The sequence below is a fragment of the Pseudothauera nasutitermitis genome (assembly GCF_004801295.1).
Classification (GTDB): Bacteria; Pseudomonadota; Gammaproteobacteria; order Burkholderiales; family Rhodocyclaceae; genus Pseudothauera; species Pseudothauera nasutitermitis.
Genome location: NZ_SSOC01000005.1, coordinates 229,188 through 283,328 on the forward strand (window position 1 = coordinate 229,188; position 54,141 = coordinate 283,328).

Sequence of the window (54,141 nt, forward strand, 5' to 3'; positions counted from 1 at the left end):
CGAAATTGACGCCCTTGACCACGCGCCCGGCGTTGACGTCGAGACAGGGGATGATGCGCTTGGCGAGCATCAGGCGGGGCCGCCGTTGAGCTCGTCGGCGCGCGCCTGGGCGGCGGCAAAGTCGAGGGTGCCCTCGTAGATCGCCCGCCCGGTGATTGCGCCGCTCACCCCTTCCGCTTCGACTGCGCACAGCGCGTCGATGTCCTTCAGGTCGGCAATGCCGCCGCTGGCGATCACCGGAATGCGCAGCGCGCGCGCCAGGCGCACGGTGGCTTCGACATTGACGCCGGAGAGCATGCCGTCGCGGCCGATGTCGGTGTAGATCACCGCCTCGACGCCGTAGTCCTCGTACTTCTTGGCCAGGTCCACCACGTCGTGGCCGGTCAGCTTGGACCAGCCATCCACCGCCACCTTGCCGTCCTTGGCGTCCAGGCCGACGATGATGTGGCCGGGAAAGGCGCCGCAGGCATCGTGCAGGAAGCCGGGGTTCTTCACCGCGGCGGTGCCGATGATGACGTAGGAGATGCCGTTGTCCAGATAGCGCTCGATGGTGTCGAGATCGCGGATGCCGCCGCCGAGCTGCACGGGGATGTCGTCGCCGACCTCGTCGCAGATCGCGCGGATGGCCGCTTCGTTCTTCGGCTTGCCGGCGAAGGCGCCGTTGAGGTCGACCAGATGCAGGCGGCGCGCGCCCTGGTCGAGCCAGTGCCGGGCCATTGCGGCCGGCTCTTCGGAGAACACCGTGGCATCGTCCATTTCGCCCTGCTTGAGGCGCACGCAATGGCCGTCCTTGAGGTCGATGGCGGGAATCAGCAACATGGCGGGAAGTGTGGGATCGCGTTATGGAACGGACGCCGCTCAGGGCGCCCAGCGGATGAAATTCGATAGCAGCCGCAGCCCCGCCGCCGCACTCTTTTCCGGGTGGAACTGGGCCGCAAAGATATTAGCCCGAGCCACTGCACTGGTAAAGCGCACGCCATAGTCGGTATGGGCGGCCGTCAGGCCGGCTTCCTGCGGGGCCACGTAATAGCTGTGCACGAAGTAGAAACGCGCGCCGTCCTCGATGCCTTCCCACAGCGGGTGCGGCCCGGCCTGCCAGACTTCGTTCCAGCCCATGTGCGGCACCTTCAGGCGGCTGCCGTCGGCGGCGACCATGCGCGCGTCGTCGAAGCGCACCACCTCGCCGGGCAGGATGCCCAGACCGGGCACATCGCCCTCCGCGCTGTGCGCGAACAGCATCTGCTGGCCGATGCAGATACCCAGGAAGGGTTTTTCGTGCGCAGCGTCGAGCACCGCCCGGCGCAGGCCGCGCGCGTCGAGTTCGCGCATGCAGTCGGGCATCGCCCCCTGGCCGGGGAACACCACCCGCCCGGCGGCGCGCACCACGGCCGGGTCGGCGGTCACGGTGACGGCTCGGCCCTCGGCGACGTGCTCGATGGCCTTGGCCACCGAGCGCAGATTGCCCATGCCGTAGTCGATGATGGCCACGTCGGTCATCACGAAACTCTCGCTGAAGGATTGGAATCGAGCCCCGTCCGACGCCCGCGCGTCAGAGGGCGCCCTTGGTGGAAGGAATGGTGCCCGCCGCGCGTTCGTCGCGCTCGGCGGCCATGCGCAATGCGCGCCCGAAGGCCTTGAAGATGGTCTCGCACTGGTGGTGGGCGTTGTCGCCGCGCAGATTGTCGATGTGCAGCGTCACCCCGGCGTGATTCACGAAGCCCTGGAAGAATTCACGCGCCAGATCCACATCGAAGTTGCCGATGCGCGCCCGCGAGTAATCGACGGAGTAGTGCAGCCCCGGCCGGCCGGAGAAATCCACCACCACGCGCGACAGCGCCTCGTCGAGCGGCACGTAGGCATGGCCGTAGCGGCGGATGCCCTTCTTGTCGCCCAGTGCCCTGGCGAAGGCCTGGCCCAGGGTAATGCCGACGTCCTCGACGGTGTGATGGTCGTCGATGTGGGTGTCGCCTTCCGCCTTGACGATCAGGTCGATGGCGCCGTGGCGCGCGATCTGGTCGAGCATGTGGTCGAAGAACGGCACGCCGGTGGCCAGTTCGGCCTTGCCGGTGCCGTCCAGATCGATGCGGACGGAGATACGGGTCTCGAGGGTATCGCGAGTGAGGTCGGCTTGCCGCATGGCGCTGCTGGACAGGGGGAAATGAACGGCGGTCATGATACCATCGACACACGATCCCGCCGCAAAAAGCGGCCGGACATCCCCCAACGACCCATCGCGAGAAATGAGCCGCTACTGGAGCGCCGTGGTCCACGGCCTGACCCCCTACGTGCCGGGCGAGCAGCCCAAGATCGACAATCTGGTCAAGCTCAACACCAACGAGCACCCCTACGGCCCCTCGCCCAAGGCGCTGCAGGCCATCCGCATGGAGGTCACCGACAGCCTACGGCTGTACCCCGACCCCAATGCCGACCGCCTGAAGGACGCGCTGGCCGAGCGCTTCTCGCTCGATGCGCGCCAGGTGTTCGTCGGCAACGGCTCCGACGAAGTGCTCGCGCACGCCTTCCACGCCCTGCTGCGCCACGAGCGCCCGGTCTGGTTCGCCGACATCACCTACAGCTTCTACCCGGTGTACTGTGGCCTCTACGGCATTGAGCACCGCCTGATCCCGCTGGACGAGAACTACGCAATCCGCCCCGAGGACTATCTACCGAACGGCGAGGAACGCGCCGGGGGCATCCTCATTGCCAACCCCAACGCGCCCACCGGCCGCCCGCTGCCGCTCGCCGACATCGAGCGCATCGTCGCCGGCAATCCGGAGGCGGTGGTGGTGGTCGACGAGGCCTACGTGGATTTCGGCGGCGAGAGCGCCATCGCGCTGATCAACCGCCACCCCAACCTGCTGGTGGTGCAGACCTTCTCCAAGAGCCGCTCGCTGGCCGGGCTGCGCGTGGGCTACGCGCTGGGCCACGAAGAACTGATCGCCGGCCTGGAGCGCGTCAAGAACAGCTTCAACTCCTACCCGCTGGACCGCATGGCGATCGCCGGCGCGGTGGCCTCGGTGGATGACGAGCCGCACTTCCGCGAAAGCTGCCGGCGGGTCATCGCCACCCGCGAACAGCTCGCCAGCGACCTGGCCGCGCTGGGCTTCCAGGTGCTGCCCTCGGCAGCCAACTTCGTGTTCGCCCGCCATCCGCGGCACGATGCCGGCGAACTGGCACTGGCGCTGCGCAACCGCGCCATCCTGGTGCGCCACTTCAAGGCGCCGCGCATCGACCAGTTCCTGCGCATCACGGTGGGCACCGACGCCCAGTGCGGACAACTCGTCCGCGTACTGGCCGAACTGCTGGGCTAGGAACCCATCCACGATCCTTTCCATGCAAAGATTGTGGATGGGCGATCTCAACCGCTTCATGCGTGTGGGGGGAGTGATCGTTCCGGCACGGTGGCGCAAGGCGAGCGCAAGGGCCGCAAGCCCGATCACGGCGTGGGATTCAAGGGTATCGGCGGGCAGGAAAACCGATTGGAACAATTTGCGCAGGAACGGGCGTAGAGCGATCGATTCCGCGCAGTCATGGCACAAAGCAGCAGAACGAGCATCCTCGCCGCTGGATCATTGGCGGCCGGGTTGTCATGGTGCTGAATCTGGCCGGCGGCGGCATGGATGGTGGCGAGGCAGCGCAGTGCGATGGCGCCGTTACCGCGTTGCGGCTCGTCGTCATCGGGTTGCCGGCAGGCCCAGCGCCGGAGCCAGTCCATTTGTTGTTCGTCGTTGCCCTCCATGCAGGAGGAGTATGCCGCCGACCCATGGTGTCGTGGCGGCGTCAAACGGCCCTCAAGCGGCCTTATTCTTTCCTTCTCCCACGCCTGTTGCGGTGATCAGGCGGTCGTCGAGCGCCCTGCGATAGAGCTGCACCGCACGGGCGGCGATGCGGTCGGCCTCTGCGCCGCTGTAGCGGGGGTCTTCGAGTACGCCAATGATGATGGCGCGCATGGCTGTTTCGTTAAGGGGTATGGCCTGGGCCGCCGCATCGAGATCGGCCTGCAGTTGCCCGGCCCGGGCGCGCCAGACGGCTGCTTCCTCCAATTCAGAGCGCAGCATCGGGCCTTCGCCGGTGAGCAGCCAGTTGGCGTTGACGCCCGCACGGACAAGCCCCTCGATGGCCTCACCTCCCGGCACGCTCCGGCCGTCTTCGTATCCCTGGTAGCCGCGCGGAGACACGCCTGATTGTGCTGCAAATTCTTTCTGTGTCAGTCCAAGGGCCGCACGCACGGCCTTCAGGCGCTCTGGAAGACTCATTCCGCTCTTTCCCTATGAAAGTGCGGAATTGGAAGTGCGAAACGCTGACCGTTTCCACACTTTCGTAATGCACTGAAAACAAAGAAACAAGCATAAAATCGCGTCACTTCCTGCGCCTCCATTAAGCGCAAAACGCAAAAATTTGCTGTCATCTCAGTTGACAGCAGCACAATTGCGCCGTGTAATGCCGCCTATCGCCAACTAACCACGGCATACACGCGATGGCACGCAATACCCCTAAAAAAGCCAGTCCAGAGGACTGACACCCGGCCGACATCGTGGCGGCCCTGCACAAGCGCGGCATCACCCTGCGGACGTTGACCAAGGAACACGGGCTGAAGGACAGCAGCACGCTCTCCAAAGCGACGCCGCAGTCGTATCCGGCCGGGGAACGGCGCCGGCGGATGCCGCAGGTGTGCCCGTGCAGGAGAGGTTCCCGACCCGGTATTACGCCACGGCACGCCTAAACCACGGGGCGTACATGGTGCGCGCGCGTACAAGTCTACCCGCACGGTCTGCCAACGCAATGGCAGTGAATGGGAAGCGGCGTAGACATGAGCACGACCACAACGCCCACCACCCTTGATGCGGTGAAGGCACGCCGGATGCAGACGGGGCACACCAGGTGCAATACGCACCCCTGGCCCTGTCTCAAAGAGACTGCGTGCCCGCTCTTCCTCCGCCCGCCCCCACTGGTTGGTTCATGCGCAGGCACCGGCCAATACCCGGTTCTGCCGACAAGCATCCGCACCGCCACTTGCCGCCGATGGAATCGACATATCGATATCCATCCGCAATACCCGTTCACCCCTGCCTCCCCGCACCGGAATTCATCGCGCCCGTTTCAAGGACAAACCGCGCAGAGCGTAGAAATCTGCAAACAACCTCCGGAAATGACACTCGACGCGCCACCCAATGTCTTTTTGGTGGACCATCCAGCGTCGAAAAAAGAAGAACCCTTGCTTTGGAGAACGACATGAACCTCTTTGACAACTTCAGCATGCGAACCAAGCTGTTCCTGCTCTCCGGCATGACCGCCGTTCTCTTCCTGATCGCCATTGCCTTCACGTTCTTCCAGGTCTCGATCCTGCGCCACGACATCGACACCATCGCCGAAGGCACCCTCCCCGGCATCGAGATGGCCGGCAAGATGAGTGAACTGAGGCTGCGCTATCGCGTGCGCAGCCTCGAACTCCTGCTCGAGGAATCGGAACAGGGCCGATCGAGGATGGAAGCCTCCCTGCGGGATCTGAGCCGCGAACTCCAGGAGCTGCGGCAGCAATACCGCAGCAGCGGCCGGCACTCCGCCGAGGAATACACCCTGCTCGACCGTGTCGACGCCAGCGTGGCCGCCTACGAAAACGCGGTCGCCCAGGCCGTCGGCCTGCTCCGGGCGGGCGACGTACAGGGCGCCCAGGTGCTGCGGCAGACCACCTGGGTGGAGCATGCCAATGCCGTCCGGGACGCCATCGGCGCACTGGTCGATGCCAACCACAAGAACGGGATGGACGCCGTGCAGGAAGCCAGGGAGGCCGCGCGCTCCATCATCACGGGGGATTCCGTGATCGTCCTGATCAGCGCCATCCTCGCCGTTGCGGGCACGCTATGGATTTCCTCGCGCATCGGCGCCCGGCTGGCCGACACCGTCGGCGTCGTCCAGCAGATCGCTGCGGGGGATCTGACCGTCCAGCCGCCTCCCGCCTCGAAGGACGAACTCGGCACGCTGATCCAATCCATGAGCGGCATGCAGGCCTTCCTGCGGCAAAGCATGGTTTCCATCCATGAAGGCGCCAATCAGGTCGCCAGCTCCGCCCGCCAGCTCAAGGAAAGCGCCGCGCAGATCGGCGACAGCAGCACGGCGCAGAGCAGCGCCGCGGCCAGCATCGCGGCAAGCATCGAGGAGTTGTCCGTCTCGATCTCGCACGTTTCCAGCAGAACGGACGATGCCAGCCATCTGGCCGGCGAGTCCGATCACAACGCGCGCCACGGCAAGAAGACGGTGGACGAACTGGTGGGCGGCATCCAGGACGTGCGCGACGTGGTGACCCAGGCCGCCACACAGATTTCCAGCATGCAGGCCCAGTCCGAAGGGATCACGCGCATCGTCGCGGTCATCCGGGACATTGCCGAGCAGACCAACCTGCTGGCGCTCAATGCCGCCATCGAAGCCGCGCGTGCCGGCGACACCGGACGGGGCTTCGCCGTGGTGGCCGACGAGGTGCGCAAGCTGTCGGAGCGCACCGCCCAATCCACCGCGGAAATCGCCACGATGGTGAACGAGGTGCAGTCCTCCACCCAGGAAGCCGTCGCCGGCATCGAGCACGGCGTGCATGCGGTACAGGAAAACTCCGCCAAGGCCGGAGAAACCGGGGAAACCATTGCCCGGCTGCAGGACGCCTCCCGACAGGTGGCGGACATCGTCGCCGAACTGAACGACGCGCTGCGCGAGCAGTCCATGGCTTCCACCGAGGTTGCCCGGCGCGTCGAGGAAATCGCCGCGCAGACCGAAGAGACCAGCAGCGCCTCGGTGCAGACCGCCGCTGCGGCCGAATCGCTGGATACCGTGGCCGACGACTTGCTGCAGGTCGTGCAGCGCTTCAAGGTATAGCGGGCGCACCGGCGCGCCCGGGCGGTTCCGGGCGCGCGCCGCACGGCGGCCTTCAGTCCTTCAGGCGCATCTCCGCCGAGCGCGCGTGCGCCTGCAGGCCCTCGCCGTGGGCGAGGATGGAGGCCACCTTGCCCAGCGTCTGCGCGCCCGCCGCCGAGATATGCACGATGCTGGAGCGCTTCTGGAAGTCGTACACCCCCAGCGGCGAGGAGAAGCGCGCGCTGCGCATGGTGGGCAGCACGTGGTTGGGGCCGGCGCAGTAGTCGCCCAGCGCCTCCACCGAGTGGTGGCCGACGAAGATGGCCCCGGCGTGGCGGATCTTCGCCACCCAGGGTTCGGGCGTTTCCAGCGACAGTTCCAGGTGTTCCGGCGCGATGCGGTTGGCGATGGCGCAGGCCTGTTCCAGGTCGTCCACCTGGATCAGCGCGCCGCGGCCGGCGAGCGATTTGGCGATGATCTCGCGGCGCGGCATGGTGGGCAGCAGGCGCTCGATGGCGGCGGCCACCGCGTCGAGGAAGCCGGCGTCGGTGCACAGCAGGATGGATTGCGCCAGTTCGTCGTGCTCGGCCTGGGCGAACAGGTCCATCGCCACCCAGTCCGGGTCGCCGCTGCCGTCGGAAATGACCAGCACCTCGGAGGGGCCGGCCACCATGTCGATGCCCACGGTGCCGAACACGCGGCGCTTGGCCTCGGCCACGTAGGCGTTGCCCGGGCCGACGATCTTGTCCACCTGCGGGATGGTCTGCGTGCCGTAGGCCAGCGCGGCCACGGCCTGCGCGCCGCCGATGGTGAACACGCGGTCCACCCCGGCGATGGCGGCGGCGGCGAGCACCAGCGGGCTCTTCTCGCCGCGCGGCGTGGGCACCACCATGATCAGTTCATGCACGCCGGCCACCTTGGCGGGGATGGCGTTCATCAGCACGGAGCTGGGATAGGAGGCGCGCCCGCCCGGCACGTACAGGCCCACGCGGTCCAGCGCGGTGACCTGCTGGCCGAGCACGCTGCCGTCGGCTTCCATGTACGACCAGGAATCGATCTTCTGGCGCTCGTGGTACTGGCGCACGCGGTCGGCGGCCACGCGCAGGGCCTCGCGCCGCTCCACCGTCAGGCCGTCCAGCGCGGCCTTGAGTTCGGCATGCGGCAGTTCCAGCCCGGCCATCGACGATACGTCCAGATGGTCGAAGCGGCGGGTGTATTCGATCACCGCCGCGTCGCCGGTGGCGCGCACCGCGCGCAGGATTTCGCTCACCGCGGCGTCGATGCGCTCGTCGGCCGCGGACTCGAAGGCCAGCAGGGCGTCGAGCGTGGACAGGAACTCGGGATCGCGGGCGTTCAGCCGGCGGATGGCGTTGCTCATTGGATCGCTCCGGCAAAGGCATCCAGCACCGGCTGGATGAGTTCGCGCTTGAGTTTCAGCGAGGCCTGGTTGCACACCAGGCGCGAACTGATCTGCATGATTTCCTCGACCTCTTCCAGGTTGTTGGCGCGCAGCGTGCCGCCCGTGGACACCAGATCGACAATGGCGTCGGCCAGGCCGACCAACGGGGCCAGCTCCATGGAGCCGTACAGCTTGATCAGATCCACGTGCATGCCCTTGGCGGCGAAATGCGCCTTGGCGCTGTGGATGTACTTGGTGGCCACGCGGATGCGCCCGCCCGGCTGGCTGGCGGCCGCGTAGTCGAAGCCCTTGGGCACCGCCACGCACAGTCGGCAGCGCGCGATGTCCAGATCCAGCGGCTGGTACAGCCCCGCCCCGCCATGTTCGAGAAGCACGTCGCGCCCGGCGATGCCCAGGTCCGCCGCGCCGTACTGCACGTAGGTGGGCACGTCGGTGGCGCGCACGATGACCAGGCGCACATCCGGGCGGTTGGTGCCGATGATCAGCTTGCGCGAGGATTCCGGGTTGTCCGCCGGCACGATGCCTGCAGCCGCCAGCAACGGCAGGGTTTCCTCGAAGATGCGGCCCTTGGACAGGGCAAGGGTGATACTCGACACGAATACGCCTCGGCACGGGGGAATGCGGAAGCCGTGGATTGTAACCCGGCGCGGCTTCTGTTAGCCTTGGCACCTCGGCTGAACCGCCCGACGGTTCGGCCGTTTTTTCTTTTTTTCAAACGTTTGCACGAGCAATGGATTCCTAGCGAGACTTGCAATGAAACCCGACATCATCGTTTCCTCGAACGACCTCGAACGCCTCGAAGGCCTGCTGCATGGCGCCAGCGCGCGCAGCCGCGCCGACCTCGACGCCCTGCGCGACGAACTGGCCCGCGCCGACGTGCGCGATGCGGAGGATCTGCCCGACAATGTCATCACCATGGGCAGCCGGGTGCGCTTCCGCGAGGAACTGAGCGGCAAGGAATACGTGCTGACGCTGGTGTATCCGCACGAGGCCGGTCAGGATGCGGGCAACAAGGTTTCCGTGTTCTCGCCGGCCGGCAGCGCGCTGCTCGGCCTGTCCACCGGCCAGGCCATCGACTGGCGCACGCCGGACGGCAACGCCATCCGCATCCAGGTCATCGAAGTCGAGCAGCCCGCGGACGCCGCCTGAAGCGCGGGCGCGGAGCGGGCCCCGCCCGCTCCCGCCGCATCATCTCGGTTCCAGCACGTCCAGCAGCAACTGCTTGTGCGCCTCGCGCACCTGCTCCAGCGGCATCGGCACGTCGTCATCCTGGCGCAGCATGCGCTGGACGATCCACATCACCAGGGGTGAGGCCGCCAGCATGAAGTGGCCGGTCAAGGCACTGCTGCGCATGGTTCCGCGCCGCACGTACTCATCCACCACCGCCTGCTCCCGGAGGCGGCGCGGCTCCAGCATCTTGTCGTACCAGCGCCGGATCAGCGCCGGCTCGCGCCGGCTTTCGGCGATGAGCAGCTGGAAGGTCGCCATGACGATCGGCTCGCCGAGACGGTCGTACATCTGGTCCACGTAGGACGATACGATCTCCGCCAGCGGCGCGCCCGCCTCCGGCGGCAGGATGCCGTCGGCCTTCACGGAAGGGCTCAGCGCCGTTTCCAGCAGGTCCTCGAACACTTCGTCCTTGCTCTTGTAGTGGGCATAGATCCCCGCCTTGGACAAACCGGCGCGCGCGGCGATGCGCTCCATCGTCGCGGCAGCATAGCCATGGTTGGAGAACTCGATGAGCGCGGCATCGAGAATTTCCCGTTTGCGCTCCACCGACGGCAGATAGCGACGACGCCCTCGGGCTGCTTTTTTCTCGCACGGGCCGGTGGTCAAGACAGATCCTCTCCTGGGCTGCGCTGCAGCTTCTCGCCAAAAGGGTTGATTGTACCCGCTCGCCACATGGCGGGTTCAGGCACCATCTCGCCCCTGGTCCGCGGCCGGTCGGGCGGTGGGCGACCGCCGGGGATCGTGCCGGCATGCGCTGACGCCGCTCCGCAAAAGCGAACAAGCGGTTGGTTTGATGTGCTAGCATCGACAAACCGACCGGATGGTTGTTTTTTACTTCCGACCCAATCCACGTAACGAAAGGGGAGAAGTCATGTCCGCAGAAAAGCCGGATGCTGCGCTGCCGTGGAAGGCGCTGGACAATAGCGTCCATGCCGCGTTGTCCCATGCCTGCCTGTCGCTCTCGCCGCACTCCATCCTGCTCGCCTGGATGGACTGGGCCACCCACCTGGCGGCCAGCCCGGGCAAGAACCTGGAACTGGCACGGCTGGCGTTCGAACAGGCGGGACAGTTGCAGTCCTATCTGTGCGAATGCCTGGCGGGCCTGCACGAAGGCGAGGAATCGACGGCCACGCCGCCGGTGGACGACCGGCGCTTCCGGGACCCCGCCTGGGACCACTGGCCGTTCAATCTGCTGCACCAGTCCTTCCTGATGCACCAGCGCTGGTGGGAAGCAGCCACCCGGGACGTGTGGGGCGTGGACCCGCACCACGAGCATGCCGTGGCCTTCGCTGCTCGGCAGTGGCTGGACATGTTCTCGCCGGGCAACCTGCTGCTCACCAACCCCGTCGTGCTGCGGCGGAGCTTCGCGGAGGGCGGCGCCAACCTGGGGCGCGGTCTGGCCTACTTCCTGGACGACGTCACCCGTCACCGGCACCGCCTGCCGCCGCCGGGTGCGGAGCAGTTCGTGGTCGGGCGCGACGTGGCCGTCACGCCGGGCAAGGTGGTGCTGAAGAACCGGCTGATCGAACTGATCCAGTACGCACCGGCCACGGAGAAGGTCCATCCCGAACCGATCCTGATCGTGCCGGCGTGGATCATGAAGTACTACATCCTCGACCTGTCGCCGCACAATTCGCTGATCCGCTACCTGGTGGAACAGGGCCACACGGTGTTCTGCATCTCGTGGAAGAACCCGGACGCGGACGACGCCGACCTGGGCATGGACGAGTACCTGGACCTGGGCTTCCGCGCCGCGCTGGACGCGGTGACCGCCATCCTGCCCGGGCGCAAGGTGCACGCCACCGGCTACTGCCTGGGCGGCACCCTGCTCGCCATCGCCGCGGCGGCCATGGCCCGCGACGGCGACGAACGCCTGGCCTCGCTGAACCTGTTCACCGCGCAGACCGATTTCAGCGAACCCGGCGAACTGGCCCTGTTCATCGACGAAAGCGAGGTCGCGCTGCTGGAGGCGCAGATGGCCGACACCGGCTATCTGCTCGCCGAGCAGATGGGCGGCGCGTTCATGATGCTGCGCCCCTACGATCTGCTGTGGTCGCGCCTGGTGGGCGAGTACCTGCTCGGCGAGCGCCGGCCGATGAACGACCTGATGGCCTGGAACGCCGACGCCACCCGCATGCCGGCGAAGATGCACGCCCAGTACCTGCGGCGGCTGTTCCTCAACGACGACCTGAGCGAAGGCCGCCACCCCGCGGACGGACGGCCGGTGTCGCTGGGCGACATCCGGCTGCCGGTGTTCAGCGTCGGCACCACCGCCGACCACGTGGCACCCTGGCGCTCGGTGTACAAGCTGCACTACCTGTCGCCGACGGAGATCACCTTCGTGCTCACCAACGGCGGCCACAACGCCGGCATCGTCAGCGAACCGGGCCGGCCGCGGCGCCAGTACCAGCTGCACACCCGCCCGGCAGGCGGCGGCTACATCGCGCCGGACGAGTGGCAGGCCACGGCGCCGGTGCAGCAGGGCTCCTGGTGGCCGGCCTGGACCGCATGGCTGCACGAGCGCTCGGGCGAACCCGTCGATCCGCCGCGCATGGGCACCCCTCGAGGCAGTTACCGCGTGCTCGGCGATGCGCCGGGCGAGTATGTGAAGGCGCAGTGAGCGGCAACCCGACTTTTCAAGGAGAGCACGATGAGCACCAATACCCCCCTGGACCTGTTCAAGGCCAATCTCGAACTCCAGCTGCGCGTCACCCGCCTGCTGCGGGAAAGCGGGCAGCGCTGGCTGGAAGCCGCGTCGCGCACCGGCACCGAAGACCTGGCCGAGGCCGAGGCGGAAATCGAAGACCTGCTGAAGACCGACAACTGGCAAACCCTGGCGACCCTGCCCACCCAGGTTTTCTGGCGCCAGTTCCAGCAGCGCGCGGAAGACTCGCAGAGCGCTTCCCGGTTCGCCGCCGACAACCAGCAGGCCTTTGCCGAAGGGCTTCAGCACGCCGTGGAGGACTGGCAAAAATCCGTCACCGCCGTCTTCGGCGGCGGCGCGCAGCCGTTCCAGGATCTGTTCAAACAATGGGGCGCCGCCTGGGCGGCGCCGCAGCAGGGCAAGACCGGCACGGCCAAGGGCAGTGCCCGTTCCTGAGGCCCCGACCGCCGGCCGCGCGGCACGCCGGGCGGGATGGCGCACGCAGCCCCCCTCGATGCCGCAAGGCTCGGCTCCCCGAACACTCACAAGACCCCATCGTATGAGCGACATCGCCATTCTGGCCGCCACCCGCAGCGCGATCGGCGCTTTCCAGGGCAGCCTGTCCGGGCTGCCCGCCCCCGCCCTCGGTGCCGCGCTGATCCGCAGCGTGCTCAAACGCACCGGCATCGCGCCGGAACGCATCGACGAAGTCATCCTCGGCCAGGTCATCACCGCCGGCGGCGGCCAGAATCCGGCCCGCCAGGCAGCGATCCTGGCCGGGCTGCCGTACACGGTGCCGGCGCTGACCCTCAACAAGGTCTGCGGCTCCGGCCTCAAGGCTGTACACCTGGCCGCCCAGGCCATCCGCAGCGGCGACGCCGAACTGGTCCTGGCTGGCGGCCAGGAAAGCATGAGCCAGGCGCCCTACGTGCTGCCCGGCGCGCGCACCGGTCTGCGCCTGGGCCATGCGCAACTGGAGGACAGCCTGATCCGCGACGGCCTGTGGGATGCCTTCAACAACTACCACATGGGCATCACCGCGGAGAACCTGGCCGAACGTTACGGACTGAGCCGCGAGCAACAGGACGCCTTTGCCGCCGCCTCGCAGGAGAAGGCCGCGGCAGCCATCGCTGCGGGCCGCTTCAAGGACGAGATCACCCCGATCGCCCTTCCGCAGCGCAGAGGGAGCCCGCAGATGTTCGACACCGACGAGCAGCCGCGCCCCGGCACCACCACGGAGGCGCTGGGCCGGCTCAAGCCGGCTTTCAAGCAGGACGGCACGGTGACGGCGGGCAACGCCTCCACGCTCAACGACGGTGCCGCGCTGCTGCTGTTGGCCGGCGCCGAGACTGCCTGGGGGCTGGGCCTGCCGGTGCTGGGCTGGATCAAGGCCTACGCCAGCGCCGGCGTCGATCCAGCGGTGATGGGCATCGGCCCGGTGCCGGCCGTCCGCCGCGTGCTGGACAAGGCCGGCTGGACGCTGGACGAGGTGGACCTCATCGAGGCCAACGAAGCCTTTGCCGCGCAGTCGCTGGCCGTGGCCCACGAACTGGGCTGGCACCCGGCCAGGGTCAACGTCAATGGCGGCGCCATCGCGCTGGGCCACCCGATCGGCGCCTCCGGCGCGCGCATCCTGGTTTCCCTGGTGCATGAACTGCGCCGCCGCGGCGCCCGCAAGGGCCTTGCCACGCTGTGCATCGGCGGCGGCCAGGGCGTGGCGCTGGCCGTGGAAGCCGCCTGAATCCGTCCTGCGTCCAACACACACTTCCATGCTTTCCAGAAAAACCAGTGCCTTTCTCGCTGCGCTGCTCTGCGCCGCCGTCATTGCCCTGCCCTCGCCCACCGCCACTGCGCAGACGCCGCCGGACAGCGGCCGGCGCTTCTATGCGGACCTGGGTTCCACCCTGGAGGGCGATGCCGCCCACACGGCGGCGGTGGGCGTGCTGCTTCCCTCGTCGCTGTTCACCGGGGTGCCGCGCGACGCCGGCCCGCTGTCCCTGCATTGGGATCTCTCCCTGACCCACTGGCGGGCACCGGGGGCACAGGGCGGCCACCGCAGCTTCACCCAGCTGGCCGCCATGGGCGTCTGGCGCCACCCGCTCGGCGGGCCGGGTGCGCCGCTGTTCGTCGATCTGGGGCTCGGCGTCAGCATCTTCGACCGGCTCTACGCTTCCGGCACGGACCGCTTCAGCACCGCGTTCCAGTTCACCCAGGCCATCGGGCTGGGCTACCGCTTTGGCGAAAAGCACGCCCACGAAATCTCCGTACGCTTCCAGCACGTCTCCAACGGAGGCATCAAACGGCCCAATCCGGGTGAAAACTTTGTACGCTTGCGCTTTGCCAGCAGATTCTGACCGCGGCGCCAAGGCCGCGGACTGATCGGAGTTCCACCCCATGCATGACAACCCGTCCGGCGGCCGCGCGGACTTCGCCGCCGCCAGCGGCGGCTCCGTGCTCCGCCTCAGCGGCGACTGGACGCTCGCCCACTACCGCCCGCTCGCCGGCCGGCTGGCCGCGCTGCGCGCGCAGCTGCGCGACGACACCCGGCTGGACGCCGCCGCCCTCGGCACGGTGGATACCGCCGGCGCCAGCCTGCTGTTCGAACTGCTCGGGCCGGCGCGCCTGCGCGCGCTGCTCGCCGACGCCACCCTGGCGCCGGAACGCCGCGCGCTGCTGCAGGCGGTGGCCGACGCCCTGGCCGCCCCCGCCGCCGAGGCGCCGCGCCGGAGCGGCTCGGCCATCGGCGACGTGCTGGAACACATCGGCATCACCACCGGGGTGTTCTGGCGCAACCTCACCGGACTGCTCGGCTTCATCGGCCTCACCCTGGAAGCCGGCCTGCGCACGCTGCTGATGCCCCGACGCTGGCGCGTCACCTCGCTCGCCGCCAATCTGGAGAAGACCGCCCTCGACGCGGTGCCCATCGTCGCCCTGCTCACCTTCCTGGTCGGCGCGGTGGTGGCCTTCCTCGGCGCCACCGTGCTCGCCGAGTTCGGCGCCAGCATCTTCACCGTGGATCTGGTCGCTTTCTCCTTCCTGCGCGAATTCGGCGTGCTGCTCGCCGCCATCCTGGTGGCCGGCCGCACCGCCAGCGCGTTCACTGCGCAGATCGGCTCGATGAAGGCCAACGAAGAGATCGACGCCATCCGCGTGCTCGGCCTGGACCCGGTGGAGCTGCTGGTGCTGCCGCGCGTGTTCGCCCTGCTGCTGGCGCTGCCCATGCTCACCTTCGTGGCAATGCTGTCCGGCATCGTCGGCGGCATGCTGGTGTGCGCGCTCACCCTCGACATCTCGCCGACCATGTTCCTGTCCATCTTCGAGAACGACGTGGGCCTGCGCCACTTCCTCATCGGGCTGGGCAAGGCGCCCATCTTCGCCTTCCTGATCGCGGTGATCGGCTGCCGGGAAGGCTTCAAGGTGGCCGGCAGCGCGCAGTCGGTGGGCGAGCACACCACCTCGGCGGTGGTGCAGTCCATCTTCGTGGTCATCCTGGTGGACGCGGTGGCCGCGCTGTTCTGCATGGAGATGGGCTGGTGAGCGCGGGGCAGGCAAGCAGCAACGTCATCGAGGTGCGCGGCCTGCGCAACCAGTTCGGCGCCCAGGTGGTGCACGAGGCGCTCGACCTGGACGTGCGGCGCGGAGAGATCCTCAGCATCGTCGGCGGCTCGGGCACCGGCAAGTCGGTGCTGCTGCGTTCCATCGTCGGCCTCAACCGGCCCGCCGCCGGCACCGTGCACGTGTTCGGCGAGAACCTGCTGGCCCTGCCGCCGGCGGCGCGCTCGCGGCTGGAGCGGCGCTTCGGCGTGCTGTTCCAGAAGGGCGCGCTGTTCTCCTCGCTCACCGTGGCCGAGAACGTCGCCCTGCCGCTGATCGAGCACGCCGGCCTGCGCGCTGCGGACGCGGCGCGCCTGGCCGCGCTCAAGATCGCACTCGCCGGCCTGCCCGCCAATGCCGGCGACAAGTACCCCGCCGATCTGTCCGGCGGCATGGTCAAGCGCGCCGCACTGGCCCGCGCGCTGGCGCTCGATCCGGACATCCTGTTCCTCGACGAACCCACCGCCGGGCTGGACCCCATCGGCGCCGCCGCCTTCGACCAGCTCATCCTCACTCTGCGCGACGCGCTGGGGCTCACGGTGTTCATCGTCACCCACGACCTGGACACCATCCACACCATCACCGACCGCGTCGCCGTGCTGGCGCAAAAACGCGTGCTGGTGAACGACACGCTGGAGGCCGTGGCCGCCACCGACGACGCCTGGATACGCGATTACTTCCACGGCCCACGCGGCCGCGCCGCACAAGCTGCAGCACACGCACCGGAGAACCCCTGACCTATGGAAACCCGCGCCCATCACATCCTGATCGGCCTGTTCACCCTCATCGTGGTCGGCGCCGCGCTGGCGTTCGCACTATGGCTGGGCAAGGCGGGCCACGACAAACAGTTCAACCACTACGACGTGGTCTTCGAGGAGGCCGTGGCCGGCCTGTCCAAGGGCAGCACGGTGGAATTCAACGGCATCAAGATCGGCGAGGTGAACGACCTGCGGCTCGACCCCCGGGACCCGCGCCGCGTGCTGGCACGCATCCGCGTCGACAGCAAAGCACCGATCCGCACCGACACCCGCGCCCGCCTCACGCCGGCCGGCATCACCGGCCTGTACACCATCCGGCTTTCCAGCGGCGACGACCCCGCCAGCCAGCCGCTGCGCCCGGCCGGCGGGGAGGTGCCGGTGATCGTCGCCGAGCCCTCGCCGCTTTCCAAGCTGCTGGCCGACGGCGGCGACGTCATGCTCAACGTCAATGAACTGCTGATTCAGGCCCGAACGCTCTTTTCCAGCGAGAACGCCGCCGCGATCGGCCGCACCCTGCAGCATCTCGAACAGACCACCGGCACGCTGGCCGCCCAGCGCGAGGACATGGGCCACACCCTGCGCCAGCTCGCGCTCGCCAGCGAGCAGGCCAATCTCGCCCTCGCCGAGGCTGCGAAGATGATGCAGGCCACCAACCGCCTGATCGACGGCGAAGGCCGGCAGACGCTGGAGAGCGCGCAACGCGCCATGGCCGCCTTCGAGCAGGCCGCGCAGTCCGTGGACAAACTGCTCGTGGACAACCGCGACCCGCTCGACAGCGGCCTGCGCGGCCTCGCCGACCTGGGCCCGGCGATCACCGAACTGCGCCAGACGCTGGCCTCGCTGCGCACCATCACCCGCCAACTGGAAAGCAGGCCGGCCGACTACCTGCTCGGCCTCGAACCGACCAAGGAATTTCAGCCATGAGCCCGACCTCCGACCGCCAGCGCCGACCGGCCGCCCCCATCGCCCTCCTCGCCAGCGCGCTGCTGACGGCCTGCTCCGTCCTGCCCAGGGCCGAGCCGATCGACCTCTACCTGCTGCCGGCCAGCGCGACGGCCGCCGCCGAGGCCGATCCCGTGGATTTCGCGCTGCGCATCAACCGCCCCGAAAGCAGCCGGCATTTGGCTGGCCAGCGCATCGTCGTGCAGCCCGAAGGCGATCGCGTCAGCATCTACAAGGGCGCGAGCTGGAGCGACCCGGCCCCCGTGCTGGTGCGCAACCGCCTGCTCGACGCCTTCCGTGCCGACGGACGCATTGCCGCGCTGTCCAGCGATGAGCGCGCCCTGTATGCCGATCTGGAACTCGACAGCGACCTGCGCGCCTTCCAGAGCGAATACCGCGACGGCACACCGGAAGCCGTGATCCGCCTCGACGTCCGGCTGGTGGCGCCCGCCACCCGACGCATCCTCGCCAGCCGCAGCTTCGAGGTACGCCAGCCCGCGGCCGGCACCGGCGTACCCGAGGTGGTGCGCGCGTTCGGCGAGGCCGGCGACGCGCTGTCGGCCCGACTGGTGTCCTGGACGCTGGAACAGGCCGCCGCGCAGCGCGGACGCTGAACGGACATCTTCCAGCGTCCACCGGGGCGGGCTTCGACGCCTTCCCCGAAAATGCGCCCCAATGAGTGAAACGTCATCGATCGGCCGGGCGTAACGCACCGCGCCGAGGACTGGCCCGCGCCGCGCCTCAGCGGCGATCGGACGCTCGCCCGCCACCGCGAACGGCGGCCGGCGTGCTCCCCTATTCCACTCCGCCGAGCAGGTTCTTGTGGATGCGTCCGTTCTTGACGATCAGCACGAGGGTGCGCTCGGGCTCGTCGAGCAGCGACAGATCGGCCGTCGGATCGCCATCGACCAGCAGCAGGTCGGCCAGCGCCCCTTCCTTCACGACGCCCAGCGGCGCCGGGTACGGGTAGCGCTCGCCGGCGAGGGCGATCAACCGGGCGTTGTCGCCCGTCGCCATCTTGAGCACTTCGCCCGGCGTATACCAGCGCGTCAGCGTGGTCAGGCGCCCGCTCTGGGCGCCGCCCAGAGAGCCGGAGAACAGGATGTCGGTGCCGAATGCGACCTGCACGCCGTGCTTCTTCGCCAGTTCGTAAGCCCGGTCGGTTCCCGCCGCCACCATCAACTGCTTGACACGCGACGCTCCGCTCCGCGGGTTTGCCGACTCGTCGTCGAGGAAGGGCTGCAGGCTCCACCAGATCCCTTTGCTCGCCATCAGTTTGACGGTCTCCTCATCCACGAGCTGACCGTGCTCGATGGACTTCACCCCCGCCTCGATCGCCGCCTTGATCGCCCGCGGCGTGTAGGCATGCACGGTGGCGTAGGTGCCCCAGTTCTCGGCCGCGGAGACGGCCGCGCGGAGTTCCTCGACCGTGTATTGCGTCACGTCGAGGGGGTCGTAAACCGATGAAACGCCGCCGCCCGCCATCAGCTTCAGTTGCGTCGCGCCGAGCATCAACTGTTCGCGCGCGCGGCGCAGCACCTCGTCCGCGCCATCGGCGATCGCGGCGGCACCGACGCGCTCGCTGTGGCTGAGGGGCGCGTTGTTGGCGCGGGGGATTTCATAGGGCAGGCGGAAATCCCCGTGGCCGCCGGTCTGCGAGATCATCGCGCCGGACGGGAAGATGCGCGGCCCCGCAATCACGCCGCTCTCGATCGCACGCCGCAGGCCGAAGGTCGGCCCGCCCATGTCGCGCACCGTGGTGAAGCCGCGCATCAGCGTCGCGTCCGCCACCTTGCCGGCCAGCAGGGCGATGTAGTGGGTGTCCGCGGTCAGCGCATCCACCTGGCTCGGCGCCACCAGCGCCGAATGCCAGTGCGCGTCGATCAGGCCCGGCATCAGCGTGCGGCCTTGCCCGTCGATCACCGTGGCACCGGCCGGCACTTCGATCGGCGTTGCGGCGATCTGCCGGATCGTGCCGTCGGCGACCAGCACGTCCAGCGTGCTGCGGGAGCGCGCAGTGCCGGTCCCGTCGAACACGTGGACGTTTCTGATGAGGATTTCCTCCGCCGCGTGGGCGGCGGTGAACAGGATGCCGGAAGCAATGGCTGCGAGCAGTCTGGCGGCATGTTTCTTCATGGAGGCTCCATGGTTTCGCGCCATCGCACGCAGGCATGGCGCCTGCCGTCACGGACCAGCGCAGTTTTTCTGCATATTGTCTTGCATATTCCAGAAGCACACAAGGCGAGCCACGGCCGGCCCGGCATGCCGCTCAGCGTGCGGACAGCCAGTCCAGCGCCCCCTGCCCGGCCGCCCGGCCGGAGGCGAAGCAGGCGGTGAGAAGATAACCGCCGGTGGGCGCTTCCCAGTCGAGCATCTCGCCGGCACAGAAAGTGCCCGGCAGGGCCTGCAGCATCAGGCGTTTGTCTAGCGCCTCGAAAGCCACGCCGCCGGCGGTGCTGATGGCCTCGTCGAGCGGCCGCGTGGCCGACAGCACGAGCGGCAGCGCCTTGATCGCCGCGGCCAGCGCAACCGGTTCGGCGGGCAGCCGGCGGCCCAGCACCTCGTACAGCAGTGCGGCCTTCAGGCCGGCCAGGCCGAGTTGACCCTGCAGATGGCTGGCGAGCGAACGGCTGCCGCGCGGACGGGCAAGCCGGGCCTGCACCCAGGCTGCATCGCGTACCGGCAGCAGATCGAGGCGGATCTCCACCTGCCCGGCTGCTTCCAGCGCATCGCGCAAGGGCGCCGACAGTGCGTAGACCAGGCCGCCTTCCAGCCCCGTGCGGGTCAGCAGGCATTCACCGGCACGGCTCCGCGCCTGCCCTTGCGCGTCGATAAAGGACAGCGCGATGTTTTTCAGCGGCTGGCCGGCGTGGCGGGCGAGCAGGTGGTCCGACCAGCCGCCGGTCACATCGAAGCCGCAGTTGGCCGGCCTGAGCGGCGCCACCGGCACACCGCGTGCGGCGAAGGGCGCGATCCAGCGCGCGTCCGCGCCAAAGCGCGCCCAACTGCCGCCACCCAGGGCGAACACCACCGCGTCCGACCGCTCGGTATGCTGCCCGGCCGGGCCGGCGAACAGCAGCGCGCCGGTTTCATCCCAGCCCTGCCAGCGTTCGCGCACGCGGATGCGCACGCCGGCCGCGTGCAGACGGGCGAGCCAGGCACGCAGCAAGGGCGCGGCCTTCATGCCCAGCGGAAATACCCGGCCGCTGGAGCCGACAAAGGTCTCGATGCCCAGCCCGTGCACCCAGTCGCGCAGGTCTTGCGGACCGAAGGCAGCCAGCAGCGGCCCGATCTCGGCGCGGCGCTCGCCGTAGCGGGCAAGGAAGTCCGCCGGCGCCTCGGCATGGGTGAGGTTGAGCCCGCCGCGCCCGGCGAGCAGAAATTTGCGCCCGACCGTGGGCATGGCATCGAAAAGATCGATCGCCACGCCGCCGGCCGCCAGCACCTCGGCGGCCATCAGTCCGGCCGGGCCGCCGCCCACGACGATGGCGCGGGGCGCGCCGCTTCGGCTCATCGACGGACTCAGTCCAGCCGGCGCACCTGCGCGCCGAGCGCGGCCAGCTTGTCTTCCAGGCGCTCGTAGCCGCGGTCGAGGTGGTAGATGCGCTCGATGACGGTCTCGCCTTCGGCCACCAGGCCGGCGATGACCAGGCTGGCCGAAGCGCGCAGATCGGTGGCCATCACCGTGGCGCCTTCCAGGCGCGCCACGCCCTGCACCACCGCGGTGTTGCCGTCGATGCGGATGTCTGCCCCCAGGCGCTGCAATTCCACCGCATGCATGAAGCGGTTTTCAAAGATGGTCTCGCGGATCATCGCCGCGCCTTCGGCCACGCAGTTGATCGCCATGAACTGCGCCTGCATGTCGGTGGGGAAGGCCGGGTACGGCGAGGTGCGGATGCTCACCGCGGTGAGCCGGGCGGGCGCCTTCAGGCGGATCGCGTCGCGCTCGGGGGTGACCTCGCAGCCCGCGTCCATCAGCTTGTCGAGCACCGCGTCGAGATAGCAAGACGAGGTGTTGGTCAGGCGGATTTCACCGCCGGTGGCCGCCGCCGCGCACAGGTAGGTGCCGGTCTCGATGCGGTCCGGCATGATGCGGTGGGTGGTGCCGGAAAGGCGCTCCACACCGCGGATGCGGATCACGTCGGTGCCCGCGCCGGTGATGCGTGCGCCCATCGAAACCAGGCAATTGGCCAGATCGACCACTTCCGGCTCGCGCGCGGCATTCTCGATGATCGTCTCGCCATCGGCCAGGCAGGCGGCCATCATCAGGTTCTCGGTGCCGGTGACGGTGACCATGTCGGTGAACAGCCGTGCCCCCTTCAGGCGCGGCACGCTGGCATGCACGTAGCCGTGCTCCACACGCACCTCGGCACCCATGGCCTGCAGGCCCTTGATGTGCTGGTCCACCGGACGCGCGCCGATCGCGCAGCCGCCCGGCAGGCTCACCCGCGCCTCGCCCAGGCGCGCGACCAGCGGACCGAGCACCAGGATGGAGGCGCGCATGGTCTTCACCAGTTCGTACGGCGCCACCGGATTGTCCAGCCCGGAGGCGTCCAGGGTCACGCGGTTGGCGGCGGCATCGCGCTCCACCTGCACGCCCATCTGCGCGAGGATCTTCAGCAGCGTGCCGATGTCGTTGAGTTGCGGCACGTTGGTGAAGGTGACCGGCTCACGGGTCAGCAGGGCGGCGCACAGCAGCGGCAGGGCGGCGTTCTTGGCGCCGGAGATGGCGGCTTCGCCGTGCAGGCGCACGCCGCCCTCGATCAGCAGCTTGTCCATCAGAGCCCCAGTTCCACGCGCGCCTCGGCCCATTTGGCCGGGGTGAAGGTCTGCAGTTGCAGGGCATGGATATCGTTGCCCATCAGCCTGCCCAGCGTGGCATACACCGTCTGATGCTGGCGTACGCGCAGCATGCCTTCGAAGACGGAGCTGACCACGATGCCGGTGAAGTGCACACCGTCGTCGCCCTGGATGTTCACATACTCGCAGGCCAGTCCGGCCTCGATCAGACGCTTGATTTCTTCCGCAGGAAACATGGGAATTCTCGGTTCAGGATTCAGGTACGCAGCTTGTAGCCCCTGGCCAGCAGGGCCAGGGTGAGCGCCGTGAGCAGCACGAAGGATACGCCCACCACCGCCAGGCTCAACCACGGCGAGACGTCCGAGTGGCCGAAGAAGCCGTAGCGGAAGCCGTCGATCATGTAGAAGAACGGGTTGGCATGGGAGATGCGCTGCCACAGCGCGGGCAGCGAATGGATGGAGTAGAACACGCCGGAGAGCATGGTCAGCGGCAGGATCAGGAAGTTCTGGAAGCCGGCGAGCTGGTCGAACTTGTCCGCCCAGATGCCGGCGATGACCCCGAGCGAACCGAGAATGGCGCCACCCAGCAGGGCGAAGACCAGAATCCACAAGGGGTGGACGAAGGGCAGATCGACCAGCGGCCAGGCCACCAGCAGCACGCCCACGCCGACGAGCAGCCCGCGCAGCACCGAGGCCAGCACGTAGGCCGCGTAGAACTCGCGGTAGGACAGCGGCGGCAGCAGCATGAAGATGATGTTGCCGGTGATCTTGCTCTGGATCAGCGAGGACGAGCTGTTGGCAAAGGCGTTCTGCAGCAGCGACATCATCACCAGCCCGGGCACCAGGAAGCTGCCGTAGCTCACTTCGCCATACACGGTGACGTGGCGGTCGAGCACGTGGGAGAAGATCAGCAGAAACAGCATGGCGTTGAGCACCGGCGCCAGCACGGTCTGGAAGCCCACTTTCCAGAAGCGCAGCACCTCCTTGTGCAGCAGGGTGCGGAAGCCGGTCAGCGCGGATTCGCGCGGCGGCGGCAGGAGTTCAGGCACGCTGCATGACCTCCACGAACACGCGCTCCAGATCCGGCTCGCCCAGGCGCATCTCCTGCAGGCCGGCACCGGCCTCGCGCAGGCGGGCGAGCAGGACTTCCACCTCGGCGAACTGGTCGAAGGCGAAATCCACCCAGCCGTCCTCGTCCGCGCGTCCGCCCAGCGCCACGCCGATCTGCGGCTGCGCCAGGCGGGTATGCAGCGTGTGGGTGGCGAAGCGCTCCAGCAGGTTGGCCGTGGTATCCAGCGCCACCACGCGTCCGCTCTTCAGCATGGCGATGCGCCCGCACAGGGTTTCGGCCTCTTCCAGGTAGTGCGTGGTGAGCACGATGGTGTGGCCGGCCTCGTTGAGCTTGCGCACGAACTGCCACAGCCCCTGGCGCAGTTCCACGTCCACCCCGGCGGTGGGCTCATCGAGCACGATCACCGGCGGGCGGTGCACCAGCGCCTGCGCCACCAGCACGCGGCGCTTCATGCCGCCGGAAAGCGCGCGCATGTTCACATTGGCCTTGGCGGTGAGGCCCAGACCTTCGAGGATTTCGTCGATCCACGCATCGGCGCGCAGGCCGAAGTAGCCGGCCTGGATGCGCAGCAGTTCGCGCACGCTGAAGAAGGGATCGAAGACCAGTTCCTGCGGCACCACGCCGAGTGCGCGGCGGGCCTGGCGGTAGTCGGCGACCACGTCGTGGCCCATCACCTCCAGGCGCCCGCCGTCCGGCCGCACCAGGCCGGCCAGCGCGGAGATCAGCGTGGTCTTGCCCGCGCCGTTGGGGCCCAGCAGGCCGAAGAATTCGCCCTGCCGGATCTCCAGATCCACGCCGGCGAGCGCCTGCAACCCACCGTAACGCTTGGTGAGCGCGCTGACGCGAATGGCGGGCAAGGACATCGAGCGGATAAGGGGGAAATCAGGCGTCGAGCGGCAGCAGGGCATCCACCCCGTACAGCGCGGCAAGGCTGGCCAGCCCGGCGGGCAGGCCACGCACCTTGAGTTGGTGGCCGGCGGCACGCGCGCAGCGCAGCCAGTCGAAGATCAGCGCCAGCGCGGCGGAATCGGCCGCGCTCACTGCCGAAAGATCGAGCACGCAGTCGCCAGCGGCCGCCAGGCTGCGGCCTTCGGCCAGCAGCGCGCCGGCGGTGGCCATGGTGAGGCCGCCTTCCAGGCGCAGGGTATCGCCCTCGACGCGGATCATGTGCGCGCGGCGCCCTGTTCGAGTTCGCGGTTGCGGTTCTCCAGCGAACGGATCAGCCCGTCGATGCCGCCGGCGCGAACCTCCTGGGCGAAGGTGCTGCGATAGTTGGTCACCAGGCTGACCCCGGCCACCACCACGTCGAACACCTTCCAGCCGGCATCGGTGCGCTCCAGCATGTAGTCGATGGGAATCGGCTGGGCGCCGCTCTGGCGCACCTCGGTGCGCACCTGCACGTTGGTGTCGCCGGACGCCGCGCGCAGCGGCAGGAAGGCCACGGTCTGGTCGCGGTACTGGGTGAGCGCGTTGGAGTAGGTGCGCACCAGCAGGGTCAGGAAGGCATCGACCAGGCGCTGCTGCTGCTCGGGGGAGGCCTCGCGCCAGTCGCGTCCGACCGCCAGCATGGTCATGCGGCGGAAGTTGAAATGCGGCAGTACCTTGTCGTGCACCAGTGCCATGACCTTGTCCGGGTCGCCGCTGCGCACGCCGCGGTCCTGGCGCACGATCTCCAGCACCTCGTTGGTGACGCTGCGCACCAGTTCGTCGGGCGGGGTGATCGAAGCCTGCGCCGGCAGCACGCCGGCAAGAAACATGCAGATACCGAATACAAAGGCTCTCATTGTCTTCATCGTCCGTGTTGGGGGAGCGGCGCGGCCGACAGCGGACCGACGCTGCCCGGTTCGACCAGTTCCAGCCGGCTGACCGCCGCCTCGGCGGCCACCGCGGCGATCCCGCCGGAAGTGCCCGGCGCGTGGGCGCCATCGAAATCCTCGTACTCGACCGGCGGGTTGCCGTCATGAATTTTGTAGCGGCGCTGCTGCAGGTAGAAGTCGCGCATGTAAGCGTACTTGTCGAGCGTGGCGCCTTCCAGCGCGCGTTCTGCCGGCAGCAGGGTGGCGCGCAGCTGCACCGCGTCCAGCGCAAGCAGGCTGTTGCGGGTGGGCACGTGGTCGATTCTGCTGACGCCGTTGGCGCTGAAGTCCAGCGGCGTGGCGGTGGCATCGCGCAGCGTGCGCGGACCGAAGAACGGCAGCACCACGTAAGCCCCGTCGCCCACGCCCCAGACCGCCAGGGTCTGGCCGAAATCCTCGTCGTGCTTGGGCAGGCCGGCCTCGCTGGCAATGTCGAACAGCCCGGCGATGCCGAAGGTGGTGTTGAACAGGAAACGCATCCAGTCGGAAAAGGCCTCGCCGGGTTTGCCCTGCAGCAGGTTGTTGAGGCCGATCCACGGATCGGTCAGGTTGCTGAAGAAGTTGTGTACGCCGGTCCTCACCGGCTTGGGCGTGGCCTTTTCGTACACCTGCGCGACCGGCTTGGCGATGGCCTTGTCCACGCCCTCGTTGAAGGAGAACATGGCGCGGTTGTAGCCTTCGAGGGGATCATCCGGATTGCGCGGCGTGCTGGCGCAGCCGCTGGCCAGGACGACGATACAGGCCGCGGCGGCAAGGCCGCGCGCGCCGCCGGAAACAAGCTTGAACTGCGCTGCATGCTTTGACTTCATGCTGCCCTCACTCCGCTGCGCGGTTGAACATGAACTGGCCGATGAGCTTTTCCAGCACCACCGCCGACTGGGTCATCTGCACCGTGTCGCCGCCCTTGAGCACCTCGACGTCGGCACCGGGTTCCAGGCCGAGGTACTGCTCGCCGAGCAGGCCCGAAGTCATGATGGTAGCGATGGTGTCGCGCGGGAACTCATAGCGCGCATCCACGCTGAAGTGGACCACGGCGCGATAGGTCTGGGGATCGAAGCGGATGTCCGACACGCGGCCGACCACCACCCCGGCGCTCTTCACCGGCGCGCGCACCTTGAGTCCGCCGATGTCGTCGAACGGCGCCTGCAGCACATAGCTGGGCGCACTGTTGAAGCCCGCGAAGCTGCCCACCTTGAGCGACAGGAACAACAGCGCGGCGGCGCTGATGACCACGAAGAAACCGACCCACAGGTCGAGCACGGTACGGCTCATGATTGACCCCGGAACATGAAGGAAGTGAGGATGAAGTCGAGCGCCAGGATGGCCAGCGCCGAACTCACCACGGTGCGTGTGATGGCGCGCGACACGCCTTCGGCGGTGGGCGCGCAGTCGTAGCCTTCGAACACCGCGATCAGCGACACCGCGACGCCGAAGACGACGCTCTTGATGACGCCGTTGACGACGTCGTAACGGAAATCCACCGCGGCCTGCATCTGCGACCAGTAGGCGCCTTCGTCGATGCCGATGAACACCACGCTGATCAGCCAGCCGCCGAGGATGCCCATGGCGGAGAACAGCGCGGCCAGCAGCGGCATGGAGATCACCCCGCCCCAGAAGCGCGGCGCGACCACGCGGGCGATGGGGTTGACCGCCATCATGTCCATGGCGGTGAGCTGCTCGGTGGTCTTCATCAGGCCGATCTCGGCGGTCACCGCCGAGCCCGCGCGGGCGGCGAACAGCAGGCCTGCCAGCACCGGCCCCAGTTCGCGCAGCAGCGACAGGGCCACCATGGTGCCGGTGGCCTCGCTGGAGCCGAAGCGCTGCAGGATCTCGTAGCCCTGCAGCCCCAGCACCAGGCCGACGAACAGGCCGGACACCAGAATGATCAGCAGCGACAGCACGCCGGAGAACCAGAGTTCGCGGATGGTCAGGTGCAGCCGGCGGAAGGACTGGCCGGAATACAGCAGCACCAGAAACAGGAAGCGCGTGGCGAAGCCCAGCCGCCATACGCCGTTGACCACGCGCGCGCCGATGCGGCGCAGCAGATTCGGCGCGCTCATCGTCCGCCCTCCCCGAGCAGGCTCTCGCCGATCGGCACGGCAGGATAGTGGAACGGCACCGGGCCGTCGGCCTCGGCATGGACGAACTGGTGCACGAAGGGGTCGGCCGACGCGCGGATCTCGTCCGGCGTGCCCTGGGCGACGATGCGCCCGTCGGAAACGAAATAGACGTAATCGACGATTTCGAGCGATTCGTGGATGTCGTGGGTGACCATGATCGAACTGGCGCCCAGGGCGTCGTTGAGCTTGCGGATCAACTGGCCGATCACGCCGAGCGAGATCGGGTCCAGTCCGGCAAAGGGTTCGTCATACATGATCAGCATGGGGTCGAGCGCGATGGCGCGCGCCAGCGCCACGCGGCGCGCCATGCCGCCGGAAAGCTCGCCCGGACCGAGCGCCTCGGCGCCGCGCAGGCCCACCGCGTTGAGTTTCATGCGCACCAGATCGCGGATCATCTCGGCCGGCAGGTCGGTGTGCTCGCGCAGCGGAAAGGCCACGTTGTCGAATACCGACATGTCGGTGAACAACGCGCCGAACTGGAACAGCATGCCCATGCGCCGGCGCAGCGCGTACAGCGCGTCGCGCGACAATCCGCCGAGCTCGTGGCCGGCCACGCTCACCTGTCCGGCAGAGGCGCGCAACTGACCACCGATCAGGCGCAGCAGCGTGGTCTTGCCGCAGCCGCTGCCGCCCATGATGGCCACCACCTGGCCGCGCCGCACGGTCAGGTCGATGCCGCGCAGCACCTCGCGTTCGCCGTAGGCGAAACGAACACCGCTCAGGCTCACCAACAGGTCGTCTGAATGTTCAGTCACGTGCGTATCTGGTCTTCTTCAGCAAGGGGCGAATGCCCCTGTGGCATATGCAAGCGGGAAAACAGAATCATCCGCCCGCACTCGTCGCAAGGCGCGAGTGTAGCAGAGAGCGCATACATCTTCCTGTAACCGATGTTGCATCGCACCGACTGCGCCCCACCCGGGCGCCGCAGGTGTAAACGCCGTGCGATATACTTTCCGCCCCGACTTTCCGCCCCGCGCATGCGAGGCACCGCCGTCTCCAGCCAGGTCACGATGAACCCAGCCCAGCCCCGCGCCCCTTCCCAAGCCGCCGAACTCGCACGCCGTGTGCTGCGCATCGAGGCCGACGCGGTGGCCGCGCTGGCCGAGCGGGTCGGTGCGGAGTTCGAACGCGCGGTGGAACTCATCCTCGCACGCAGCGGGCGGGTCATCGTCACCGGCATCGGCAAGTCCGGCCACGTCGCCCGCAAGCTGGCCGCCACGCTGGCCAGTACCGGCACGCCGGCCTATTTCGTCCACGCGGCGGAAGCCGCCCATGGCGACCTCGGCATGATCACCCCCGAGGACGTGGTGATCGCGCTGTCCAACTCCGGCTCCAGCGAGGAATTGCTCACCATCGTGCCGCTGGTCAAGCGCCAAGGCGCGCGGCTGATCTCGATGACCGGCAACCCGGCCTCGCCGCTCGCGCGCGAGGCCGACGTGCATCTGGACGCCGCCGTCGCCGAGGAAGCCTGCCCGCTCAATCTCGCCCCCACCGCCAGCACCACCGCCGCGCTGGCGCTGGGCGACGCGCTGGCCGTCGCGCTGCTCGACGCGCGCGGCTTCGGCGCAGAGGATTTCGCCCGCTCGCACCCCGGCGGCGCGCTCGGCCGCCGCCTGCTCACCCATGTGCGCGACGTCATGCGCCCGCCCGAAAAGGTGCCGACGGTCAGCGGCGCAGCCAGCCTGTCCGAGGCTCTGCTGCAGGTCACCAAGGGCGGCATGGGCATGACCGCGGTGGTCGACGACCAGGGCCGCCCGGTGGGCATCTTCACCGACGGCGACCTGCGCCGCGCGCTGGAAAAGGGCTGCGACGTGCGCAATGCGCGGCTGGACGGCTGGATGAGCCGCTCTCCGCGCACCATCCAGCCCGACGCCCTGGCGGTGGCCGCGGCCGAGATGATGGAACGCCTGCGCATCAGCCAGCTGCTCGTCGTCGATGCCGACGGTCGCCTGACCGGGGCGCTCACCACCCACGATCTGATGCTCGCCAAGGTCATCTGATGCGCACATCCCGCTCCCCCGCCAACCTGCGTCTGATGGGCTTCGACGTCGATGGCGTGCTCACCGACGGCAGCCTGTACTTCACACCCAACGGCGAGGAAATCAAGGTGTTCTCCAGCCTCGACGGCCACGGCCTGAAGATGCTGCAGGGCGCCGGCATCGAAGTCATCATCATCAGCGGCCGCGCCTCGCGCGCGCTGGAACTGCGCGCCGCCAACCTGGGCATCGCCGAACTGCACATGGGCATCGAGGACAAGCGCGCCTGCATGGACGCCCTGCTCGCCCGCCGCGGTCTGCAACGCGCGCAGGCCGGCTACATGGGCGACGACGTGGTCGACCTGCCCGTGCTCGGCATCTGCGGCTTCGCCGCCACGCCGGCCGACGGCCACCACTTCGTGCGTGCCCACGTGGACTACGTCGCGCGCCACAACGGTGGCCGCGGCGCGGTACGCGAGGTGTGCGAACACATCCTCGCCAGCCAGGGCCGCCTCGACGCCCTGCTCGCCGCCTACCTGGACTGAGCGGCATGCGTACCCACCTGCACCGCTTCTACCCCATCGCCGCCCTGGCGCTGCTGGCGGGCGCGACCATCTGGCTGGAACGCATCAGCGCCCCGACCGAAAGCCGTACCCCGATCGCCGAACGCGGCAAGGCGGATTTCTCCGCGGACAACACCCGCCTGGTCAGCTACAGCCCCCAGGGCCGGCAGCGCTATGAGTTGCTGGCCGACCACATCGTGCACTACCCGCACACCGACATCACCGAACTCACCCAGCCCCGCCTGCGCCACAACGCCGCCGACAGCGTGCTCTACCTCACTGCCAACAGCGGCGAGGCCTACCGCAACGGCGACGAGGTGCTGCTGCGCGGCGACGTGCGCGGACGCCGCAGCACGCCCGGCCAGGCCGATTCCACCTTCCGCTCCGAGTCGCTGACGGTCTGGCCGGACGACCACCGCGCGGAAACCAAGGACCCGGTGGTGCTCACCCGCGGCACCACCGTCATCCACGCGCAGGGCATGCGCGCCGACAATCTCTTCGGAACCCTGCACCTGCCCGGCAGGGTCAACGCCACCATGCCGCGCAGCGGCCGGAACCCGCCATGAACCGTCCAGTCAGCACCGCCCTGCTCTGTCTCCTGACGCTCGCCGCCATGCCGGCGCTCGCCGAGCGCGCCGACCGCGAACAACCGGTCAACATCGAGGCCAACCAGGTCAACGTGGATGACCGGACCAAGACGCACATCTTCGAAGGCGACGTCATCCTCACCCAGGGCACGCTGCAGATCCGCGGCGACAAGCTGGTCGTCACCCAGGGCGCGGACGGCTTCCAGACCGGCGTGGCCACCGCCCTGGACAACCGCCTGGCCACCTTCCGCCAGCGCCGCGAAGGCACCAACGAATACGTCGAGGGCGAGGCCGAGCGCATCGAATACGACAGCCGCACCGAGCGCGCCCGCCTTTTCGTGCGCGCCCTCGTCAAGAGCGGCGGCGACGAGGTGCGCGGCAACTTCATCGAGTACGACGCGATCAGCGAGAACTACGTGGTGACCAACGCCCCGGGCAGCTCGCCGCAATCCGGCGGACGCGTGCGCGCGGTGATCCAGCCCAAGGGCGCTGCCAGCCCCACCGCTCCCCAGCAGTAACCCGTAGCCCCACAACTCGAGGAGACCGCATGAGCTACACCCACATCCTGGTCGACACGCGCGGCCGCGTCGGCCTGATCACCCTGAACCGCCCGCAAGCCCTCAACGCGCTCAACGACGCGCTGATCGATGAAATCGGCCTGGCCCTCGACGGCTTCGAGGCCGACGAGAACATCGGCGCCATCGTCATCACCGGCTCCGAGAAAGCCTTTGCCGCCGGCGCCGACATCGGCGCGATGGCCGGCTTCTCCTACATGGACGCCTACAAGGGCGACTACATCACGCGCAACTGGGAACGCGTGAAGACCTGCCGCAAACCGGTGATCGCCGCGGTGGCCGGCTTCGCGCTGGGCGGCGGCTGCGAACTGGCGATGACCTGCGACCTGCTCATCGCCGCCGACACCGCCAAGTTCGGCCAGCCCGAAGTCAAGCTCGGCATCCTGCCGGGCGCCGGCGGCACCCAGCGCCTGCCGCGCGCCGTCGGCAAGGCCAAGGCCATGGACCTGTGCCTCACCGCGCGCTTCATGGACGCAGCCGAAGCCGAACGCGCCGGCCTGGTGTCCCGCGTGGTGCCGGCCGACAAGCTGCTCGACGAGGCGCTGGCCGCCGCCGAAACCATTGCCGGCTACTCCCTGCCGGTGGTCATGATGATCAAGGAATCGGTCAACCGTGCCTACGAAAGCAGCCTCGCCGAAGGCCTGCTGTTCGAGCGCCGGCAATTCCACGCGGCCTTCGCGCTGGAAGACCAGAAGGAAGGCATGGCCGCCTTCGTGGAAAAGCGCAAGGCGCAGTTCAAGCACCGCTGATCCAGGGCACCGCGGCCGGCAGGCCGCCCGCCCGAGCCGGCCTTCATGGCCGGCTTTTTCGTGCCCGCCAGCCTGCCCGGCACACGCAACGCCCACGCTGGATTGCGATACCCATTCTGGGGAATCGGCAGGCTTCCTGGCAGACAACCACAACATTGGTTAACCGTTTGAATCGACTCATTGAAACAGAGTGCTGCGACGCACCAGATGTCGCTTGACTTGGCAAGGGGTGCACCTATAATCGGATGCATGATGCACCGCAGCAATTCCATCCGGAATTGCAGGCGCATTGAAATCCACCCAAATCAATGAAGGAGATCCACATGGTTGCCACCCCCGAACAGTTCGCCGCCTACAACAAAGCCAACATCGAAACCCTGCTGACCCTGGCCAACAGCGCCTTCGCCAACGCCGAGCGTCTGGCCGCGCTGAACCTGAACACCGCCCGCTCCCTGCTGGAAGACGGCGTGTCCAACGCCAAGGCCCTGCTGGCCGTCAAGGACGCCCAGGAGCTGATCAGCCTGCAGACCTCGCTGGCCCAGCCGCTGGTCGAGAAGGCCGTGGCCTACACCCGCAGCGTGTACGAGATCACCTCGCAGAGCCAGGAAGAAGTCTCCAAGCTGCTGGAAGCCCAGGTCGCCGAACTGAACAAGGGTGTCGCCACCGCGCTGGACAAGGCCGCCAAGTCCGCGCCGGCCGGTTCCGACGTGGCCGTGGCCGCGGTCAAGTCCGCCATCGCCGCCGCCAACAGCGCCTACGACAGCCTGAGCAAGGCCGCCAAGCAGGTCGCCGAGATCGCCGAAGCCAACGTGGCCGCCGCGACCAACGCCACCGTGAAGGCCGTCAGCACCGGCACCAAGACCACCGCCAGCAAGAAGGCTGCCTAAGCCTTCCCTGCCGCGCGCTCCGGGCTCTCCGCCCGGATATGAAAAAGCCCCGCTCCGGCGGGGCTTTTCATTTTGTGCGACGCGCGCGACGCCGCCCGGCAAGGCGGCCGGACGCTCAGTCGGCTGCCGCGTCCCCGGCCTGCTGCGGCGCCTTTCCGTCCTGATAATGGTGCGGGAACAGGCGGTGCATTTCCGCCTCGATCCAGCGCTCCGCCTCGGCATTGATCGCCTCGGTCCGCCGGCCCGTGGTCTGGATCACCGGCCCGATGCTCACGGTGATCTCGCCCGGACGCTTGAAGAAGGCATTGCGCTGCCAGAACTCGCCGGCATTGTGCGCCACCGGCACCACCGGCACCCTGGCGCGCCGGGCCAGCAGCGCGCCACCCGGCTTGTAGCGCCGGGTGGCGCCCGGCGCCACCCGCGTGCCCTCGGGGAACACCACGATCCAGTATCCCTCCTTCAGGCGTTCGCAGCCCTGCTCGATCACCTGCGCCAACGCATCCTTGCCGGCGGCGCGGTCGATGGCGATGCCGGGCACCTGCGCCAGCGCCCAGCCAAAGAAGGGAATGCGCAGCAACTCGCGCTTGAGCACGAAGCACAACGGCGGAAAGATCTTCTGGAAGGCGATGGTTTCCCAGGCCGACTGGTGCTTGGCGAGGACCACCGCAGCGCCCGCAGGAATGTTCTCCCGCCCGATGACCCGGTAACGGATGCCCAGCACGTGCCAGATGAACCACTGCATGAGCGGCGCCCAAAAAGTGATCAGGCGGTGGCGCACACGCGCGGAAAACGGAAACAGCAGCGTGCCGAAGATGGCATACGGCAGCGTCACCACGACGAGGATCAGGGCGAACAGAACGGAACGGAAGACGAACACGGGCGGGAATTCCCAAAAAGCCGCCGGACGCGGCGGAGCACCGTCAGGCGGTGAGGTCGGCCACCAGCGTGGCCAGGTCGGGATAGATTTCGGTGCCCGGCGGCAGGTCCGGGTCCTCCCGGGTTTTCTGCCCCTTGCCGGTGAGCACCAGGTAGGGCTTGCAGCCCACCGCCAAGCCGGCCTGCAGGTCGCGCAGGCTGTCGCCGACCATCGGCACGCCTTCCAGGGGCACGTTGAAGCGCGCGCCGATCTCGCGCAGCATGCCGGGGCGCGGCTTGCGGCACTCGCAGGTGGAATCCGCCGCGTGCGGGCAGAAGAAGATCGCGTCCAGGCGGCCGCCGGCCTGGGTCAGGCTCTTCACCATCTTTTCGTGGATGGCGTTGAGCGTGTCCATGCCGAACAGCCCACGCCCCACGCCCGACTGGTTGGTCGCCACCACCACCCGCCAGCCCCACTGGTTGAGGCGGGCAATGGCTTCCAGCGAGCCGGTGATCGGCTTCCACTCGTCCGGCGATTTGATGAACTGGTCGGAATCGTGGTTGATGACGCCGTCGCGGTCGAGGATGATCAGCTTCACGGCATGCGCCTCAGGCGGACAGGCGGGAGATGTCGGCGACGCGGTTCATCAGCCCGGCCAGCTGGTTGAGCAGGGCCAGGCGGTTGGCACGGGTGAGCGGTTCCTCGGCCATCACCATGACCTCCTCGAAGAAGCGGTCCACCTCGGCACGCAGGCCGGCCAGCACGCACAGCGCGTCGGCGTAGTCCTCGTTGTCCACGTGCGAGCGCACCAGCGGCGCGACTTCCACGACGCGGTGGAACAGCGCCTTCTCGGCCGCCTCCTGCAACAGCGCAATGTCCGGCTCGCCCAGCGTGCCTTCCGCCTTCTTCAGGATGTTGACGATGCGCTTGTTGGCGGCGGCCAGCGCCTCGGCCTCCGGCAGGGCGCGGAAGGCGCGCACGGCATCGAGCTTCACCGGGACCAGGTCGATGCGCGCCGGGCGCAGGGCGAGCACCGCGTCGATCACGTCCGGCGCATGGCCGGGCTGCTGCTCGTCGCCGCGCAGCAGATGGCGCAGGCGCTCGAAGAGGAAATCGAGCAGTTGCGCGCGATGGCCCTCGACGCTCAGCAGGCCGGGCTTGAAGCCGGCGGCGGCCTCGTCGATGAGTTCGTCGAGAGCCAGCGGCAGCGGCGTTTCGATGAGGATGCGCAGCACGCCGAGCGCGGCGCGGCGCAGGGCGAACGGATCCTTGTCGCCGGTGGGCACCAGGCCGATGCCGAAGAAGCCGGCCAGCGCGTCCAGCTTGTCGGCCAGCGCCACGGCGGCGGCGATGTTGCCGGCCGGCAGCGCGTCGCCGGCGAAGCGCGGCTGGTAATGCGCCTGGATGGCATCGGCAACCACTTCGCCCTCGCCGTCGGCCAGCGCGTAGTAGCGTCCCATGATGCCTTGCAGTTCGGGGAATTCGCCGACCATCTCGGTGACCAGATCGGCCTTGGCCAGCCGCGCGGCGCGCCGTGCGGCGGCCTCGTCCGCGCCCAGGCGGGCGGCGATGCGGCCAGCCAGCGCTTCCAGGCGCTCGACGCGTTCCAGCACGCTGCCGAGCTTGTTGTGATAGACCACGTTGCCCAGGCGCGGCAGGCGGGAGTCGAGCTTGTGCTTCTTGTCGGTTTCGAAGAAGAAGCGCGCGTCCGACAGGCGCGGACGCACCACGCGGGCGTTGCCGGAGACGATGTTGGCCGGGTCGCTCACCCGCATGTTGGAGACGATCAGGAAGCGGTTCTGCAACTTGCCGGCGGCGTCGAACAGGGGAAAGTACTTCTGGTTGGCCTGCATGGTGAGGATCAGGCATTCCTGCGGTACGGCGAGGAATTCGGCCTCGAATTCCCCGACGTACACCGTCGGGTGCTCCACCAGCGCGCTCACTTCGTCGAGCAGGTCGGCATGCTCGCCCAGCTGCGCGCCCAGGCGCGCGGCCTCGGCCAGCAACTGGCGCTCGATGTCGGCGCGCCGCTCGGCGAAGTCCGGCACCACCTTGCCCTCGGCCAGCAGCGTGGGCTCGTAGGCTTCCGCCGTGGCGATGTCGATGTCGCCCCGGCTCATGAAGCGGTGCCCGCGCGTGGTGCGCCCGGCATCCAGGTCGAGCACGCGGCCCGGCACCACGTCGGCGCCGTGCAGCATCACCAGCTTGTGCACCGGGCGCACGAAGGTGGCCTCGCCATCGCCCCAGCGCATCACCTTGGGGATCGGCAGCGCCTTCACCGCGTCCTGCACGATGCCGGCGAGCACCTGGGCCAACTGCGCGCCAGCCACGGTGGCGGTGTGGAACAGCGCCTCGGCCTTGCCGTCGAGGCGGCGTTCGAAACCGGCCACGGCCTCGGCGGGAATGCCCTTGGCCTCCATCTTCTTCCGCAGCGCGGGCGTGGGTTTGCCTTCCGCGTCCAGCGCCACGGACACCGGCATCAGCTTCTCGGTGACTTCCTGCGCCTCCGCCTGATCCAGCACACCGGGCATCACGATGGCGATACGGCGCGGACTGGCGAACCAGCGGAAGCCGGCGCCGGCATCGGCCAGGCCGCGGGCCTTGAGGCCCTCGGCAATCTTGCCGGCAAAGGTTTCGCCCAGGCGCGGCAGGGCCTTGGGCGGCAGTTCCTCGGTGAGCAGTTCGACGAGCAGGGTGGCTTGCTTGCGGGCCGTCATTGCGCGGCCTCCTTGTTGTTCAGCATCGGGAAGCCGAGCGCTTCGCGGGATTCGAAATAGGCCTGGGCGACGGCGCGCGACAGGTTGCGGATGCGGCCGATGTAGGCGGCACGCTCGGTCACCGAGATGGCGCCGCGCGCGTCCAGCATGTTGAAGGTGTGCGCGGCCTTCAGCACCAGCTCGTAGGCCGGCAGGGCCAGGCCGGCTTCCATCACGCGCCTGGCCTCGGACTCGTAGTTGGCGAACAGCGAGAACAGGAATTCGACGTTGGAATGCTCGAAGTTGAACTTCGACTGCTCCACCTCGTTCTGGTGGAACACGTCGCCGTAGCTCACCCTGGAGCCGTCCGGGTACACCGCCCACACCAGGTCATAGACGTTTTCCACGCCCTGCAGGTACATGGCCAGGCGTTCCAGGCCGTAGGTGATCTCGCCCAGCACCGGCTTGCAGTCCAGCCCGCCGACCTGCTGGAAGTAGGTGAACTGGGTGACTTCCATGCCGTCCAGCCACACTTCCCAGCCCAGGCCCCAGGCGCCCAGCGTGGGGTTTTCCCAGTCGTCCTCGACGAAGCGGATGTCGTGCACGCCGGGGTCGATGCCCAGCGCGCGCAGGCTGTCCAGGTAGAGTTCCTGGATGTTCAGCGGCGAGGGCTTGAGTACCACCTGATACTGGTAGTAGTGCTGCAGGCGGTTGGGGTTCTCGCCGTAGCGCCCGTCCTTGGGGCGGCGCGAGGGCTGCACGTAGGCGGCGTTCCACGGCTCCGGGCCGATGGCGCGCAGGAAGGTGGCGGTGTGGCTGGTGCCGGCGCCCACTTCGAGATCGTAGGGCTGCAACAGCACGCAGCCGCGTTCGCCCCAGAATTGCTGGAGCGTCAGGATGACTTGCTGGAAGGTCGGTTTCTGAACGGACATGGTAGCGGGCGGCGGGAGCCGCGCGGCGGACGCAAAGACGTGGATTTTACTGGCATTTGCCGGCGTGCGGGGCGCGGCGGCGGCAGGCCGCGAACAGAACGCCCAACGCCCCCAGCGCCAACGCCGGCCAGTCGGCCCAGCGCGCATAGGGCGTCAGCCCCTGATGGCCGCGCACCTCGGCGTGCAGCGCGCCTTCGCGGAAGGCAGGCAGCACGGCCTGCACCGAGCCGTCCGGCAGCACCACCGCGGTCATGCCGGTGTTGGTGGCGCGCAGCATCGGCCGGCCGGTTTCCAGCGCGCGCGCGCGGGCGATCTGCAAGTGCTGGGGCTGGGCGAAGGAATCGCCGTACCAGGCCAGATTGGAGAGGTTGAGCAGCAGCGTGGCCTCGGGCAGGGCGTGCAGCAGTTCGGCGCCGAACAGGTCCTCGTAGCAGATGTTGATGGCCACGCGCTGCGCGCCCAGGCGCAGCGGCGGCTGCGCGGCGGGGCCGCGCGTCTGGTCGGACATGGGGATGTCCGCCAGGCGGTAGAACCAGCCGAACAGCGGCGGCGAATACTCGCCGAAGGGCACCAGATGGCGCTTGGCGTAGGACTGCACGGGCGAGCGCCCGGCGCTCAGCGCAGCGTTGAAGATGTTGCCCCCGGCATCGCGGGTGAACACGCCGAACACCACGTCGCCGCCGGCCGCGCGCATGCGCTCGCCGAACAGGTCGAGATAGCCCTCGGGCAACTGTTCGGCGAGCAGCGGCAGGGTGGTTTCCGGCAGCACCACCAGTTCCGCCGGGTTTTCCTCCAGCAGGCGCAGGTTGGTGCGCAGCCAGTCGAGCAGGCGCTCGGGCTGCCATTTCAGCCCCTGCTCGATGTTGGTCTGCAACAGGGCCACGCGCAGCGGCTCGCCTGCCGGCGCGGTCCACGCCACCCGCCCGAGCGCGGCGCCCGCCACGCCCACCGCCAGCAGCACGGCCAGCGCCGGCCCGGCGTTCGTCAGCCGGCGCCACGGCAGAAAGGCCAGCACGGCCGCGCACAGCGCCACCAGCCCGCCCACGCCATACACCCCCAGCACCGGAAAATAGCCGGCCAGCGGACTGGGCGGCAGCTGCGTATAGCCCACCGCCAGCCACGGGAAGCCGGTGAGTAGCCAGCCGCGCAGCCACTCGCCGAGCAGCCACAGACCGGCGAACAGCGCCGCAGGCGCGAGCACGCCGCAGGCGGGGCGCAGGCGCACGAACAGCGCACCGGCCAGCGCGGGAAAGAGCGCGAGATAGCCGCTGAACAGCACGATGGCGAGCCCGGCCAGCGGCGCAGGCATGCCGCCGTAGCGGTGGAGCGCGACGTACAGCCACGACACCCCGGCCAGGAAGGCGCCCAGCCCCCACAGCCAGCCGAGCAGGAAGCCCCGCTTCGCACCGTCGGCGCGCGCCAGCAGGGCGGCCAGCGCGGCGAGCGCCACGAAGGCGGCCGGAAACAGCTCGAACGGCGCATGGCCGAACACCGAGAAGGCGCCGGCGCCGAAGGCCAGCGGCAGGGAGAAGCGCGCGCGCATCAGCCGCCGACGATTTCCGGCGGCACGCCGGCGCGCTCCACCAGCAGGGTATGCACCCGCCGGGTGTCGGCGCGCAGCACCTGGATATGCAGGCCATCCACGGCCAGCGTTTCGCCGCGCTGCGGCAGGTGGCCGAAGCGGTGCATCAGCAGACCGCCGATGGTGTCGTATTCCTCGTCGGCCAGTTCGGTGGCGAAGGCGGTGTTGAAATCGGCGATCTCGGTGGTGGCCTTGACGCGGTAGCGCCCCGGACGCACCAGGCGGATGTTGTCGCCGCCGTCGTCCAGATCGTATTCGTCCTCGATGTCGCCGACGATCTGTTCCAGCACGTCCTCGATGGTCACCAGCCCGGCCACGCCGCCGTATTCGTCGACGACGATGGCCATGTGGTTGCGGCTGACGCGGAATTCGCGCAGCAGCACGTTGAGGCGCTTGGATTCCGGCACGAACACGGCCGGCCGCAGCATGGCGCGCAGGTCGAACTCGCGCCCGGCAAAGTAGCGCAGCAGATCCTTGGCGAGCAGGATGCCGGCCACGTCGTCCTTGTTCTCGCCGACGGCGGGGAAGCGCGAATGGGCGGTGTCGATGACGAAGGCGGCGATTTCGTCGATGGGGTCGTCCAGGCGGATCACGTCCATCTGGGCGCGCGGCAGCATCACGTCGCGCACCTGCATTTCGGAGATCTGCAGGGCGCCTTCGATGATGGAGAGCACGTCGGCTTCGAGCAGGTTGCGCTCGCAGGCCGCGTGGAGCTGCGCGATAAGCTGCTCGCGGTCTTCCGGCTCGCGCCCCATCAGGGCGGAGAGCCGTTCCATGAAAGTCGGTTTACTGGGGGGGCTACTGTCCATCTCGCATGGCAGGTAAGGAATCAGGGGTGGGCAGCCACCAGCACGCTCCGTGCTGCCCTGCGCACGCCTGACGCCTCACCGCGCGCACCGGCACCCTTCAGGCATACGGATCGGGATATCCCAAGGCGGCGAGAATCTCCGTTTCCAGCGCCTCCATGGCCGCCGCGTCGGTGTCGGCGTCATGGTCGTATCCCTGTAGATGCAGCATACCATGCACCACCAGGTGGGCGTAGTGGGCCTCCAGGTCCTTGCCCTGCGCGGCGGCCTCGCGCGCCACCACGGGCACGCACAGCACCAGATCGCCCGCCAGCGGGGCGCCGGCCGCGGCCTCGGCGGGCAGGCCCTCGCCGTAAACGAAGGTGAGCACGTTGGTGGCGTAGTCCTTGCCGCGATAGTCGCGGTTGAGGGCACGGCCCTCTTCCTCGCCGACCAGGCGCACGGTGACTTCGGCGTCGCGGCGCAGCGCGGCGCGCGCCCAGCGGCGGATGCGGTGCTTGCGCGGGGCGAACGCCTTGTCGGCCTCGCCGAGCGCTTTCTGCACGGTCAGCGCGAGTTCGGGTTCATGCGCGGGCGCAGGCAGTTCGCCGAGCTCCACCGGCGCGGCGTCGTGATGCGCATCGACGCGCAGGGTGAGCAGGTTGCAGGCGCCCGGCAGCACGCCGATGAAGGGCGTGCCCTCGTCGCTCTGCGCCTCGATGTCGAGGTCGCCCCAGGCCTGCGCAGGAAAGTCGATGACCACCCTGCGGCCGCGCCCCAGGTCGATTTCCAGGCGCTCGGCGGCGATGCGCCGGGGCTTGCCGTCGGCGTCGTAGGCGACGATCCGGGTTTCAGGATTCTTCGCCATGCGGGCGCTCCTTGTCGGCGGGACGCTGGGCGGCGCGCCGGTCGTAGGCTTCGACGATGCGCATCACCAGCGGATGACGCACTACGTCTTCCTTCTGGAATTCGGTGAACGCGATGCCGCGCACGCTGGCCAGCACCTCGCGCGCTTCCAGCAGGCCGCTGCGGGTGCCGCGCGGCAGGTCGATCTGCGTGGCGTCGCCGGTGACCACCGCCTTGGCGCCGAAGCCGATGCGGGTGAGGAACATCTTCATCTGCTCGGGCGTGGTGTTCTGCGCCTCGTCGAGGATGATGAAGGCGTGGTTGAGGGTGCGCCCGCGCATGAAGGCCAGCGGCGCGACCTCGATGGCGCCGCGCTCGAACAGCTTGGCGGCGCGGTCGAAGCCCATCAGGTCGTACAGCGCGTCGTACAGTGGACGCAGATAGGGATCGACCTTCTGCGCCAGATCGCCGGGCAGGAAGCCCAGGCGCTCGCCGGCTTCCACTGCCGGGCGGGTGAGGATGATGCGCTCGACCTTCTCGCGCTCGAAGGCATCCACCGCGCTGGCCACCGCCAGATAGGTCTTGCCGGTGCCGGCCGGGCCAATGCCGAAGGTGATGTCGTGCTCCTGGATGTTGCACAGGTATTCGACCTGGCGCGGCGTGCGGCCGTGCAGTTCGTGCTTGCGGGTGAGCAGCGTGGGCGCGGCGCTGGATGCGCCGGCGGCTGGTTCGGCACGCGTGGCGATCTCGATCAGCGCCAGTTGCAGGTCGTCGAGCGACAGATGGGTGTCGGCCTTGGCGTAGAAGCCCTTCAGCGCCTCCACGGCGCGCCCCACCGCGGCGGGTTCGCCGCCGAAGGTGAAACGCTCGCCGCGCCGGGCGATGCTCACGTCCAGCGCGCGCTCGATCTGCCGCAGGTTTTCGTCCAGCGCACCGCACAGATTGGCCAGGCGTTCGTTGTCCACCGGCTCCAGTACCAGCTCCACGGCTTCGCTCATCAGGACTCCCGCAGCAGGATTTCCCCGCGCAGGCTGTGCGGCAGCGCGGCGGTGATGGTCACGTCGACGAACTGGCCGATCAGCCGGTCGCGGTTCGGCGACAGCGCGGGGAAATTCACCACGCGGTTGTTCTCGGTGCGCCCGGCGAATTCGTCCGCGCTCTTCTTCGACGGCCCTTCCACCAGAATGCGCTGCACGCTGCCCACCATGGCCTGACTGATGGCCTGGGCCTGGTCTTCCAGCTGCTTTTGCAGGCGGGCCAGCCAGCGCAGCTTGGTCTCCTGCGGCACCGGGTCTTCCAGATCGGCGGCGGGCGTGCCGGGGCGCGCGCTATAGACGAAGCTGAACGAGGTATCGAAATTGAGTTCCTCGACCAGCTTCAAGGTTTTCTCGAAATCCTCCTCGGTCTCGCCGGGGAAGCCCACGATGAAGTCCGAGGACAGGGACAGATCCGGCCGCGCGGCGCGCAGCTTGCGCACCACCGACTTGAATTCGAGCACCGAGTAGCCGCGCTTCATCGCCGCCAGCACGCGGTCGGAGCCGGACTGCACCGGCAGGTGCAGGTGCGAGACCAGCTTGGGGATGCGGGCGTAGGCCTCGAACACGCGCGGCGTCATCTCGCGCGGATGCGAGGTGGTGTAGCGCAGGCGCTCGATGCCGGGGATGTCCGCCACGCATTCGAGCAGGAAGGCGAAATCGCCGGTTTCGTCGCTGTCGCGGGAAAGCGTGCCGCGCCAGGCGTTCACGTTCTGGCCCAGCAGGGTCACTTCCTTGACGCCCTGCCCGGCCAGCCCGGCCACTTCGGTGAGGATGTCCTCCAGCGGGCGCGAGACTTCCTCGCCGCGCGTGTAGGGCACCACGCAGAAGGTGCAGTACTTGGAGCAGCCTTCCATGATGGAGACGAAGGCGCTCGCGCCTTCCACGCGCGCCGGCGGCATGGCGTCGAACTTCTCGATCTCCGGGAAGGAGATGTCCACCTGCGAACGCCCGGAACTGCGCCGCGCCTGGATCAGCTTGGGCAGGCGGTGCAGGGTCTGCGGGCCGAACACCACATCCACATACGGCGCGCGCGCCACGATGGCCTCGCCTTCCTGGCTGGCCACGCAGCCGCCCACGCCGATGATCAGCTCCGGCCTGGCCTGCTTGAGGTGCTTGACCCGGCCGAGGTCGTGGAACACCTTTTCCTGCGCCTTCTCGCGCACGGAACAGGTGTTGAAGAGGATCACGTCGGCCTCTTCCGGGTTGTCGGTCTTTTCCAGCCCCTCGGCCACGCCGAGCACGTCCGCCATCTTGTCGGAGTCGTACTCGTTCATCTGGCACCCGAAGGTACGGATGTACAGCTTCTTCATCTAGGCTCGCACCACTATCGCGCCATCGCCCGCCGCTATTGACGCGTCAATTACAGAGCCGCTATATTAGCAGGCTTGATGGTGATGTAGCTCAGACGGTTAGAGCGACGGATTCATAACCCGTAGGTCGGCGGTTCGATTCCGCCCATCACCACCACACACCCGAAAAACCCGGTCCCTGGCGGCCGGGTTTTTCTTTTCCGCCGTGTGCCATTCAAGGCCGCGCGCGGTACTCCGTTACCACCCGCCCCGCCGCCACCACGCGCACACTGCGCGGACGGCGCGCTCGATCGCGCCCTGCTCACAACAACGAGGAGACGACGATGGGCAAGAAGATCCTGATGATCTGCGGCGATTTCTGCGAAGACTACGAAACCATGGTGCCCTTCCAGACCCTGCTGGCGGTCGGCCACACGGTGCACGCGGTGTGCCCGGACAAGAAGGCGGGCGAGGCCATCGCCACCGCCATCCACGACTTCGAGGGCCAGCAGACCTACAGCGAGAAGCGCGGGCACAACTTCACCCTCAATGCCAGCTTCGCCGACATCGACCCGGCGGACTACGACGCGCTGCTGATCCCCGGCGGACGCGGGCCGGAATACCTGCGCCAGAACGACGCCGTGGTGAAGGCGGTGCGCCACTTCTTCGAGGCCGACAAGCCGGTGGCCGCGGTGTGCCACGGCGCCCAGCTGCTGGCCGGCGCGCGCGTGCTGGAAGGGCGGCACTGCTCGGCCTACCCGGCCTGCCGCGCCGAGGTCGAACTGGCCGGCGGCACCTACGCCGACATCCCCATCGACCAGGCCGTCACCGACGGCAAGCTGGTCACCGCGCCGGCCTGGCCGGCGCATCCGGCATGGCTCGCGCAGTTCCTCGCCGTGCTGGGCACGCGCATCGCGCACTGAAGCGCCTGCGCGTGCGCCCGCGCGCCGGACCGTCCTCCCTTTCTGCGATCCGGCGCGCGGGCATCTACACTACAGGCATCGCCCGCCCCCACCGGAGCGCCCGATGTGCCAGATCTTCACCTCCGCCGACCCCGGGCTGTACGCCTCGCGCGCCCGCTCGATCCGCCTGCGCGGCGTAGCCACCAGCCTGCGCCTGGAAAACGTGTATTGGCAGGCGCTGGAAGAAATCGGCCGGCGCGACGGCCTGAGCGTGCCGCAGCTGGTCAGCCGCCTGCACGACGAGCTGGACGAAGCCGGCGCGCTCGGCGACGGCGCCAACTTCACTTCCTTTCTGCGCGTCACCTGCACGCGCTACCTGCAATTGCAGCTCGCCGGCTTGATCCCGCGCGAGGCAGGCGCGCCAATCCGCGCATTGGACGCGCGCGCCGTGCTCGCCGGCGAACGCGACTGGCGCGCGGCGGCCCGCGCCACGCAGGGCTGAACGGGCGGCCGGCTCAGGCCAGCGCGCCTTCCTCCTCGTCCAGTTCGTCGCCCAGGAAACCGCCACTCTGGTGCGCCCACAGGCGCGCGTACAGACCGCCACGCGCCAGCAGGCTGCGGTGGTCGCCCTCCTCGACGATGCGCCCGCCGTCCATGACGATCAGCCGGTCCATCGCCGCGATGGTGGACAGCCGGTGGGCGATGGCCACCACGGTCTTGCCTTCCATCAGGCGGTAGAGGCTTTCCTGGATGGCGGTCTCCACTTCGGAATCCAGCGCGCTGGTGGCCTCGTCGAGCAGCAGGATGGGGGCGTCCTTGAGCATCACGCGGGCGATGGCGATGCGCTGGCGCTGCCCGCCGGAGAGCTTCACGCCGCGCTCGCCCACGTGGGCGTCATAGCCGGTGCGCCCCTTCGGGTCGCTCAGCGTGAGGATGAACTCGTGCGCCTCGGCGCGCCGCGCGGCGGCGACCATCTGCTCCTCGGTGGCATCCGGGCGGCCGTAGAGGATGTTGTCGCGCACCGAGCGATGCAGCAGCGAGGTGTCCTGGGTGACCATGCCGATGGCCGCGCGCAGGCTTTCCTGGGTGACCCCGGCGATGTCCTGACCGTCGATCAGGATGCGCCCGCTCTCCAGATCGTGGAAGCGCAGCAGCAGATTCACCAGCGTGGACTTGCCCGCGCCCGAGCGCCCCACCAGGCCGATCTTCTCGCCGGGGCGGATGGTCAGCGAGAAGTCGTCGATCACCCGCCGCGCGTTCTCGCCCTGCGCGCCGTAGGCGAAGCCGACCTGCTCGAAACGCACTTCGCCGCGCGGCACAACCAGTGCCTGCGCGCCCGGATGGTCCAGCACAGTACGCGGACGCGACAGGGTGTTGATGCCGTCCTGCACCGTGCCGACGTTCTCGAACAGCGAGGCCATCTCCCACATCACCCAATGCGACATGCCGTTCAGGCGCAGCGCCATGGCGCTGGCCGCCGCCACCGCGCCCAGGCCCACCTCGCCCTGCGTCCACAGCCACAGCGCCACCCCGGCGGTGGCCATGATGAGCAGCATGGACAGGGTGTGATTGACGATCTCGATGCCGCTCACCAGACGCATCTGGCCGTGCACGGTGTGCATGAACTCCTTCATCGCCGAGCGTGCGTAGCCCGCCTCGCGCCCGGCGTGGGAGAACAGCTTGACCGTGGCGATGTTGGTGTACGCGTCGGTGATGCGCCCGACCATCAGCGCACGGGCGTCGGCCTGCGCGCGCGAGACTTTCGACAGGCGCGGCACGAACCAGCGCAGCGCCACCCCGTACAGCGCCAGCCAGCCCAGGAAGGGCAGCAGCAGCCAGGCATCGAAACCGGCCACCACGACCACCATGGTGATGAAGTAGATGATCACGAATACCAGGATGTCGGTGAGGATCATGCAGGTGTCGCGCACCGCCAGCGCGGTCTGCATGACCTTGGCGGATACCCGTCCGGCGAACTCGTCCTGGAAGAAGCTCATGCTCTGGCCGAGCAGCAGGCGGTGGTAGTTCCAGCGCAGGCGCATGGGGAAGTTGCCCGCCAGCGCCTGATGCTTGAGCAGGGTCTGCACCGCCACCAGCACGATGCTGGCGAGCACGATGCCCCCCAGCAGCAGCAGGGTGCCGCCCTCTTCCGCCCACAGGCGCGCCGGCTCCACGGCGGCCAGCCAATCCACCACGCGGCCCAGCATGGCGAACAGCAGGGCCTCGAACACGCCGATGGCGGCGGTGAGCAGGGTCATGCCGGCGATGAACGGGCGCATGCCCTCGGTGCCTGCCCACAGGAAGGTGAAGAAGCCGCGCGGCGTGGAGGCCGGCGGGCGGTCCGGGTACGGATCTACGCGGTTTTCGAACCAGCGGAACACAAGTTTCTCCTGCATGGGCTTCGGCCCGCAAACCCGCAAGTTTGCCTTGCCGGACGCCCAAAACAAAACGCCCCGCGCGCGGCGGGGCGAACGAATCGGGGGCGACGCGCGATCAGGCCGGCGCGCTGACCCGGATCAGGTGGTCGAAAGCGGACAGCGAAGCCTTGGCACCCTCGCCCATGGCGATGATGATCTGCTTGTACGGCACCGTGGTGCAGTCGCCCGCGCCGAACACGCCCGGCACCGAGGTCTGCCCCTTGGCATCCACGATGATCTCGCCGAAGCGCGAGAGTTCCACCGCGCCCTTGAGGAAGTCGGTGTTGGGCAGCAGGCCGATCTGCACGAAGATGCCTTCGAGCTCGACGCGCTTTTCCTCGCCGCTCGCGCGGTCCTTGTACACCAGGCCATTGACCTTGTCGGTGCCGGTGACTTCCAGCGTCTGGGCGTTCTTGATGACCTCGACGTTGGGCAGGCTGGCGAGCTTCTTCTGCAGCACGGCATCGGCCTTCAGCGAATCGGCGAATTCCAGCACGGTCACGTGGGCCACCACGCCGGCCAGATCAATGGCCGCTTCCACGCCGGAGTTGCCACCGCCCACCACCGCCACGCGCTTGCCCTTGAACAGCGGACCGTCGCAGTGCGGGCAGTAGGCCACGCCCTTGCCGCGGAATTCCTTCTCGCCCGGCACGTTCATCTCGCGCCAGCGCGCGCCGGTGGCCAGGATCACGGTCCTGGCCTTGAGCGCGGCGCCGTTTTCCAGTTGCACTTCATGCACGTCGCCCGGCACCAGCTTCACCGCGCGCTGCAGGTTCATCACGTCTACCTCGTACTGCTTGACGTGCTCTTCCAGCGCCATGACGAGCTTGGGCCCTTCGGTTTCCTTCACCGAGATGAAGTTCTCGATGGCCAGCGTATCCATCACCTGGCCGCCGAAACGCTCGGCGACGATGCCGGTGCGGATGCCCTTGCGCGCGGCGTAGATCGCCGCGGCCGCGCCGGCCGGGCCGCCGCCCACCACCAGCACGTCGAAGGTCTCCTTGCCGGCGATCTTGGCGGCGGCGCGCTTGGCGGCGCCGGTATCCACCTTGGCGAGGATCTGGCCCAGTTCCATGCGGCCCTGGCCGAATTCCTCGCCGTTGAGGAACACCGTGGGCACGGCCATGATCTTGCGTTCATTGACCTCGTCCTGGAACAGCGCGCCGTCGATCATGGTGTGGCGCACGCGCGGGTTCAGCGCGGCCATCAGGTTGAGCGCCTGCACCACTTCCGGGCAGTTGTGGCAGGACAGGGAAATATAGGTCTCGAAGACGAAATCGCCATCCAGGTTGCGGATCTGCTCGATCACGTCGGCTTCCACCTTGGGCGGATGACCGCCGACCTGCAGCAGCGCGAGGATCAGCGAGGTGAATTCATGCCCCATCGGCAGGCCGGCGAAATGCACGCCGAGGTCGGCGCCCGCGCGGTTGATGCGGAACGAGGGCTTGCGCTCGGCATCATCACGACGTTCGATGAGGGTGATCTTGTTGCTCAGTTCGGCGATGTCGCCCAGCATCGCCAGCATTTCGCGGGACTTCTCACCATCGTCCAGCGAAGCCGTGATCTTGAGCGGCTGGGTGACTTTCTCCAGGTAGGCTTTCAGTTGCGTCTTGATGTTGGCGTCCAGCATGGCGTGGTTCCCGGTAGGGTTGTTCAGACAAAAAAACAGCCGGCGGCGCCGGCTGGTTTCGCGCACCGCGCGGACCCTGCGGTCCGGCGCGGTGTTGCAGCGGCAGCGTGACGATCAGATCTTGCCGACCAGGTCCAGCGACGGAGCCAGGGTCTCGGCGCCCGGGGTCCAGGCGGCGGGGCAGACTTCACCGTCGTGGGTGGCGACGTACTGGGCGGCCTGGATCTTGCGGACCAGTTCCTTGGCGGAGCGGCCGATGCCCAGGTCGTGGATCTCGGCGACCTTGATCTGGCCTTCCGGGTTGATCACGAAGGTGCCGCGCAGGGCCAGGCCTTCTTCCTCGATCAGCACTTCGAAGTTGCGCGAGATCGTGCCGGTGGGATCGCCGACCATCGGGAATTGGATCTTCTTGATGGTGTCGGAAGCGTCGTGCCAGGCCTTGTGGGTGAAGTGGGTGTCGGTGGACACGGAGTACACCTCGACGCCGATCTTCTGCAGTTCAGCGTAGTAGTCGGCCAGGTCGCCCAGCTCGGTCGGGCACACGAAGGTGAAGTCGGCCGGGTAGAAGAACACGACGGACCACTTGCCCTTCAGGTCGTCGCTGGAAACCGGCACGAACTTGCCGTTGTGGTAGGCGGTGGCCTTGAAAGGCTTGATTTCGGTGTTGATCAGAGAAGCCATGTAGCAGTCCTCCTAGGGGTTTGACAGGGGTTGATCGAAACTCGATGGGTGAATGATACGGCAGTGCACAAGATCGTTCTAATTGATTATCGAGATGCTCTCGATTGTTGTAGCCTATCAAGCACCCTTCGTGCACGTAGCCCTTCATATATACCCCGCAGCTGCAGGATATGCCAAGAATTATTCTCAATATGCTCTGCTGGCCGCGAAAATACAGGGGAACGCGTATCAGCCGATGGACTCGCCGGCCAGATGCCGGCGCACCGAGATGGCGCTGCCCAGCCAGCCGAGGAACACCGCGAAGGCCAGGATGGCCCCCGCTTCCGGCCAGCCCGGACCGGCCAGATGGAACACTGCACCATAGGTCTGCGCCAACCCGGCGACCGGCGCGCGCAGCACTTCGACCACCACCCACACCGTGCCCAGCGCCACCAGCCCGCCGAGCAGGCCCTGCAGGCCGCCGAACCAGTAGAACGGCCGGCGGATGAACGGATCGGTGGCGCCCAGCAGGCGGCTCACGCCGATCTCCGCGCGCTGGGTGAGGATCTGCAGGCGGATGGTGTTGAAAGTGACGATGACCAGCGCCAGCCCGAGCAGCGCGGCAAGCACCAGCACCGCCGACTTGCCCAGCCCCAGCATGGCGTGCAGGCGCTCCACCCAGGCGGAATCGAGCTGTACGTGGGCCACCTTGGGCCAGCCGCGCATCTCCTTGGCGAGCGCCTCGAACAGTTCCGGCTCGTCGCCGGCCGGCACCACGATGTAGGCATCCGGCAGCGGATTGGCGGACAGCCCGCCCAGCACGTCGCCCAGGCCGCTGCGCTCCAGCTGCGCGAGCGCCTGGTCGCGCGGCACGAAACGGTGGCTGGCCAGGCGCGGCTCCGCGCGCAGCCGGGTGGCGATCGCGCGCACCTCGGCCTCGCTGGCGTCCTGCGCCATGAACACGCTGATCTCCGGCGCGCCGGACACCCCGCGCGCCAGTCCGGCCACGTTGTCGATCAGCAGATAGCCGCCGGCCGGCAGCGACAGCGCGATGCCCACCACCAGCGCGGACAGCAGGGTACCCAGCGGCTGTCCGGCGAGCCGGCTGCAGGCCTGCGCAAAGGCGCGCCAGTGCAGGTAGAACCAGTGGCTCATGCTTCCCCGCCCTCCACCAGCAGCCCCTTGTGCAGCACCAGCCGGCGCGGCCGGCTGGCGGCGAACAGGGTGGCGTCGTGGGTGGAGATCACCACGGTGACCCCGGCGCTGTTGAACGAACGGAACAACTCGGCGATCTCGTGGGCGTAGTCCGGGTCGAGGTGGGCCGTGGGTTCGTCGGCGATCAGAATCGACGGCCGGTTGACGATGGCGCGCGCGATCGCCACGCGCTGCTGCTCGCCGCCGGACAGCCCGGCCGGCAGCTCGCGCTCGCGCCCGGCCAGGCCCACGCGCTCCAGCGCGGCGGCCACCCGCCGAGCGCCGTCGCGCGGCGGATGGCCGGTGATCACCAGCGGCAGCATGACGTTGTCGAACACGTTGCGGTCGAACAGCAGGCGGGATTCCTGCAGCACCAGGCCAAGGTTGCGGCGCAGGTAGGGAATGGCGCGCGCGGGCATGCGCGAGACGTCCTGGCCGTTGATGGACACGCTGCCGGCGGTGGGCCGCTCGATCACCGGAATCAGTTTCAGCAGCGTGCTCTTGCCCGCCCCGGAATGGCCGGAGAGCACCACCAGTTCGCCGTGGCGGATCTCGAAGCTCACTCCGGCCAGCGCGGTGTAGCCGCCGGGATAGCGCTTGGCGACCTGGTCGAAGACGATCATGCGGCGCCGTCCCGCGTATCGGCCGGCGGGCCGAACAGCGCCTCGACGAATTCGCCGGCGCGGAAGGGCTGCAGGTCGTCGATGCCCTCGCCCACGCCGATGAAGCGCAGCGGTTTCGGGCACTGGCGGGCGATGGCCGCCACCACGCCGCCCTTGGCGGTGCCGTCGAGCTTGGTGAGCACCAGCCCGGTCACGCCGATGGCCGCGTCGAAGGCCTTCACCTGGGTGAGCGCGTTCTGGCCGATGTTGGCGTCGAGCACCAGCAGCACCTCGTGCGGGCCGCTGGGCTCCGCCTTGGCGATCACCCGGCGCACCTTGGCGATCTCTTCCATCAGGTGCAGCTGGGTGGGCAGGCGCCCGGCGGTGTCGGCCAGCACCACGTCGATGCCGCGCGCACGCGCCGCGTTCACCGCGTCGAAGATCACCGCCGCGGCATCGCCGCCGTCCTGCGCGATCACCGTGACGTTGTTGCGCTCGCCCCAGGTCACCAGTTGCTCGCGCGCGGCGGCGCGGAAGGTGTCGCCGGCGGCCAGCAGCACGCTCTTGCCCTGGCTCTGGAAATACTTGGCCAGCTTGCCGATGGAGGTGGTCTTGCCGGCGCCGTTGACCCCGGCGATCATGATGATGAAGGGCCGATGCCCGTCCACGCTCAGCGGCGCTTCCAGCGGCGCCAGGGTTTCCGTGAGTGCTTCGGCCAGTGCGCCCTGGAGTTCTTCGGCGTTCTCCAGCTTGTCGCGCTTCCAGCGCTTGCGCGCCTCGTCGAGCAGATGGGTGGTGGCCTCCACGCCGCAGTCGGCCATCAGCAGCGTGCTTTCCAGCTCTTCGAGCAGATCCTCGTCGATCTTGCGGCGGCCGAACAGGCCGGCCAGGCCGCCGCCGAACTGCTGGCGGGTACGCGACAGCCCGGCCTTCAGGCGCTCGCTCCAGGACGGGCGGGCCGCCTCGGTTGCGGGCGCGGCGGCCGGCGCCTCCTGGGCTTCGGCGCTCTCGGGCTTGCCGGACTTCTTCAGGAAACCAAACATGGGCACTCGGGTCAGATGGGGCGTTTGCGGCCCGGCGCACGCACTCGCCCGGATGGGCGCTATCATGCGGCGCCAGGCCGAATCCGGCGTCCCTCCAGGGCCGCCGCAACCGACGCGGATTCTATCAGATGCAATCCATTCCCATGTTTCGCAAGCCCATCTCACTACTCACCGGCGCGCTCGCCGCACTGGCCCTGCTGGCCGGTCCGGCGGCGGCCAATCCCTATGAAACCACGCTGGACAACGGCCTCAAGGTCATCGTCAAGGAAGACCGGCGCGCGCCCTCGGTGGTGCACATGCTGTGGTACCGAGCCGGCTCGATGGACGAGCCGGACGGCGTGTCGGGCGTCGCCCACGTGCTCGAACACATGATGTTCAAGGGCACCCCCACGGTGGGCCCGGGTGAATTCAACAAGCGCGTGGCCGCCGTGGGCGGGCGCGACAACGCCTTCACCAGCCGCGACTACACCGCCTACTTCCAGCAGATTCCGCCCAATCAGCTCGCAGCCATGATGGCGCTGGAAGCCGACCGCATGGTCAACCTGGTGATCACCGACGAAGAGTTCGCCCGCGAACTCGAGGTGGTCAAGGAAGAGCGCCGGCTGCGCACCGACGACCGCCCGCGTGCGCTGGTCTTCGAGCAGTTGATGGCCACCGCCCTGCAGGCGCATGCCTACCGCCGCCCGGTGATCGGCTGGATGCCCGATCTGGATGCCATGAGCGCCGACGACGCGCGCGCCTGGTACCAGCGCTGGTACGCGCCCAACAACGCCTGGCTGGTGGTGGTGGGCGACGTGGACCACCGCGAGGTGTTCGAACAGGCCCGCCGCCAGTACGGCGCCATCCCCGCGCGCGAACTGCCGGCCCGCCCGATCACCCGCGAACCCGAGCCGCGCGGGCCGCGCCAGACCACCGTGCGCGCGCCGGCCGAACTGCCCTACGTGGCGCTCGCCTGGCACGCCCCGGCGCTGCGCGACCCGGCTGCCGACCGCGAGGCCTACGCACTGGACATGCTGGCCGCCGTGCTCTCCGGCTACGACGGCGCCCGCCTGCCGCGCCGCCTGGTGCGTGACCAGCGCCTGGCGATTTCCGCCAGCGCCGGCTACGACGGCGCCAATCGCGGCCCCGCGCTGTTCTACCTGGACGGCGCGCCGGCCCCCGGCCACACCCTGGCCGAGCTGGAAAGCGCCCTGCGTGCCGAGATCGCCCGCATCGCCGAGGAAGGTGTGAGCGAGGAGGAATTGCGCCGCGTCAAGGCGCAGGCCGTGGCCGCAGAGGTATACAAGCGCGACTCGCTGATGGGCCAGGCCATGGCAATCGGCTACCTGGAAGCGGCCGGACTGTCCTGGCGCGACGAGGCCACGCTGCTCGAAGGCCTGCGCGGCGTGAGCGCCGAGGACGTGCGCGCCGTGGCGCGCAAGTTCTTCGACGACCGCACGCTGAGTACCGCCCGCCTGGAACCGCTGCCCCTGGAAGAAGCGCGCCCGCGCGCCAAGCTGCCCGCAACGAGACACTGAGCCCGCCATGTACAACCGATCGACTCCCCTTTCCCGCCTGCTGCACGCCCTCGCCGCCAGCGCCCTGCTGGCTGCCGGCGCCGCGCAGGCCGGCCCGCAGATCCAGCACTGGACCGCCGATACCGGCGCGCGCGTGTATTTCGTCGAAAGCCGTGCGCTGCCGATGGTCGACATCCAGGTCGACTTCGCCGCCGGCGGCATCTACGCGCCGCCCGAACGCGCCGGCGTGGCCGGGCTGACCCGCAGCCTGCTCGACGCCGGCACCGCCACGCTGGACGAACAGGCGATCGCCGAACGCAGCGCGGACATCGGCGCGATCCTCGGCGGCAGCGCGGACGAGGAGCGCGCCAGCCTGTCGCTGCGCACCCTGTCCTCGGCAACCGAGCGCGAGGCCGCCGTCGACCTGGTCGCCGAACTGCTCGCCCGCCCGACCTTCCCGGAAGCCGTGGTGGAACGCGAGAAGGCGCGCGCCATCGCCGGCCTGCGCGAAGCGCTCACCCAGCCCGGCACCCTCGCCGCGCGCGCCTTCGGTCCGGCCATCTACGGCGATCACCCCTACGGACGCACCAGCACCGAAGAGAGCCTGGCCGCCATCACGCGCGCCGACCTGGTCGATTTCCACCACCGCCACTACACCGCGCGGCGCGCCTCCATCGCCATCGTCGGCGACGTCTCGCGCGCGCAGGCCGCGGCCATCGCCGAACGCCTCACCGCCGGCCTGCCGGCCGGCGAGGCGCCCACGCCGCTGGCGCAGCCGGCACAGCCCGCGGCGCGCACCCTGCGCATCGCCCATCCTTCCGCGCAGGCCCACATCCTCCTCGGCCTGCCCGGACTGTCGCGCGAGGATCCGGATTATTACAGCCTGCTGGTGGGCAACTACGTGCTGGGCGGCGGCGGCTTCGTCTCCCGCCTGACCCGCGAGGTGCGCGAGAAGCGCGGCTTCGCCTACAGCGTGTACAGCCACTTCGCGCCGATGCGGGTCGCCGGCCCGTTCCAGATCGGCCTGCAGACCCGCGCCGACCAGATCGATGCCGCGCTGGGCGTGGTGCATGAAACCCTCAACGCCTTCATCCAGGACGGCCCCACCGAAGCCGAAATCCAGGGCGCGCGCGACAACCTCATCAACGGCTTCGGCCTGCGCCTGGACTCCAACGGCAAGATCCTCGGCTACGTGGCGATGATCGGCTTCTACGGCCTGCCGCTCGACTGGCTGGACGCCTACCCGGGCCACATCGCCCAGGTGAGCGCCGCCGCCGTGCGCGATGCCTTCGCCCGCCGGATACGCCCGGAGCATCTGGTCACCGTGGTCGTCGGCGGCGGCGCCCGGGAAGGCGCCGCCCCGTGAGCCGCGTGCGCATCGTCGGCGGGCAGTGGCGCTCGCGCCAGATCGACGTGGCCTCGGCCACCGGCCTGCGCCCGACCCCGGACCGCGTGCGCGAAACCCTGTTCAACTGGCTGGGCCAGCAACTGGACGGCCTGCACTGCCTGGACCTGTTCGCCGGCAGCGGCATCCTGGGCTTCGAAGCCGCCTCGCGCGG

59 protein-coding genes and 1 tRNA gene (2 of these 60 running past the window's edge) are annotated in these 54,141 nt (G+C 68.6%); 24 read left to right on the forward strand and 36 right to left on the reverse strand.

Annotated features, from left to right (window positions below):
• The 4 genes in view from hisF to hisB are tightly spaced (at most 52 nt apart) and all read right to left on the reverse strand, a layout consistent with a single transcriptional unit that may run on beyond the window.
• A protein-coding gene (hisF, locus tag E6C76_RS14195) for an imidazole glycerol phosphate synthase subunit HisF (RefSeq protein WP_136348896.1) crosses the window boundary here: on the reverse strand, nucleotides 1-70 show its beginning. It extends 689 nt beyond the left edge of the window; only the first 70 of its 759 coding nucleotides appear in the window; it begins with the start codon at nucleotides 68-70; its stop codon lies off the left edge, out of view.
• Nucleotides 70-819, reverse strand: a complete 750-nt coding sequence (gene hisA, locus E6C76_RS14200) for a 1-(5-phosphoribosyl)-5-[(5-phosphoribosylamino)methylideneamino]imidazole-4-carboxamide isomerase (RefSeq protein WP_136348897.1) — start codon at nucleotides 817-819, stop codon at nucleotides 70-72. The genes hisF and hisA overlap by 1 nt, the downstream gene beginning before the upstream one ends.
• A 39-nt stretch (nucleotides 820-858) precedes the next feature.
• Complete coding sequence (gene hisH / locus E6C76_RS14205) at nucleotides 859-1,497, reverse strand: imidazole glycerol phosphate synthase subunit HisH (protein WP_136348898.1); 639 nt, start codon at nucleotides 1,495-1,497, stop codon at nucleotides 859-861.
• 52 nt (nucleotides 1,498-1,549) lie between these two features.
• Entirely contained in the window at nucleotides 1,550-2,137 is a 588-nt protein-coding gene (gene hisB / locus E6C76_RS14210; protein WP_136349237.1) for an imidazoleglycerol-phosphate dehydratase HisB, read from the reverse strand.
• 103 nt (nucleotides 2,138-2,240) lie between these two features.
• Here hisB and hisC point away from each other — a divergent pair, with 103 nt between their 5' ends.
• Entirely contained in the window at nucleotides 2,241-3,311 is a 1,071-nt protein-coding gene (gene hisC / locus E6C76_RS14215; RefSeq protein ID WP_136348899.1) for a histidinol-phosphate transaminase, read from the forward strand.
• Nucleotides 3,312-3,436: 125 nt separating this feature from the next.
• On the opposite strand, the gene E6C76_RS14220 is transcribed toward hisC, so the two are convergent.
• Nucleotides 3,437-3,739 carry a hypothetical protein gene (locus tag E6C76_RS14220; RefSeq protein WP_136348900.1) on the reverse strand — a complete coding sequence of 101 codons (303 nt, stop codon included), beginning with the start codon at nucleotides 3,737-3,739 and terminating at the stop codon, nucleotides 3,437-3,439.
• A gap of 52 nt (nucleotides 3,740-3,791) precedes the next feature.
• Nucleotides 3,792-4,256 (reverse strand): helix-turn-helix domain-containing protein, encoded by a 465-nt coding sequence (locus E6C76_RS14225; protein ID WP_136348901.1) that lies wholly within the window; start codon nucleotides 4,254-4,256, stop codon nucleotides 3,792-3,794.
• Between the two features lie 275 nt (nucleotides 4,257-4,531).
• On the opposite strand from E6C76_RS14225, the gene E6C76_RS22720 reads away from it, so the two are divergent.
• Nucleotides 4,532-4,723 (forward strand): helix-turn-helix domain-containing protein, encoded by a 192-nt coding sequence (locus E6C76_RS22720; protein WP_456320497.1) that lies wholly within the window; start codon nucleotides 4,532-4,534, stop codon nucleotides 4,721-4,723.
• A 509-nt stretch (nucleotides 4,724-5,232) separates the two neighbouring features.
• A complete protein-coding gene (locus tag E6C76_RS14235) occupies nucleotides 5,233-6,864 on the forward strand; it encodes a methyl-accepting chemotaxis protein (protein ID WP_168734349.1) in 1,632 nt (543 codons plus the stop codon).
• A gap of 52 nt (nucleotides 6,865-6,916) precedes the next feature.
• Here the strand turns inward: E6C76_RS14235 and hisD are convergent, their stop codons facing one another.
• A complete protein-coding gene (hisD, locus tag E6C76_RS14240) occupies nucleotides 6,917-8,221 on the reverse strand; it encodes a histidinol dehydrogenase (RefSeq protein WP_136348903.1) in 1,305 nt (434 codons plus the stop codon).
• A complete protein-coding gene (gene hisG, locus E6C76_RS14245) occupies nucleotides 8,218-8,859 on the reverse strand; it encodes an ATP phosphoribosyltransferase (protein WP_136348904.1) in 642 nt (213 codons plus the stop codon). The genes hisD and hisG overlap by 4 nt, the downstream gene beginning before the upstream one ends.
• 157 nt (nucleotides 8,860-9,016) lie before the next feature.
• Between hisG and rnk the strand changes: the two genes are divergently transcribed.
• Complete coding sequence (gene rnk / locus E6C76_RS14250) at nucleotides 9,017-9,412, forward strand: nucleoside diphosphate kinase regulator (protein ID WP_136348905.1); 396 nt, start codon at nucleotides 9,017-9,019, stop codon at nucleotides 9,410-9,412.
• Nucleotides 9,413-9,451: 39 nt separating this feature from the next.
• On the opposite strand, the gene E6C76_RS14255 is transcribed toward rnk, so the two are convergent.
• Nucleotides 9,452-10,099: a TetR/AcrR family transcriptional regulator gene (locus tag E6C76_RS14255; RefSeq protein WP_168734350.1), complete on the reverse strand. Its 648-nt coding sequence runs from the start codon at nucleotides 10,097-10,099 to the stop codon at nucleotides 9,452-9,454.
• Nucleotides 10,100-10,364: 265 nt separating this feature from the next.
• Between E6C76_RS14255 and E6C76_RS14260 the strand changes: the two genes are divergently transcribed.
• The 8 genes from E6C76_RS14260 to E6C76_RS14295 all read left to right on the forward strand — a co-directional run bounded on the left by E6C76_RS14260 (nucleotide 10,365) and on the right by E6C76_RS14295 (nucleotide 18,045).
• A complete protein-coding gene (locus E6C76_RS14260; protein WP_136348907.1) occupies nucleotides 10,365-12,113 on the forward strand; it encodes a PHA/PHB synthase family protein in 1,749 nt (582 codons plus the stop codon).
• A 30-nt stretch (nucleotides 12,114-12,143) separates the two neighbouring features.
• Nucleotides 12,144-12,593 (forward strand): phasin family protein, encoded by a 450-nt coding sequence (locus E6C76_RS14265; protein ID WP_136348908.1) that lies wholly within the window; start codon nucleotides 12,144-12,146, stop codon nucleotides 12,591-12,593.
• A 103-nt stretch (nucleotides 12,594-12,696) separates the two neighbouring features.
• On the forward strand, nucleotides 12,697-13,878 hold the full coding sequence (locus E6C76_RS14270; protein ID WP_136348909.1) for an acetyl-CoA C-acetyltransferase: 1,182 nt from the start codon (nucleotides 12,697-12,699) through the stop codon (nucleotides 13,876-13,878).
• A gap of 28 nt (nucleotides 13,879-13,906) precedes the next feature.
• Nucleotides 13,907-14,491 carry an acyloxyacyl hydrolase gene (locus E6C76_RS14275; RefSeq protein WP_168734351.1) on the forward strand — a complete coding sequence of 195 codons (585 nt, stop codon included), beginning with the start codon at nucleotides 13,907-13,909 and terminating at the stop codon, nucleotides 14,489-14,491.
• A 40-nt stretch (nucleotides 14,492-14,531) separates the two neighbouring features.
• A complete protein-coding gene (locus E6C76_RS14280) occupies nucleotides 14,532-15,674 on the forward strand; it encodes an ABC transporter permease (RefSeq protein ID WP_136348911.1) in 1,143 nt (380 codons plus the stop codon).
• A complete protein-coding gene (locus tag E6C76_RS14285; RefSeq protein WP_136348912.1) occupies nucleotides 15,671-16,468 on the forward strand; it encodes an ABC transporter ATP-binding protein in 798 nt (265 codons plus the stop codon). The genes E6C76_RS14280 and E6C76_RS14285 overlap by 4 nt, the downstream gene beginning before the upstream one ends.
• A 3-nt stretch (nucleotides 16,469-16,471) precedes the next feature.
• Nucleotides 16,472-17,413, forward strand: a complete 942-nt coding sequence (locus tag E6C76_RS14290) for an MlaD family protein (RefSeq protein ID WP_136348913.1) — start codon at nucleotides 16,472-16,474, stop codon at nucleotides 17,411-17,413.
• A complete protein-coding gene (locus tag E6C76_RS14295) occupies nucleotides 17,410-18,045 on the forward strand; it encodes an ABC-type transport auxiliary lipoprotein family protein (protein ID WP_136348914.1) in 636 nt (211 codons plus the stop codon). Before E6C76_RS14290 ends, E6C76_RS14295 begins: the two co-directional genes overlap by 4 nt.
• Before the next feature lie 181 nt (nucleotides 18,046-18,226).
• Here E6C76_RS14295 and E6C76_RS14300 read toward each other — a convergent pair whose 3' ends face one another.
• The 12 genes from E6C76_RS14300 to E6C76_RS14355 form a co-directional block, all read right to left on the reverse strand.
• On the reverse strand, nucleotides 18,227-19,567 hold the full coding sequence (locus E6C76_RS14300; RefSeq protein ID WP_136348915.1) for a metal-dependent hydrolase family protein: 1,341 nt from the start codon (nucleotides 19,565-19,567) through the stop codon (nucleotides 18,227-18,229).
• Nucleotides 19,568-19,700: 133 nt separating this feature from the next.
• Nucleotides 19,701-20,945, reverse strand: coding sequence for a BaiN/RdsA family NAD(P)/FAD-dependent oxidoreductase (locus tag E6C76_RS14305; protein WP_136348916.1), 1,245 nt, complete (start codon nucleotides 20,943-20,945; stop codon nucleotides 19,701-19,703).
• Nucleotides 20,946-20,953: 8 nt separating this feature from the next.
• Entirely contained in the window at nucleotides 20,954-22,210 is a 1,257-nt protein-coding gene (murA, locus tag E6C76_RS14310; protein WP_136348917.1) for a UDP-N-acetylglucosamine 1-carboxyvinyltransferase, read from the reverse strand.
• Nucleotides 22,210-22,467 carry a BolA family protein gene (locus E6C76_RS14315; RefSeq protein WP_136348918.1) on the reverse strand — a complete coding sequence of 86 codons (258 nt, stop codon included), beginning with the start codon at nucleotides 22,465-22,467 and terminating at the stop codon, nucleotides 22,210-22,212. Before E6C76_RS14315 ends, murA begins: the two co-directional genes overlap by 1 nt.
• 20 nt (nucleotides 22,468-22,487) lie before the next feature.
• The gene (locus E6C76_RS14320; protein WP_136348919.1) at nucleotides 22,488-23,279 is read right to left on the reverse strand and encodes an ABC transporter permease; all 792 of its coding nucleotides are present in this window, start codon (nucleotides 23,277-23,279) and stop codon (nucleotides 22,488-22,490) included.
• Nucleotides 23,272-24,165 (reverse strand): ABC transporter ATP-binding protein, encoded by an 894-nt coding sequence (locus E6C76_RS14325; RefSeq protein ID WP_136348920.1) that lies wholly within the window; start codon nucleotides 24,163-24,165, stop codon nucleotides 23,272-23,274. Before E6C76_RS14325 ends, E6C76_RS14320 begins: the two co-directional genes overlap by 8 nt.
• Before the next feature lie 19 nt (nucleotides 24,166-24,184).
• Nucleotides 24,185-24,469, reverse strand: a complete 285-nt coding sequence (locus E6C76_RS14330) for an STAS domain-containing protein (protein ID WP_136348921.1) — start codon at nucleotides 24,467-24,469, stop codon at nucleotides 24,185-24,187.
• Entirely contained in the window at nucleotides 24,466-25,086 is a 621-nt protein-coding gene (locus tag E6C76_RS14335) for an MlaC/ttg2D family ABC transporter substrate-binding protein (protein WP_136348922.1), read from the reverse strand. Before E6C76_RS14335 ends, E6C76_RS14330 begins: the two co-directional genes overlap by 4 nt.
• Nucleotides 25,087-25,091: 5 nt before the next feature.
• Nucleotides 25,092-25,967 (reverse strand): MlaA family lipoprotein, encoded by an 876-nt coding sequence (locus E6C76_RS14340; protein WP_136348923.1) that lies wholly within the window; start codon nucleotides 25,965-25,967, stop codon nucleotides 25,092-25,094.
• 7 nt (nucleotides 25,968-25,974) lie between these two features.
• The gene (mlaD, locus tag E6C76_RS14345; protein ID WP_136348924.1) at nucleotides 25,975-26,430 is read right to left on the reverse strand and encodes an outer membrane lipid asymmetry maintenance protein MlaD; all 456 of its coding nucleotides are present in this window, start codon (nucleotides 26,428-26,430) and stop codon (nucleotides 25,975-25,977) included.
• The gene (gene mlaE / locus E6C76_RS14350; protein WP_136348925.1) at nucleotides 26,427-27,218 is read right to left on the reverse strand and encodes a lipid asymmetry maintenance ABC transporter permease subunit MlaE; all 792 of its coding nucleotides are present in this window, start codon (nucleotides 27,216-27,218) and stop codon (nucleotides 26,427-26,429) included. Before mlaE ends, mlaD begins: the two co-directional genes overlap by 4 nt.
• Entirely contained in the window at nucleotides 27,215-28,033 is an 819-nt protein-coding gene (locus E6C76_RS14355) for an ABC transporter ATP-binding protein (protein WP_136348926.1), read from the reverse strand. The genes mlaE and E6C76_RS14355 overlap by 4 nt, the downstream gene beginning before the upstream one ends.
• A gap of 255 nt (nucleotides 28,034-28,288) precedes the next feature.
• On the opposite strand from E6C76_RS14355, the gene E6C76_RS14360 reads away from it, so the two are divergent.
• The 6 genes from E6C76_RS14360 (at nucleotide 28,289) to E6C76_RS14385 (ending at nucleotide 32,615) form a co-directional block, all read left to right on the forward strand.
• Nucleotides 28,289-29,278 (forward strand): KpsF/GutQ family sugar-phosphate isomerase, encoded by a 990-nt coding sequence (locus E6C76_RS14360; protein ID WP_136349238.1) that lies wholly within the window; start codon nucleotides 28,289-28,291, stop codon nucleotides 29,276-29,278.
• Nucleotides 29,278-29,799: a KdsC family phosphatase gene (locus tag E6C76_RS14365; protein WP_136348927.1), complete on the forward strand. Its 522-nt coding sequence runs from the start codon at nucleotides 29,278-29,280 to the stop codon at nucleotides 29,797-29,799. Before E6C76_RS14360 ends, E6C76_RS14365 begins: the two co-directional genes overlap by 1 nt.
• A gap of 5 nt (nucleotides 29,800-29,804) precedes the next feature.
• Entirely contained in the window at nucleotides 29,805-30,383 is a 579-nt protein-coding gene (gene lptC / locus E6C76_RS14370) for an LPS export ABC transporter periplasmic protein LptC (protein WP_136348928.1), read from the forward strand.
• Nucleotides 30,380-30,922: a lipopolysaccharide transport periplasmic protein LptA gene (gene lptA, locus E6C76_RS14375; protein WP_136348929.1), complete on the forward strand. Its 543-nt coding sequence runs from the start codon at nucleotides 30,380-30,382 to the stop codon at nucleotides 30,920-30,922. The genes lptC and lptA overlap by 4 nt, the downstream gene beginning before the upstream one ends.
• 29 nt (nucleotides 30,923-30,951) lie before the next feature.
• On the forward strand, nucleotides 30,952-31,728 hold the full coding sequence (locus E6C76_RS14380; protein ID WP_136348930.1) for an enoyl-CoA hydratase: 777 nt from the start codon (nucleotides 30,952-30,954) through the stop codon (nucleotides 31,726-31,728).
• 323 nt (nucleotides 31,729-32,051) lie between these two features.
• Complete coding sequence (locus tag E6C76_RS14385) at nucleotides 32,052-32,615, forward strand: phasin family protein (protein ID WP_136348931.1); 564 nt, start codon at nucleotides 32,052-32,054, stop codon at nucleotides 32,613-32,615.
• A gap of 115 nt (nucleotides 32,616-32,730) precedes the next feature.
• Here E6C76_RS14385 and E6C76_RS14390 read toward each other — a convergent pair whose 3' ends face one another.
• From E6C76_RS14390 to miaB, 9 genes are all read right to left on the reverse strand, one after another.
• Nucleotides 32,731-33,492: a lysophospholipid acyltransferase family protein gene (locus E6C76_RS14390; protein WP_136348932.1), complete on the reverse strand. Its 762-nt coding sequence runs from the start codon at nucleotides 33,490-33,492 to the stop codon at nucleotides 32,731-32,733.
• Between the two features lie 43 nt (nucleotides 33,493-33,535).
• Entirely contained in the window at nucleotides 33,536-34,069 is a 534-nt protein-coding gene (gene gmhB / locus E6C76_RS14395; protein WP_136348933.1) for a D-glycero-beta-D-manno-heptose 1,7-bisphosphate 7-phosphatase, read from the reverse strand.
• 10 nt (nucleotides 34,070-34,079) lie between these two features.
• A complete protein-coding gene (gene glyS, locus E6C76_RS14400) occupies nucleotides 34,080-36,188 on the reverse strand; it encodes a glycine--tRNA ligase subunit beta (protein ID WP_136348934.1) in 2,109 nt (702 codons plus the stop codon).
• Entirely contained in the window at nucleotides 36,185-37,099 is a 915-nt protein-coding gene (gene glyQ / locus E6C76_RS14405; protein WP_136348935.1) for a glycine--tRNA ligase subunit alpha, read from the reverse strand. The genes glyS and glyQ overlap by 4 nt, the downstream gene beginning before the upstream one ends.
• Nucleotides 37,100-37,145: 46 nt before the next feature.
• Nucleotides 37,146-38,642: an apolipoprotein N-acyltransferase gene (gene lnt, locus E6C76_RS14410; protein ID WP_136348936.1), complete on the reverse strand. Its 1,497-nt coding sequence runs from the start codon at nucleotides 38,640-38,642 to the stop codon at nucleotides 37,146-37,148.
• Nucleotides 38,642-39,490: an HlyC/CorC family transporter gene (locus E6C76_RS14415; RefSeq protein ID WP_136348937.1), complete on the reverse strand. Its 849-nt coding sequence runs from the start codon at nucleotides 39,488-39,490 to the stop codon at nucleotides 38,642-38,644. The genes lnt and E6C76_RS14415 overlap by 1 nt, the downstream gene beginning before the upstream one ends.
• Nucleotides 39,491-39,587: 97 nt before the next feature.
• Nucleotides 39,588-40,334, reverse strand: a complete 747-nt coding sequence (gene ybeY, locus E6C76_RS14420) for an rRNA maturation RNase YbeY (protein ID WP_136348938.1) — start codon at nucleotides 40,332-40,334, stop codon at nucleotides 39,588-39,590.
• Nucleotides 40,318-41,310, reverse strand: a complete 993-nt coding sequence (locus E6C76_RS14425; protein ID WP_136348939.1) for a PhoH family protein — start codon at nucleotides 41,308-41,310, stop codon at nucleotides 40,318-40,320. Before E6C76_RS14425 ends, ybeY begins: the two co-directional genes overlap by 17 nt.
• Nucleotides 41,310-42,659 carry a tRNA (N6-isopentenyl adenosine(37)-C2)-methylthiotransferase MiaB gene (gene miaB, locus E6C76_RS14430; RefSeq protein WP_136348940.1) on the reverse strand — a complete coding sequence of 450 codons (1,350 nt, stop codon included), beginning with the start codon at nucleotides 42,657-42,659 and terminating at the stop codon, nucleotides 41,310-41,312. Before miaB ends, E6C76_RS14425 begins: the two co-directional genes overlap by 1 nt.
• Nucleotides 42,660-42,739: 80 nt before the next feature.
• On the opposite strand from miaB, the gene E6C76_RS14435 reads away from it, so the two are divergent.
• The 3 genes from E6C76_RS14435 (at nucleotide 42,740) to E6C76_RS14445 (ending at nucleotide 44,042) form a co-directional block, all read left to right on the forward strand.
• Nucleotides 42,740-42,816: transfer RNA gene (locus E6C76_RS14435), tRNA-Met, on the forward strand.
• Nucleotides 42,817-42,982: 166 nt separating this feature from the next.
• Complete coding sequence (locus tag E6C76_RS14440) at nucleotides 42,983-43,561, forward strand: DJ-1/PfpI family protein (RefSeq protein WP_136348941.1); 579 nt, start codon at nucleotides 42,983-42,985, stop codon at nucleotides 43,559-43,561.
• Nucleotides 43,562-43,664: 103 nt separating this feature from the next.
• A complete protein-coding gene (locus E6C76_RS14445; protein WP_136348942.1) occupies nucleotides 43,665-44,042 on the forward strand; it encodes a ribbon-helix-helix domain-containing protein in 378 nt (125 codons plus the stop codon).
• Nucleotides 44,043-44,055: 13 nt separating this feature from the next.
• Here E6C76_RS14445 and E6C76_RS14450 read toward each other — a convergent pair whose 3' ends face one another.
• The 6 genes from E6C76_RS14450 to ftsY form a co-directional block, all read right to left on the reverse strand.
• Nucleotides 44,056-45,936: an ABC transporter ATP-binding protein gene (locus E6C76_RS14450; RefSeq protein ID WP_136348943.1), complete on the reverse strand. Its 1,881-nt coding sequence runs from the start codon at nucleotides 45,934-45,936 to the stop codon at nucleotides 44,056-44,058.
• 97 nt (nucleotides 45,937-46,033) lie between these two features.
• Nucleotides 46,034-47,587 carry an alkyl hydroperoxide reductase subunit F gene (gene ahpF / locus E6C76_RS14455; protein WP_136348944.1) on the reverse strand — a complete coding sequence of 518 codons (1,554 nt, stop codon included), beginning with the start codon at nucleotides 47,585-47,587 and terminating at the stop codon, nucleotides 46,034-46,036.
• A 114-nt stretch (nucleotides 47,588-47,701) separates the two neighbouring features.
• The gene (gene ahpC / locus E6C76_RS14460; protein ID WP_136348945.1) at nucleotides 47,702-48,268 is read right to left on the reverse strand and encodes an alkyl hydroperoxide reductase subunit C; all 567 of its coding nucleotides are present in this window, start codon (nucleotides 48,266-48,268) and stop codon (nucleotides 47,702-47,704) included.
• Nucleotides 48,269-48,496: 228 nt separating this feature from the next.
• Nucleotides 48,497-49,402 carry a permease-like cell division protein FtsX gene (gene ftsX / locus E6C76_RS14465; protein WP_136348946.1) on the reverse strand — a complete coding sequence of 302 codons (906 nt, stop codon included), beginning with the start codon at nucleotides 49,400-49,402 and terminating at the stop codon, nucleotides 48,497-48,499.
• Nucleotides 49,399-50,064, reverse strand: coding sequence for a cell division ATP-binding protein FtsE (locus E6C76_RS14470; RefSeq protein WP_136348947.1), 666 nt, complete (start codon nucleotides 50,062-50,064; stop codon nucleotides 49,399-49,401). Before E6C76_RS14470 ends, ftsX begins: the two co-directional genes overlap by 4 nt.
• Complete coding sequence (ftsY, locus tag E6C76_RS14475; protein WP_136348948.1) at nucleotides 50,061-51,086, reverse strand: signal recognition particle-docking protein FtsY; 1,026 nt, start codon at nucleotides 51,084-51,086, stop codon at nucleotides 50,061-50,063. The genes E6C76_RS14470 and ftsY overlap by 4 nt, the downstream gene beginning before the upstream one ends.
• Before the next feature lie 128 nt (nucleotides 51,087-51,214).
• Here ftsY and E6C76_RS14480 point away from each other — a divergent pair, with 128 nt between their 5' ends.
• The 3 genes in view from E6C76_RS14480 to rsmD are tightly spaced (at most 7 nt apart) and all read left to right on the forward strand, a layout consistent with a single transcriptional unit that may run on beyond the window.
• Entirely contained in the window at nucleotides 51,215-52,603 is a 1,389-nt protein-coding gene (locus E6C76_RS14480) for a M16 family metallopeptidase (RefSeq protein ID WP_230976283.1), read from the forward strand.
• 7 nt (nucleotides 52,604-52,610) lie between these two features.
• Complete coding sequence (locus tag E6C76_RS14485) at nucleotides 52,611-53,948, forward strand: M16 family metallopeptidase (protein ID WP_136348950.1); 1,338 nt, start codon at nucleotides 52,611-52,613, stop codon at nucleotides 53,946-53,948.
• Nucleotides 53,945-54,141: the start of a 16S rRNA (guanine(966)-N(2))-methyltransferase RsmD gene (rsmD, locus tag E6C76_RS14490; RefSeq protein ID WP_136348951.1), read on the forward strand. The gene runs 343 nt beyond the window's last position; only the first 197 of its 540 coding nucleotides appear in the window; its start codon is at nucleotides 53,945-53,947; its stop codon lies off the right edge, out of view. The genes E6C76_RS14485 and rsmD overlap by 4 nt, the downstream gene beginning before the upstream one ends.

Bases quoted from the DNA above. Each gene is read 5' to 3' on its own strand.
- E6C76_RS14265 (WP_136348908.1), top strand. From the start codon at position 12,144: ATGAGCACCAATACCCCCCTGGACCTGTTCAAGGCCAATCTCGAACTC.
- E6C76_RS14440 (WP_136348941.1), top strand. From the start codon at position 42,983: ATGGGCAAGAAGATCCTGATGATCTGCGGCGATTTCTGCGAAGACTAC.
- ahpF (WP_136348944.1), bottom strand. From the start codon at position 47,587: ATGCTGGACGCCAACATCAAGACGCAACTGAAAGCCTACCTGGAGAAA.
- hisA (WP_136348897.1), bottom strand. From the start codon at position 819: ATGTTGCTGATTCCCGCCATCGACCTCAAGGACGGCCATTGCGTGCGC.
- E6C76_RS14445 (WP_136348942.1), top strand. From the start codon at position 43,665: ATGTGCCAGATCTTCACCTCCGCCGACCCCGGGCTGTACGCCTCGCGC.
- glyS (WP_136348934.1), bottom strand. From the start codon at position 36,188: ATGACGGCCCGCAAGCAAGCCACCCTGCTCGTCGAACTGCTCACCGAG.
- lnt (WP_136348936.1), bottom strand. From the start codon at position 38,642: ATGCGCGCGCGCTTCTCCCTGCCGCTGGCCTTCGGCGCCGGCGCCTTC.
- E6C76_RS14275 (WP_168734351.1), top strand. From the start codon at position 13,907: ATGCTTTCCAGAAAAACCAGTGCCTTTCTCGCTGCGCTGCTCTGCGCC.
- E6C76_RS14425 (WP_136348939.1), bottom strand. From the start codon at position 41,310: ATGAGCGAAGCCGTGGAGCTGGTACTGGAGCCGGTGGACAACGAACGC.
- E6C76_RS14235 (WP_168734349.1), top strand. From the start codon at position 5,233: ATGAACCTCTTTGACAACTTCAGCATGCGAACCAAGCTGTTCCTGCTC.
- E6C76_RS14335 (WP_136348922.1), bottom strand. From the start codon at position 25,086: ATGAGAGCCTTTGTATTCGGTATCTGCATGTTTCTTGCCGGCGTGCTG.
- E6C76_RS14295 (WP_136348914.1), top strand. From the start codon at position 17,410: ATGAGCCCGACCTCCGACCGCCAGCGCCGACCGGCCGCCCCCATCGCC.
- E6C76_RS14480 (WP_230976283.1), top strand. From the start codon at position 51,215: ATGCAATCCATTCCCATGTTTCGCAAGCCCATCTCACTACTCACCGGC.
- ftsX (WP_136348946.1), bottom strand. From the start codon at position 49,402: ATGAGCCACTGGTTCTACCTGCACTGGCGCGCCTTTGCGCAGGCCTGC.
- E6C76_RS14485 (WP_136348950.1), top strand. From the start codon at position 52,611: ATGTACAACCGATCGACTCCCCTTTCCCGCCTGCTGCACGCCCTCGCC.
- hisH (WP_136348898.1), bottom strand. From the start codon at position 1,497: ATGACCGACGTGGCCATCATCGACTACGGCATGGGCAATCTGCGCTCG.
- mlaD (WP_136348924.1), bottom strand. From the start codon at position 26,430: ATGAGCCGTACCGTGCTCGACCTGTGGGTCGGTTTCTTCGTGGTCATC.
- E6C76_RS14470 (WP_136348947.1), bottom strand. From the start codon at position 50,064: ATGATCGTCTTCGACCAGGTCGCCAAGCGCTATCCCGGCGGCTACACC.
- E6C76_RS14315 (WP_136348918.1), bottom strand. From the start codon at position 22,467: ATGTTTCCTGCGGAAGAAATCAAGCGTCTGATCGAGGCCGGACTGGCC.
- hisD (WP_136348903.1), bottom strand. From the start codon at position 8,221: ATGAGCAACGCCATCCGCCGGCTGAACGCCCGCGATCCCGAGTTCCTG.
- hisC (WP_136348899.1), top strand. From the start codon at position 2,241: ATGAGCCGCTACTGGAGCGCCGTGGTCCACGGCCTGACCCCCTACGTG.
- E6C76_RS14270 (WP_136348909.1), top strand. From the start codon at position 12,697: ATGAGCGACATCGCCATTCTGGCCGCCACCCGCAGCGCGATCGGCGCT.
- E6C76_RS14305 (WP_136348916.1), bottom strand. From the start codon at position 20,945: ATGAGCCGAAGCGGCGCGCCCCGCGCCATCGTCGTGGGCGGCGGCCCG.
- lptC (WP_136348928.1), top strand. From the start codon at position 29,805: ATGCGTACCCACCTGCACCGCTTCTACCCCATCGCCGCCCTGGCGCTG.
- E6C76_RS14380 (WP_136348930.1), top strand. From the start codon at position 30,952: ATGAGCTACACCCACATCCTGGTCGACACGCGCGGCCGCGTCGGCCTG.
- E6C76_RS14330 (WP_136348921.1), bottom strand. From the start codon at position 24,469: ATGATCCGCGTCGAGGGCGATACCCTGCGCCTGGAAGGCGGCCTCACC.
- hisB (WP_136349237.1), bottom strand. From the start codon at position 2,137: ATGCGGCAAGCCGACCTCACTCGCGATACCCTCGAGACCCGTATCTCC.
- E6C76_RS14385 (WP_136348931.1), top strand. From the start codon at position 32,052: ATGGTTGCCACCCCCGAACAGTTCGCCGCCTACAACAAAGCCAACATC.
- E6C76_RS14260 (WP_136348907.1), top strand. From the start codon at position 10,365: ATGTCCGCAGAAAAGCCGGATGCTGCGCTGCCGTGGAAGGCGCTGGAC.
- ybeY (WP_136348938.1), bottom strand. From the start codon at position 40,334: ATGGCGAAGAATCCTGAAACCCGGATCGTCGCCTACGACGCCGACGGC.
- E6C76_RS14365 (WP_136348927.1), top strand. From the start codon at position 29,278: ATGCGCACATCCCGCTCCCCCGCCAACCTGCGTCTGATGGGCTTCGAC.
- E6C76_RS14290 (WP_136348913.1), top strand. From the start codon at position 16,472: ATGGAAACCCGCGCCCATCACATCCTGATCGGCCTGTTCACCCTCATC.
- E6C76_RS14325 (WP_136348920.1), bottom strand. From the start codon at position 24,165: ATGTCCTTGCCCGCCATTCGCGTCAGCGCGCTCACCAAGCGTTACGGT.
- ftsY (WP_136348948.1), bottom strand. From the start codon at position 51,086: ATGTTTGGTTTCCTGAAGAAGTCCGGCAAGCCCGAGAGCGCCGAAGCC.
- ahpC (WP_136348945.1), bottom strand. From the start codon at position 48,268: ATGGCTTCTCTGATCAACACCGAAATCAAGCCTTTCAAGGCCACCGCC.
- miaB (WP_136348940.1), bottom strand. From the start codon at position 42,659: ATGAAGAAGCTGTACATCCGTACCTTCGGGTGCCAGATGAACGAGTAC.
- glyQ (WP_136348935.1), bottom strand. From the start codon at position 37,099: ATGTCCGTTCAGAAACCGACCTTCCAGCAAGTCATCCTGACGCTCCAG.
- E6C76_RS14360 (WP_136349238.1), top strand. From the start codon at position 28,289: ATGAACCCAGCCCAGCCCCGCGCCCCTTCCCAAGCCGCCGAACTCGCA.
- lptA (WP_136348929.1), top strand. From the start codon at position 30,380: ATGAACCGTCCAGTCAGCACCGCCCTGCTCTGTCTCCTGACGCTCGCC.
- rnk (WP_136348905.1), top strand. From the start codon at position 9,017: ATGAAACCCGACATCATCGTTTCCTCGAACGACCTCGAACGCCTCGAA.
- E6C76_RS14340 (WP_136348923.1), bottom strand. From the start codon at position 25,967: ATGAAGTCAAAGCATGCAGCGCAGTTCAAGCTTGTTTCCGGCGGCGCG.
- E6C76_RS14220 (WP_136348900.1), bottom strand. From the start codon at position 3,739: ATGGAGGGCAACGACGAACAACAAATGGACTGGCTCCGGCGCTGGGCC.
- E6C76_RS14225 (WP_136348901.1), bottom strand. From the start codon at position 4,256: ATGAGTCTTCCAGAGCGCCTGAAGGCCGTGCGTGCGGCCCTTGGACTG.
- murA (WP_136348917.1), bottom strand. From the start codon at position 22,210: ATGGACAAGCTGCTGATCGAGGGCGGCGTGCGCCTGCACGGCGAAGCC.
- mlaE (WP_136348925.1), bottom strand. From the start codon at position 27,218: ATGAGCGCGCCGAATCTGCTGCGCCGCATCGGCGCGCGCGTGGTCAAC.
- E6C76_RS14415 (WP_136348937.1), bottom strand. From the start codon at position 39,490: ATGGACAGTAGCCCCCCCAGTAAACCGACTTTCATGGAACGGCTCTCC.
- E6C76_RS14450 (WP_136348943.1), bottom strand. From the start codon at position 45,936: ATGCAGGAGAAACTTGTGTTCCGCTGGTTCGAAAACCGCGTAGATCCG.
- E6C76_RS14300 (WP_136348915.1), bottom strand. From the start codon at position 19,567: ATGAAGAAACATGCCGCCAGACTGCTCGCAGCCATTGCTTCCGGCATC.
- E6C76_RS14280 (WP_136348911.1), top strand. From the start codon at position 14,532: ATGCATGACAACCCGTCCGGCGGCCGCGCGGACTTCGCCGCCGCCAGC.